Origin of the sequence: Methylobacterium sp. (genome assembly GCF_028290105.1) — a bacterium.
Taxonomy (GTDB): domain Bacteria; phylum Pseudomonadota; class Alphaproteobacteria; order Rhizobiales; family Beijerinckiaceae; genus Methylobacterium.
Genome location: NZ_JAQGKL010000163.1, coordinates 1 through 55,763, shown reverse-complemented (window position 1 = coordinate 55,763; position 55,763 = coordinate 1). Strand labels below are relative to the sequence as shown.

50 protein-coding genes (1 of these 50 running past the window's edge) are annotated in these 55,763 nt (G+C 71.8%); 25 read left to right on the top strand and 25 right to left on the bottom strand.

Annotation, left to right across the window (positions count from 1 at the left end; translation table 11 throughout):
- Together JWQ05_RS12045 and aspS are read right to left on the bottom strand one after the other, a co-directional pair.
- Nucleotides 1-190: the 5' portion of a hypothetical protein gene (locus tag JWQ05_RS12045; RefSeq protein ID WP_299658678.1), read on the bottom strand. Its footprint begins 80 nt before the window's first position; 190 of the gene's 270 nt are visible here — the first part of the coding sequence; its start codon is at nt 188-190; its stop codon lies beyond the left edge, outside the window.
- Nucleotides 191-258: 68 nt separating this feature from the next.
- Entirely contained in the window at nt 259-2,073 is a 1,815-nt protein-coding gene (aspS, locus tag JWQ05_RS12040) for an aspartate--tRNA ligase (RefSeq protein WP_299658688.1), read from the bottom strand.
- A 235-nt stretch (nt 2,074-2,308) separates the two neighbouring features.
- Between aspS and JWQ05_RS12035 the strand changes: the two genes are divergently transcribed.
- The 4 genes from JWQ05_RS12035 to JWQ05_RS12020 all read left to right on the top strand — a co-directional run bounded on the left by JWQ05_RS12035 (nt 2,309) and on the right by JWQ05_RS12020 (nt 5,666).
- On the top strand, nt 2,309-2,692 hold the full coding sequence (locus JWQ05_RS12035) for a hypothetical protein (RefSeq protein WP_299658677.1): 384 nt from the start codon (nt 2,309-2,311) through the stop codon (nt 2,690-2,692).
- Between the two features lie 117 nt (nt 2,693-2,809).
- A complete protein-coding gene (gene rnd / locus JWQ05_RS12030) occupies nt 2,810-3,961 on the top strand; it encodes a ribonuclease D (RefSeq protein ID WP_299658676.1) in 1,152 nt (383 codons plus the stop codon).
- A gap of 19 nt (nt 3,962-3,980) precedes the next feature.
- Nucleotides 3,981-4,877, top strand: a complete 897-nt coding sequence (locus JWQ05_RS12025) for a LysR family transcriptional regulator (RefSeq protein WP_299658675.1) — start codon at nt 3,981-3,983, stop codon at nt 4,875-4,877.
- Nucleotides 4,878-4,952: 75 nt separating this feature from the next.
- Nucleotides 4,953-5,666, top strand: coding sequence for an amino acid racemase (locus JWQ05_RS12020; protein ID WP_366944585.1), 714 nt, complete (start codon nt 4,953-4,955; stop codon nt 5,664-5,666).
- Nucleotides 5,667-5,681: 15 nt separating this feature from the next.
- Here the strand turns inward: JWQ05_RS12020 and JWQ05_RS12015 are convergent, their stop codons facing one another.
- Nucleotides 5,682-7,511, bottom strand: a complete 1,830-nt coding sequence (locus JWQ05_RS12015; protein WP_299658674.1) for a hypothetical protein — start codon at nt 7,509-7,511, stop codon at nt 5,682-5,684.
- Between the two features lie 104 nt (nt 7,512-7,615).
- Complete coding sequence (gene erpA, locus JWQ05_RS12010) at nt 7,616-7,942, bottom strand: iron-sulfur cluster insertion protein ErpA (protein ID WP_299658686.1); 327 nt, start codon at nt 7,940-7,942, stop codon at nt 7,616-7,618.
- Between the two features lie 162 nt (nt 7,943-8,104).
- Here erpA and JWQ05_RS12005 point away from each other — a divergent pair, with 162 nt between their 5' ends.
- Complete coding sequence (locus tag JWQ05_RS12005; RefSeq protein WP_299658673.1) at nt 8,105-9,379, top strand: deoxyguanosinetriphosphate triphosphohydrolase; 1,275 nt, start codon at nt 8,105-8,107, stop codon at nt 9,377-9,379.
- 13 nt (nt 9,380-9,392) lie between these two features.
- Here JWQ05_RS12005 and JWQ05_RS12000 read toward each other — a convergent pair whose 3' ends face one another.
- Entirely contained in the window at nt 9,393-10,019 is a 627-nt protein-coding gene (locus JWQ05_RS12000; protein WP_299658672.1) for a PilZ domain-containing protein, read from the bottom strand.
- 166 nt (nt 10,020-10,185) lie between these two features.
- Nucleotides 10,186-10,815, bottom strand: coding sequence for a PAS domain-containing protein (locus JWQ05_RS11995; protein ID WP_299658671.1), 630 nt, complete (start codon nt 10,813-10,815; stop codon nt 10,186-10,188).
- Nucleotides 10,816-11,121: 306 nt separating this feature from the next.
- Here JWQ05_RS11995 and JWQ05_RS11990 point away from each other — a divergent pair, with 306 nt between their 5' ends.
- Both JWQ05_RS11990 and JWQ05_RS11985 read left to right on the top strand, forming a co-directional pair.
- A complete protein-coding gene (locus JWQ05_RS11990; protein WP_299658670.1) occupies nt 11,122-11,937 on the top strand; it encodes a rhomboid family intramembrane serine protease in 816 nt (271 codons plus the stop codon).
- 186 nt (nt 11,938-12,123) lie between these two features.
- Nucleotides 12,124-12,555, top strand: coding sequence for a CBS domain-containing protein (locus JWQ05_RS11985; RefSeq protein ID WP_299658669.1), 432 nt, complete (start codon nt 12,124-12,126; stop codon nt 12,553-12,555).
- Nucleotides 12,556-12,564: 9 nt separating this feature from the next.
- Here JWQ05_RS11985 and JWQ05_RS11980 read toward each other — a convergent pair whose 3' ends face one another.
- The 3 genes from JWQ05_RS11980 to folE form a co-directional block, all read right to left on the bottom strand.
- Nucleotides 12,565-13,599 (bottom strand): patatin-like phospholipase family protein, encoded by a 1,035-nt coding sequence (locus JWQ05_RS11980; protein WP_299658685.1) that lies wholly within the window; start codon nt 13,597-13,599, stop codon nt 12,565-12,567.
- 95 nt (nt 13,600-13,694) lie between these two features.
- Nucleotides 13,695-14,111: a phosphoribosyl-AMP cyclohydrolase gene (gene hisI, locus JWQ05_RS11975; protein WP_299658668.1), complete on the bottom strand. Its 417-nt coding sequence runs from the start codon at nt 14,109-14,111 to the stop codon at nt 13,695-13,697.
- Between the two features lie 10 nt (nt 14,112-14,121).
- A complete protein-coding gene (gene folE, locus JWQ05_RS11970; protein ID WP_299658667.1) occupies nt 14,122-14,970 on the bottom strand; it encodes a GTP cyclohydrolase I FolE in 849 nt (282 codons plus the stop codon).
- Between the two features lie 240 nt (nt 14,971-15,210).
- On the opposite strand from folE, the gene JWQ05_RS11965 reads away from it, so the two are divergent.
- Both JWQ05_RS11965 and yidD read left to right on the top strand, forming a co-directional pair.
- The gene (locus JWQ05_RS11965; protein WP_299658666.1) at nt 15,211-15,654 is read left to right on the top strand and encodes an iron-sulfur cluster assembly scaffold protein; all 444 of its coding nucleotides are present in this window, start codon (nt 15,211-15,213) and stop codon (nt 15,652-15,654) included.
- Between the two features lie 5 nt (nt 15,655-15,659).
- Nucleotides 15,660-16,046, top strand: coding sequence for a membrane protein insertion efficiency factor YidD (gene yidD / locus JWQ05_RS11960; RefSeq protein WP_299658665.1), 387 nt, complete (start codon nt 15,660-15,662; stop codon nt 16,044-16,046).
- Here the strand turns inward: yidD and JWQ05_RS11955 are convergent.
- Nucleotides 15,991-17,385, bottom strand: a complete 1,395-nt coding sequence (locus JWQ05_RS11955) for a 2-hydroxycarboxylate transporter family protein (protein ID WP_299658664.1) — start codon at nt 17,383-17,385, stop codon at nt 15,991-15,993. The two genes, yidD and JWQ05_RS11955, sit on opposite strands and share 56 nt — an antisense overlap.
- A 383-nt stretch (nt 17,386-17,768) precedes the next feature.
- On the opposite strand from JWQ05_RS11955, the gene thrS reads away from it, so the two are divergent.
- Nucleotides 17,769-19,796, top strand: coding sequence for a threonine--tRNA ligase (thrS, locus tag JWQ05_RS11950; RefSeq protein ID WP_299658663.1), 2,028 nt, complete (start codon nt 17,769-17,771; stop codon nt 19,794-19,796).
- A 73-nt stretch (nt 19,797-19,869) separates the two neighbouring features.
- Here thrS and JWQ05_RS11945 read toward each other — a convergent pair whose 3' ends face one another.
- Nucleotides 19,870-20,790, bottom strand: a complete 921-nt coding sequence (locus tag JWQ05_RS11945) for a hypothetical protein (RefSeq protein WP_299658662.1) — start codon at nt 20,788-20,790, stop codon at nt 19,870-19,872.
- A 209-nt stretch (nt 20,791-20,999) separates the two neighbouring features.
- Between JWQ05_RS11945 and JWQ05_RS11940 the strand changes: the two genes are divergently transcribed.
- Together JWQ05_RS11940 and JWQ05_RS11935 are read left to right on the top strand one after the other, a co-directional pair.
- Nucleotides 21,000-21,563: a nitroreductase gene (locus JWQ05_RS11940; protein WP_299658661.1), complete on the top strand. Its 564-nt coding sequence runs from the start codon at nt 21,000-21,002 to the stop codon at nt 21,561-21,563.
- 7 nt (nt 21,564-21,570) lie between these two features.
- Complete coding sequence (locus JWQ05_RS11935) at nt 21,571-22,182, top strand: flavin reductase family protein (protein ID WP_299658660.1); 612 nt, start codon at nt 21,571-21,573, stop codon at nt 22,180-22,182.
- Here JWQ05_RS11935 and JWQ05_RS11930 read toward each other — a convergent pair.
- Nucleotides 22,179-23,108 carry a DMT family transporter gene (locus JWQ05_RS11930; RefSeq protein ID WP_299658659.1) on the bottom strand — a complete coding sequence of 310 codons (930 nt, stop codon included), beginning with the start codon at nt 23,106-23,108 and terminating at the stop codon, nt 22,179-22,181. The genes JWQ05_RS11935 and JWQ05_RS11930 overlap by 4 nt on opposite strands.
- A gap of 285 nt (nt 23,109-23,393) precedes the next feature.
- Between JWQ05_RS11930 and JWQ05_RS11925 the strand changes: the two genes are divergently transcribed.
- From JWQ05_RS11925 to JWQ05_RS11915, 3 genes are all read left to right on the top strand, one after another.
- On the top strand, nt 23,394-24,470 hold the full coding sequence (locus tag JWQ05_RS11925) for an efflux RND transporter periplasmic adaptor subunit (RefSeq protein WP_299658658.1): 1,077 nt from the start codon (nt 23,394-23,396) through the stop codon (nt 24,468-24,470).
- The gene (locus JWQ05_RS11920) at nt 24,460-27,621 is read left to right on the top strand and encodes an efflux RND transporter permease subunit (protein WP_299658684.1); all 3,162 of its coding nucleotides are present in this window, start codon (nt 24,460-24,462) and stop codon (nt 27,619-27,621) included. Before JWQ05_RS11925 ends, JWQ05_RS11920 begins: the two co-directional genes overlap by 11 nt.
- A gap of 115 nt (nt 27,622-27,736) precedes the next feature.
- Nucleotides 27,737-28,198: a hypothetical protein gene (locus JWQ05_RS11915; RefSeq protein ID WP_299658657.1), complete on the top strand. Its 462-nt coding sequence runs from the start codon at nt 27,737-27,739 to the stop codon at nt 28,196-28,198.
- Between the two features lie 23 nt (nt 28,199-28,221).
- Here JWQ05_RS11915 and JWQ05_RS11910 read toward each other — a convergent pair whose 3' ends face one another.
- Complete coding sequence (locus tag JWQ05_RS11910; protein WP_299658656.1) at nt 28,222-28,452, bottom strand: hypothetical protein; 231 nt, start codon at nt 28,450-28,452, stop codon at nt 28,222-28,224.
- 497 nt (nt 28,453-28,949) lie between these two features.
- On the opposite strand from JWQ05_RS11910, the gene JWQ05_RS11905 reads away from it, so the two are divergent.
- Nucleotides 28,950-29,810, top strand: a complete 861-nt coding sequence (locus JWQ05_RS11905; protein WP_299658655.1) for an SGNH/GDSL hydrolase family protein — start codon at nt 28,950-28,952, stop codon at nt 29,808-29,810.
- A gap of 50 nt (nt 29,811-29,860) precedes the next feature.
- On the opposite strand, the gene JWQ05_RS11900 is transcribed toward JWQ05_RS11905, so the two are convergent.
- From JWQ05_RS11900 to JWQ05_RS11860, 9 genes are all read right to left on the bottom strand, one after another.
- The gene (locus JWQ05_RS11900; protein ID WP_299658654.1) at nt 29,861-30,670 is read right to left on the bottom strand and encodes an MBL fold metallo-hydrolase; all 810 of its coding nucleotides are present in this window, start codon (nt 30,668-30,670) and stop codon (nt 29,861-29,863) included.
- Between the two features lie 99 nt (nt 30,671-30,769).
- Nucleotides 30,770-31,549 (bottom strand): TatD family hydrolase, encoded by a 780-nt coding sequence (locus JWQ05_RS11895; RefSeq protein WP_299658653.1) that lies wholly within the window; start codon nt 31,547-31,549, stop codon nt 30,770-30,772.
- A 41-nt stretch (nt 31,550-31,590) separates the two neighbouring features.
- Nucleotides 31,591-33,165 carry a methionine--tRNA ligase gene (metG, locus tag JWQ05_RS11890; protein ID WP_299658652.1) on the bottom strand — a complete coding sequence of 525 codons (1,575 nt, stop codon included), beginning with the start codon at nt 33,163-33,165 and terminating at the stop codon, nt 31,591-31,593.
- 80 nt (nt 33,166-33,245) lie between these two features.
- On the bottom strand, nt 33,246-34,310 hold the full coding sequence (locus JWQ05_RS11885) for a DNA polymerase III subunit delta' (RefSeq protein ID WP_299658683.1): 1,065 nt from the start codon (nt 34,308-34,310) through the stop codon (nt 33,246-33,248).
- On the bottom strand, nt 34,300-35,004 hold the full coding sequence (tmk, locus tag JWQ05_RS11880; RefSeq protein ID WP_299658651.1) for a dTMP kinase: 705 nt from the start codon (nt 35,002-35,004) through the stop codon (nt 34,300-34,302). The genes JWQ05_RS11885 and tmk overlap by 11 nt, the downstream gene beginning before the upstream one ends.
- Complete coding sequence (locus tag JWQ05_RS11875; protein ID WP_299658682.1) at nt 35,001-36,158, bottom strand: D-alanyl-D-alanine carboxypeptidase family protein; 1,158 nt, start codon at nt 36,156-36,158, stop codon at nt 35,001-35,003. The genes tmk and JWQ05_RS11875 overlap by 4 nt, the downstream gene beginning before the upstream one ends.
- A 262-nt stretch (nt 36,159-36,420) precedes the next feature.
- Nucleotides 36,421-37,893 (bottom strand): septal ring lytic transglycosylase RlpA family protein, encoded by a 1,473-nt coding sequence (locus tag JWQ05_RS11870; protein WP_299658650.1) that lies wholly within the window; start codon nt 37,891-37,893, stop codon nt 36,421-36,423.
- A gap of 398 nt (nt 37,894-38,291) precedes the next feature.
- Nucleotides 38,292-38,642: a ribbon-helix-helix domain-containing protein gene (locus JWQ05_RS11865; RefSeq protein ID WP_299658649.1), complete on the bottom strand. Its 351-nt coding sequence runs from the start codon at nt 38,640-38,642 to the stop codon at nt 38,292-38,294.
- The gene (locus JWQ05_RS11860; RefSeq protein WP_299658648.1) at nt 38,626-39,264 is read right to left on the bottom strand and encodes a ParA family protein; all 639 of its coding nucleotides are present in this window, start codon (nt 39,262-39,264) and stop codon (nt 38,626-38,628) included. The genes JWQ05_RS11865 and JWQ05_RS11860 overlap by 17 nt, the downstream gene beginning before the upstream one ends.
- Before the next feature lie 333 nt (nt 39,265-39,597).
- Here JWQ05_RS11860 and JWQ05_RS11855 point away from each other — a divergent pair, with 333 nt between their 5' ends.
- On the top strand, nt 39,598-40,212 hold the full coding sequence (locus JWQ05_RS11855; RefSeq protein WP_299658647.1) for a PAS domain-containing protein: 615 nt from the start codon (nt 39,598-39,600) through the stop codon (nt 40,210-40,212).
- A 7-nt stretch (nt 40,213-40,219) separates the two neighbouring features.
- Here the strand turns inward: JWQ05_RS11855 and JWQ05_RS11850 are convergent, their stop codons facing one another.
- Nucleotides 40,220-41,467 (bottom strand): hypothetical protein, encoded by a 1,248-nt coding sequence (locus JWQ05_RS11850; RefSeq protein WP_299658646.1) that lies wholly within the window; start codon nt 41,465-41,467, stop codon nt 40,220-40,222.
- A 244-nt stretch (nt 41,468-41,711) separates the two neighbouring features.
- Complete coding sequence (cobF, locus tag JWQ05_RS11845) at nt 41,712-42,473, bottom strand: precorrin-6A synthase (deacetylating) (RefSeq protein ID WP_299658645.1); 762 nt, start codon at nt 42,471-42,473, stop codon at nt 41,712-41,714.
- A gap of 198 nt (nt 42,474-42,671) precedes the next feature.
- Between cobF and JWQ05_RS11840 the strand changes: the two genes are divergently transcribed.
- The 8 genes from JWQ05_RS11840 (at nt 42,672) to JWQ05_RS11805 (ending at nt 55,355) form a co-directional block, all read left to right on the top strand.
- Entirely contained in the window at nt 42,672-43,127 is a 456-nt protein-coding gene (locus JWQ05_RS11840; RefSeq protein WP_299658644.1) for a hypothetical protein, read from the top strand.
- Nucleotides 43,128-43,218: 91 nt separating this feature from the next.
- Complete coding sequence (locus JWQ05_RS11835) at nt 43,219-44,949, top strand: efflux RND transporter periplasmic adaptor subunit (protein ID WP_299658643.1); 1,731 nt, start codon at nt 43,219-43,221, stop codon at nt 44,947-44,949.
- A 12-nt stretch (nt 44,950-44,961) separates the two neighbouring features.
- Nucleotides 44,962-48,087, top strand: coding sequence for an efflux RND transporter permease subunit (locus JWQ05_RS11830; protein ID WP_299658642.1), 3,126 nt, complete (start codon nt 44,962-44,964; stop codon nt 48,085-48,087).
- Between the two features lie 25 nt (nt 48,088-48,112).
- Entirely contained in the window at nt 48,113-48,532 is a 420-nt protein-coding gene (locus JWQ05_RS11825) for a DUF305 domain-containing protein (RefSeq protein ID WP_299658641.1), read from the top strand.
- Between the two features lie 76 nt (nt 48,533-48,608).
- On the top strand, nt 48,609-49,142 hold the full coding sequence (locus tag JWQ05_RS11820; RefSeq protein ID WP_299658640.1) for a (2Fe-2S)-binding protein: 534 nt from the start codon (nt 48,609-48,611) through the stop codon (nt 49,140-49,142).
- The gene (locus tag JWQ05_RS11815; protein ID WP_299658639.1) at nt 49,139-50,233 is read left to right on the top strand and encodes a xanthine dehydrogenase family protein subunit M; all 1,095 of its coding nucleotides are present in this window, start codon (nt 49,139-49,141) and stop codon (nt 50,231-50,233) included. Before JWQ05_RS11820 ends, JWQ05_RS11815 begins: the two co-directional genes overlap by 4 nt.
- A complete protein-coding gene (locus JWQ05_RS11810; RefSeq protein WP_299658638.1) occupies nt 50,226-52,457 on the top strand; it encodes a xanthine dehydrogenase family protein molybdopterin-binding subunit in 2,232 nt (743 codons plus the stop codon). The genes JWQ05_RS11815 and JWQ05_RS11810 overlap by 8 nt, the downstream gene beginning before the upstream one ends.
- Nucleotides 52,458-52,703: 246 nt before the next feature.
- Nucleotides 52,704-55,355 (top strand): ATP-binding protein, encoded by a 2,652-nt coding sequence (locus JWQ05_RS11805; RefSeq protein ID WP_299658637.1) that lies wholly within the window; start codon nt 52,704-52,706, stop codon nt 55,353-55,355.
- On the opposite strand, the gene JWQ05_RS11800 is transcribed toward JWQ05_RS11805, so the two are convergent.
- Nucleotides 55,328-55,763 (bottom strand): anti-sigma factor (locus tag JWQ05_RS11800; RefSeq protein WP_299658636.1); only part of this gene is annotated, 436 nt, incomplete at its 5' end. The genes JWQ05_RS11805 and JWQ05_RS11800 overlap by 28 nt on opposite strands.

The following is a 55,763-nucleotide window of genomic DNA, read 5'->3' as shown; positions in this document are numbered from 1 at the left end:
GCAGCGCCACGGCGACCGCCTCCGCCAACGCCGTCTCCGAAGTCGGATCGCGCAGGACGAGGCTGGTGATGGCGTCGGGGTGGTTCTTGCGCTGCTTCGGGGTGCGGGCGTGGTTGGAGACCCGCAGGGCGAAGGCGCAGCCCTCTGGCTTCAGGTAGACGCTGTCGCCCCGCGTGTTGCGAGCGACCACCGCGAAGCCCTGCGCCGTCAGGATCGCGACGGCGCGGGCCAGGGCCTCGGCGGGGCGGAGGGCGCCGCTCAGGCGCCCTTCTCGGGCAGGTTGAGGCGGATGTGGAGCTCGCGCAACTGCTTCGGCGTCGCCTCGGCGGGCGCGCCCATCATCAGGTCCTCGGCGCGCTGGTTCATGGGGAACAGCACCACCTCGCGCAGGTTCTGCTCGCCGCAGAGCAGCATGACGATGCGGTCGATGCCCGGCGCGATGCCGCCGTGCGGGGGGGCGCCGAGCTTGAGGGCGTTCAGCATGCCGCCGAACTTCTCCTCCAGCACCTCGACGCCGTAGCCGGCGATGCCGAAGGCCTTCTCCATCACGTCGGGGCGATGGTTGCGGATCGCGCCCGAGGACAGTTCGGTGCCGTTGCAGACGATGTCGTACTGGAACGCCTTGATGTTCAGGATGGTCTCGGCGTCCGCGGGATCGAGGGCGAGGAACGCCTCGCGGTCGAAGTTCGGCATCGAGAACGGGTTGTGCGAGAAGTCGATCCGCTTCTCGTCCTCGTTCCACTCGTACATCGGGAAGTCGGTGATCCAGCAGAAGGCGTACTGGTCCTTGTCCGACAGGTTCAGCTCGTCGCCGATGCGGATGCGGGCCTTGCCGGCGAGCGCCGCCGCCTTGGCCTCGGTGCCGGCGGAGAAGAACACGGCGTCGCCCGCCTTGGTGCCGGTCTTGGCGGCGATCGCGGCCTGGACCTCGGCCGGGATGAACTTGGCGATCGGACCCTTGCCGGTGAGCGTGCCGGCATCGTCCTCGAAGATGATGTAGCCGAGGCCCGGCGCGCCCTCGGAGCGGGCGAAATCGTTGAGCTTGTCGAAGAACGAGCGCGGCTGGGTCGCCGCCCCCGTGGCGGGAATCGCCCGGACCACGCCGCCGGACGCGATCACGCCCTTGAAGGCCTTGAACGCCACGTCCTCGCGGGCGAATTCCTGCGTCACGTCCGCGATGACGAGCGGGTTGCGCAGGTCCGGCTTGTCGACGCCGTATTTCAGCATCGCCTCGGCATAGGGGATGCGCGGGAAGGTGCCGGTGACGCGCTTGCCCTCGGCGAATTCCTCGAAGACCGAGCGCAGCACCGGCTCCACCGCCTGGAACACGTCCTCCTGGGTGACGAAGCTCATCTCGATGTCGAGTTGGTAGAACTCGCCCGGGGAGCGGTCGGCCCGCGCATCCTCGTCGCGAAAACACGGCGCGATCTGGAAGTAGCGGTCGAAGCCCGCGATCATGGTGAGCTGCTTGAACTGCTGGGGCGCCTGCGGCAGCGCGTAGAATTTCCCCGGATGCACGCGGGACGGCACCAGATAGTCGCGCGCGCCCTCCGGCGAGGAGGCGGTGAGGATCGGCGTCTGGAACTCGAAGAAGCCGCCGTCGCGCATGCGCCGACGCAGGCTGTCGATGATCGCGCCGCGCTTCATGATGTTGGCGTGCAGCTTCTCGCGACGCAGGTCGAGGAAGCGGTACTTGAGGCGCGTCTCTTCCGGGTAATCGTGGTCGCCGAAGACCGGCATCGGCAATTCGCCGGCCGGGCCCAGCACTTCGAGGTCGTCGATATAGACCTCCAGGGTGCCGGTGGGCAGGTCCGGGTTCTCGGTGCCGGCGGGGCGCGTGCGCACCCGGCCATCGATGCGGATGACCCATTCCGAGCGCGCCGCGTTGGCGGCCTGGAAGGCCTTGGAATCCGAATCCACCACGCATTGCGTCAGGCCGTAATGGTCGCGCAGGTCGATGAACAGCACGCCGCCATGGTCGCGGATGCGGTGGCACCAGCCGGAGAGGCGGACGCTCTCGCCGACATCGGACGGGCGGAGCGCCCCGCAGGTATGGGTCCGATAACGGTGCATGGCGGGCTGGTGCATCATGGGCTCTTGGGATTGAGCGGCGCACCATTCACGCGGGGGGTGCGAAGTCAAGCTGGATGGCCGTGGGGAAGGGAGCGGAAAGGGCGTGGGGCAGGCGGTCCGAGCCTCCTCGAACGGCCCCGAAACCCTTTCGGAATCGCCCGCGCATCCCCATATCAGGTCTATGAATTCCAACGCGTTTTTCGAGATTCTGAGGCAGGCGGGGCAGGAGGCTGCCATGCCCGCCGGCGCGCCCGAGGCGAGCGAGCGGCAGGAGGGCCAATGGCACGTCCTGCCCCTCGAGGGCACGTTCGAGATCGTCTACGAGGATTCGCGCGGGATCTGGAGCACCCGGCGGGTGGAGGCGCGCGAACTGAAGCTCGGCCCGGGCCGCACCCTGCTCGGGGGCATCGACCGGAACCGCAGCGGCTACCGGGGCTTTCGCGCCGACCGCATCCGCCGGCTCACCGATCCGGCCAGCGCCACGCGGATCGAGGCCGGAATTCTCGACTGGCTGCTCGCCCGCGCGCAGGTCCAGCGCCGGGAGCGCGTCGCCCTGCGACGGTCACTGGTTCAGACCGCCCGCAAGCGGCCGCTGAATCCGGGCCCGGTGGCGGCCTGAAGGTTACGCCAGTGTCCGTGGAGTTTTCGGCACAGGTGCGAAATCCCGGACCGAGTTTTCTCGCAAGGTACGGCTGCGTCCCTCGCCTGAGGCGAGAACCTTCGGTATAGCCGATTCATGGATCTGATCACCACCACAGCGGGCTTGGCCGAGGCCTGCACCCACCTCTCCGCGCATCCCTTCGTGACCGTCGACACGGAGTTCATGCGCGAGACGACCTATTATCCCAAGCTCTGCCTCATCCAGATGGCGGCGCCGGACGGGTCGGGCGTGCTCGTCGACCCCCTGGCGCCGGGCCTCGACCTCGCGCCGTTCTTCGCGCTGATGGCCGACGAGGGCGTGGTTAAGGTGTTCCATTCGGCCCGCCAGGACCTGGAGATCATCTGGCTCCTCGGCGGCCTGCTGCCGCAGCCGTTCTTCGACACCCAGGTCGCCGCCATGGTCTGCGGCTACGGCGACTCGGTCTCCTACGAGCAGCTAGTCAACGATGTCGCCAAGGCCAAGGTCGACAAGTCCTCGCGCTTTACCGATTGGTCGCGCCGCCCCCTCTCGGATGCGCAGCTGACCTACGCACTGTCCGACGTGACGCACCTCGTGAAGGTCTACGAGGTCCTGGCGGGCCAGCTCCTCGCCACCGATCGCGGCGAGTGGCTCGACGAGGAGATGAGCGTGCTCACCTCGCCGGAGACCTACAAGGCCGATCCGGGCTCGGCCTGGCGGCGCCTGTCGGGGCGGATGAGGAAGCCCCGCGAGATCGCCGTGCTGATGGAGGTCGCCGCCTGGCGCGAGCGCGAGGCGCAGAGCCGCAACGTCCCGCGCGGGCGCATCCTCAAGGACGAGGCGGTGATCGACGTCGCGACCTCGGCCCCGCGCAACGTCGAGGCCCTGGGCCGCCTGCGCTCGATCCCGGCCGGGTTCGAGCGCTCGCGCACGGGCACCGACATCCTGGCGGCGGTGGAGCGGGGCTTTGCCCGCGACCTCTCCGACATCGCGCTGCCGGAGCGCGCCCGCAGCCGGGGCGGCAACGGGGCGCTGGTCGAACTTCTCAAGGTCTTGCTGAAAGCGGTCTGCGAGACCGAAGGGGTGGCCCCGAAGATCATCGCCACGGTGGACGACCTCGAAGCCATCGCGGAGGACGACGACGCCGACGTGGCCGTGCTGCACGGCTGGCGCCGGGCCCTGTTCGGCGAGAAGGCGCTGGCCCTGAAGAGCGGCCGCCTGGCGCTCTCGGCCGAGCGCGGCCGGGTGGTGGTGCGCGAACTGGCCTGATCCGGCGCGGAGGACGGCCGTGGAACTGAAGTGGCTGGAGGATTTCCTCAGCCTGGCCCGCACCCGCAGCTTCTCCCGCTCGGCGGAGGCGCGCCACGTCACCCAATCGGCCTTCAGCCGGCGCATCCGCGCGCTGGAACTCTGGCTCGGCGTCGACCTCGTCGACCGCAGCACCTACCCCACCACCCTGACCCCGGAAGGCCGCCGCTTCCGCGACACCGCCGAGGAGAGCGTGCGCGTCCTGCTCGGCGCCCGGGCCGACCTGCGCTCGGGGCTCGAATCCGCCGAACCCCTGGTGCGCATCGCCGGGCTGCACACCCTGGCGCTGACGTTCTTTCCGGGCTGGTTCCGAGACATCGCCAGGCGCACCGGACCGATCAGCACGCGGCTTCTGCCCGACGATTTCCACGATTGCCTGCAGGCTTTGGTGGAGGGCGGATCCGACTTCCTGCTGACCTTCCATCACCCCAGCGTGCCCATTCCCCTCGATCCGGACCTCTATCCGCATCGCACGGTGGGCACGGATGCGCTGGTGCCGGTCCACAGCCCGGACCTCGTCCCTCCGGAGGACGGACGGCCGCTGCCGCGACTGGCCTACGGACGCGATTCCTTCCTCGGGCGCGTCAGCCTGTTCGCGCAAGGGGAGCACGGCTTGGCCGCGGGGCCGGTGGCCCATGCCAACCCGATGGCGGAGGCGCTGAAATGCATGGCGCTCGAAGGTCACGGCCTCGCCTTCGTGCCGCGCAGCCTCGTCGCCCGCGAACTCGCCGAGGGCCGCCTCGTCGGCGCCGGACCGGACCTGCCCCTGGAGATCCGGCTCTATCGCAACGGCGCCAAGGCGCACGGCCCGAGGGCGTGCGCGGCCGTCGCGGCGATCTGGTCGGCGGCGGAACACAGGTATTCCGAACCCGCATAGGGCGTTCCGACACGGCATTGGCCTTGCCCGGCGGCTCGGCGCATCCCTGCGCTCAGCAGAAGCGGAGCAGGCGTGATGACGGGGACCGAGGTGCTGGGCGTGCTCGGCGGCATGGGGCCGATGGCGACGGTGGACTTCCTGAGGAAGCTCGTGGAGGCGACGCCCGCCGCGCGCGACCAGGATCATCTCGGCGTGATGGTGGCCCAGGCCCCCGGCATTCCCGACCGCACGCAGGCGATCCTCGGACTGGGTCCCGACCCGCTGCCGGCCCTGACGGTCGCCCTGCGCCGGCTGGAGGCGGCGGGGGTCACCCGCATCGCGATTGCCTGCAACACCGCCCATCACTGGCACGGCGCGCTCCAGGCGCTGACCGGCGTACCGATCCTGCACATCGTCGATGCGGTGGCGGGGGCCTTGGCCATGAAGGGGATCGCGGGCGGGCCGATCGGCCTCCTCGCCACGGACGGAACCCTGCGGGCGGGGATCTATCCGCAGCGCCTCGCGGCCCATGGCTTCACCTGCCGGGCGCCGGAGGACCAGGCGGCGGTGATGCGGGCGATCCGCCTCGTGAAGGCGGGTGACGTCGGGGCGGCGAGAGGCCTGCTGCAGGCGCAGGCCGAGGCCCTCGTCGCGTCCGGGTGCCGACAGGTGGTGCTCGCCTGCACCGAGATCCCGGTCGCCCTCGCCGGGCGGGTCGCAGCGCTCCGTCCGATGCTCCTCGACGCGACCGAGGCCCTGGCGCGGGCCTGCGTCGCGGCCGCCGCCGAGCCGGCCCGCCGGGCTGCGTGATCGGTCGCCCGGGTCTTAGTTGGCCTTGGCGTTGACCTCGAGCCGCTCGAACAGGGCCGCCGGGGTCGGGGCCGCGCCGAATTCCAGCATGCCGATGCCGGTGCCGTTCTTGGGGCGCAGGCTCACCGACAGCGTGCCGGGCTTCGTGACGAACTGCCCCATGGCCGCGCCGATCGCCTTGGCGCCCGCCGAGTTGCCGAGAATCGCGGGTACGCCGAACACGCTCGCGGTGACGTATTCCTGCTTCAGTTCCTCGGGCTTGAGGCTGAGCACCTTCGATTGCGCGGCGATGAAGCGGTCGAACAGGCCGGCATTCTCGATGGTGAGATCCATCGCCTTGGCGGTGGCCGACAGCATGGCGAAGCTCGACACGGCGACATCCGGGTTGAACACCTCCGGGCCGATGCCGCCGAGCAGGCCGTTGATGCGCACGCGGCCGAGGTCCTTGCCCGAGACGGAGACCTCGCCCAGCTTCAGCTCCTTGGACGCCTCGTCCCACGCGGTGTCCGCCACCAGGGTCAGGTCGAGGTCGCTGTAGCCGTAGAGGCCGAGCGAGCCGAGGCCGGGCACGCCCTCCACCGCCGAGGCGGGCAGGGTCAGGCCCGACAGGCTGACGCGCCCGGCGGTCGGCACCCCGTCCCGCGGGGAGGCGAGGGTCATCGCGCCGTCGCGCAGGGTCACGTGCATCGGTGCGGCCGCCTTGTCGGCCGGGTCGCGCGGGCGTTGCGGCTCGGCGGGCAGGTCGAGGCTGAGATCCTTCAGGGCCAGGGCGCCGATGGCCGGCGTCAGCAGGCGCAGGTCGGCGTCGGAGGGCTCCGCGGTCAGGGCGGCGAGCTTGCGCAGGGCCGCGATGGTGGGGCTGAGCGAGAAGCCGTCGAGCGAGAGGCGGCCGAGGCGGGCCTTGGCGCCGTCGACCCCCGAGAAGGTGATGTCTTCCAGGGCGCCGCCGGCCCCCGTCATCGAGAGGCGCGCGACGGCGAGGCGGAACGCATCGCGGGGCTTGGCCTCCTGCACGCTGAGGCCGGTGGCCTCCAGGGTGCCGACGGCGAAGGCCTCGGCGAGATCGGCGCCGAGGCTCATCAGGCGGGAACGCTCGGCGGGGGCGAGCTTCTCGTAGTCGACGCCCGTGAAGGCCTGGAGCGCGCCGGTCCAGGTCGCGGGGATCTGGCGGCCGCTGAGATCGCGGCCCTCGACCCGCGCGATGGTCACGGCGGTACCGCGCGCATCGACATAGGCGACATCCTCCACCGAGAACGTGGCGTAGACCCGCTGCAGGGCGCTCCTGCCGTCGCCGGGCTCGCCGTAGAGGCGCGCCAGCACGGCGAGATCGAGATCCGTCGCCCGCAGGCGGCCATAGGTGCCGGTGCCCTTCTGCGGGCCGCCCTCGACGAGGATCGAGGCACCGGCGGAGGTCAGTTCGGCGATGCGCCCGGCGCGGACATCCCGGGCCGTCACGTCGCGATAGGTCACCACCGGGCTCGATGCCGCCGGGCCGGTACGCTCCACCCGCAATTCGGGGATCACGAGGCTCGCGGCATCCAACCGGACGAGGCGCGCCGGCCAGGTCTGGCCGGGATTGGCACCGCCGGGGTCGGCCTTGAACAGGGCGGTGAGCTCATCCTTCGAGAGGCGGGTGCCGCTCGCCGTGAGGCGCGGCATCCGCAGCACGGTCTCGCCGAAGGCCAGGGTCACGTCCTGCAGGGTCACGTCCTGCAGCGCCGAGGCCGCCTCCTGGGCGCGCACCGGGCGCGGCTGCGCGGCGAGGCCCGCGCCGAGGAGGACGAGGACGCAGGCCGAGGCGCCGGTCGCCCACGCGCGGAGGGGGCGGCCTTTCGAGCAGGTCATGGGCTTATCCGGGATCGCTGGCTTCAAGGCGCCGTCGGGGCGAGGGGCTCATCCGTGCCGCAGTTTCCCCCGCGAGGCAATCTGCGGTCGTGGGCGCTGGGGACTCACAGGGAGAACGAGGTTCCGCAGCCACAGGACGCGGTGGCCTGGGGGTTCTCGATCTTGAAGGACTGCCCGATCAGGTCGTTCACGAAATCGATGGTCGCGCCGCTCATGTATTCGAGCGACATCGGATCGACGAGGACGGTGGCGCCGTCGCGCTCGATCGCGATGTCGTCGGCGGCCCGGGCGCGCTCGATGTCGAAGGCATAGGAGAAGCCCGAGCAGCCACCGCCGTTCACGCTGATCCGCAGGGAGGCGCCGGGGGATTCCGCCCCCATGATCTCGTTGATGCGCTTGGCGGCGCGGGGCGTCAGGGTGATGTCGGCCATCGTGATGCTCATGAGATCCGTCGATCGCCCGGGAAATCTGGATCACGTCGGATCTTCGATTGCCGGGGATCTTCGATTGCCAGGACTGCGGTGAAACACAAGATATGCCTCGCGGGGGCATGCCGCAACGCGGCGGGGCACGGGCAGGTGGGACGGGGGTCGATGGCGGGGACAGGACAGGGAATCGGCGCGCGGGCGCGCGGCGAGCGCTGGCGCGCGGCCTACGCCACCGATCCCGCCGCCGCGCGCGGGCGCCTGATCCCGGAGGCGATCTCGCCGACGCGCAGCGACTTCCAGCGCGACCGCGACCGCATCATCCACTCCTCGGCCTTCCGGCGCCTCAAGCACAAGACCCAGGTCTTCGTCCACCACGAGGGCGACCATTACCGGACCCGGCTCACCCACACCCTGGAGGTGAGCCAGATCGCCCGGGCGCTGGCCCGCGCGCTCGGCCTCGACGAGGACCTGGCGGAGGCGCTGGCGCTCAGCCACGACCTCGGCCACACCTGCTTCGGGCATACGGGGGAGGACACCCTCGATGCCTGCATGGCAGCCCATGGCGGCTTCGACCACAACGCCCAGGCCCTGCGCATCGTCACCCGCCTGGAGCGGCGCTACGCCGGCTTCGACGGGCTCAACCTCGCCTGGGAGACCCTGGAGGGCCTCGTCAAGCACAACGGACCGCTGCTGGGGGCGGATGGCCACCCGACCGAGCGCTGGGCGGAGCGCGGCATCCCGGCGGCCATCCTTGAATACGACGCCCTCAACGACCTCGAACTCGCGCGCTTCGCCGGGCCGGAGGCGCAGGCGGCGGCCCTGGCCGACGACATCGCCTACGACAGCCACGACCTCGACGACGGCCTGCGCGCCGGCCTGTTCGATCTCGCCGATCTCTCCACGGTGCCGTTCCTGGGCGAGGTGCTCGACGAGATCGACCACCTCCATCCGAACCTCGAGGCATCGCGCAAGATCCACGAGCTGGCGCGGCGCGTCATCACGCGGTTCGTGGAGGACGTGATCGCGGAGAGCGGCCGGCGCATCGCCGCCCTCGACCCCGGCTCGGTGGCCGACATCCGGGGGGCGGGGGCGCCGGTCATCGCCTTCTCGGAGGCGATCGCCCGGGCGGATGCCGAGATCAAGACCTTCCTGTTCGCCCGGATGTACCGCCATCCCGGCGTGCTCGCGGTGCGGGCCAAGGCGGACATCATCGTCGCCGACCTGTTCGCGCGCTTCACCGCCGAACCCGGGGCGATGCCGGCGGAGTGGTCGGCGGGTCTGGAGGGCGCGGAGCCCGGGCGCGTCGCCCGCCGGGTCGCGGATTACATCGCGGGCATGACCGACACCTACGCGGTCCTCGCGCACAAGGGCGTGTTTGCCGCGACGCCGGACCTGCACTGGAGCCCGAACAGCCGGGGCCTGCCCCTGACGGAGCCGTGAGCCGGTCGCCGGCTCAGAGGATCAATCCCTCGTGGAACAGGTCTGGGGAGATCGGCAGCATGAAATGCACGCCGATGCCGCCCTCGAAGTAGCGCACGACCCGGCCCGGGGTGCGCCCGACCATCAGGCTGGCGCCGATGGGCGGCGTGGTCGCGGTCGCGAGGGCGACGCCGGACATCGAGATGTCGACGATGCGGGCGGCGACCTCGCGACCGCTCTCCAGGCGAAGGACGACGCCGGCGACGCGGGGCGTGAGGCGTTCGTGGGTGCGGCCCTCTGGGAGACCGAGATTGTCGCGGTTGGCGAGCCAGGTGAGCTGCGAGGCGATCTTGTCGCGCTTGCGCAGCGTGGCGCTGAGCTGGACCGCGAAGCCCCCGGGCAGCAGGCGCGCGATGGTCCCCTCGATCCGGCCGATATGTTCGAGATAGAGCACGACGCGCTCCTGGACCTCGCCGAGGACCGCGCAGGTGAGCCGGACGCCGCCCGGAGACATATCCACGGTCTGGCAGGGATATTCCCGGCGGTCCGAGAGCATGTAGCGCCCGAGCAGAGAGACCTTGACGCGCTGGTGCCGGCGCAGATCCGAAACCCGGACCTCACGGCTCGGCTTCGCGGGCAGTCGTGCGGCGGCCTCGATCATGGGGGAGGGGGATCTCGTTTCGAGGTGTCACTCCCGCCACGTTATTTGCCGCAGGTTACGAAAGCTTTGCACAACCTCCTCGCGATCTCTCGAAAACGCTGCACCTCCGTCTTCGCCCATCGGCACGGCCGTGCGACGATCGGTGCCGCTTGGATACCGCGCCGGATCAGGCCCGGCCGCCCCGGTGGACGAGGAGGTGGCCGCGCCGCAGCGGCACGGTGTCGTTGGCGGGCTCGGGCAAGTTGCGCAGGGTCGCTTCCGCGTCGAGGTGAGCCGGCGCAGGTTCCGATTCGTGCCCCGGAGTTTCGTGTCCGAGGATGCGCATGGATGTCATCCGCAGGCCCGTGACCGGCCGGAGGCCGAGCCAGTGCGGCACGCAGGCCGGGCTGAGGGCGCCGAGGATACGCGACTGGGTCTCGCCGTGATGGCGCAGAGGCAGCAGCAGCAATTCGAGGTCGATGGCCTCCCCGCGCTCGGTGGTGCCCCGAAGGCCCGCCACCAGTCCGACCGTGTCCAGCGCCACAGCCTCGATCAGGCGCCACGGATCGGCGTCCTGGCCGCCCCAGATCTCGCCGAAGGGCCGCCCCCTGAGTTCGCGCCCGAACAGGGCGCAGACATGGGTTCCCGCGAGCCTGATCGACGACGCCGCCCGGGGCATGTCGACCTCGATGATCAGGCTGTCGGCCAGGAGGTTGCGGATCTCGCCGGGCTCGATCTCGCTGCGCTCGGGCGCGGCACGCTCGCGGCGCAGGCGGTACCAGTAGCTGTGGAGCATGCGGCTGGTCGGATGCTTCATGGTGTCCCACACTGGCACGGCCCGGCGGCGAACCGTCTCGAATTCGGAGTCTCCGGCGCGGACTTGGGCCTGCACGGAGGATTTGGACCGGGTCCGCGCACAGCCTATGCCGTCCGGGCTTCCTCAGCGCCGTTCAGTGTTCATCAAGGTTAACGCGACGGTGGGGTTGTCCACCGCCAAATCCCCGAAAACGCTGTCTGCGAGGGCTCCCGACAGGCGAGCTGCCGCGCAGGCCTGTCCGCAAGCGCCGATCTTTCGTGATCCCGGGGGTTGCCGCCCCGCGCCAAGCGCCGACATGGTGGCCCCATGGATGCCACCCCCGACCTGCCCCCCCAGAACCGCGTTCCGGTCTTCAACATGCCGGGCGTGGTCACCGCATCGATCGGGGTGCTCGTGGGCATCCACGCGCTGCGGGAATTCGTGCTGCCGGATCGCTGGGACATCACCGCACTGATCGAACTCGCGCTGATCCCCGGGCGCTGGAGCGTGGCCGTGGACCCCGCCCGCGCCGGGGACCTGCTCGCGGCCGCGGCGGCCCTGACCGGCGATCCCGATATGGTCCAGGCCCGCCAGGCCTTCGCCCGCTACATCGCGGCCGAGCCCGCCGCGATGCCCTGGACCTTTGCGACCTACGCGCTGCTGCACGGCTCGTGGATGCACGTCATCTTCAACACCGTCTGGCTCGCCGCCTTCGGATCGCCGGTGGCCCGGCGCTACGGCCCCTGGCGCTTCGGCCTCTTGGCCCTGGCCGGCGCGGTGGCGGGCGGCATCCTGCACGTCGTCCTCGACCCCTTGAGCACAGCCCCCCTGATCGGGGCCTCGGCCGGGGTCTCGGCCCTGATGGCGGCCGCCGCGCGCTTCGTGTTCCGGCCGCCGCTCGTCCATGCCGGCGGCCAGCCCTGGCAGGTGGTCGCCCCGCCGGCCCTCCAGACGATTCCGGAACTGCTGCGCAACCGCACGGCGGTGGTGTTCCTGGCGATCTGGCTCGTCACGAACTTCCTGTTCGGGATCATCGCCCTGCCGCTCGGCGCCGAGGCGACCTCGGTGGCGTGGGACGCGCATCTCGGCGGTTTCGTCGCGGGCTTCTTCCTGCTGCCGCTGATCGATCGCCACCGGCGCTGAGACTCCGGCCCGAACAGGGGCCAAATCCCTGAATTATCGTGCCATTCGTCCTTTCCGATCCGGCGGGATCTTGCCATGTGTCCGCCGCGGCCACAGTATCGGCGCAGGACGCGCCGGGCGCCGTGCGGAACCCGCAAAGCCCCGGCCGATCGCACCATCCGCCGATTCCTGGGAAAGGACACGCCCATGACCGTTGCTCGCATCCTCGCCGAGAAAGGCCGCTCCGTCGTCACGGTGGAGCCGCAGCGCACCCTCGACGAGGCCATCCACATCCTGGCCGAGAAGCGCATCGGCGCCGTCGTCGTCAGCGACGCGGACGGTGCGGTCCTCGGCATCCTCTCCGAGCGCGACATCATGCGGGCGCTCGCCGCCAAGGGCGGCAACGCCCTCGACGCCCGGGTCTCCGAGCACATGACCGCCGAGGTCACCACCTGCACCCGCGCCTGCAGCATCGAGGAGGTGATGCACCTGATGACCGAAGGCCGCTTCCGCCACGTGCCGGTGGTCGAGGAGGGCCGGCTCGCCGGCCTCATCTCCATCGGCGACGTGGTCAAGCGCCGGATCGAGGCGGTCGAGGCAGAGCATCAGGCGATGCGCGACTACATCACCATGGCCTGATCCGACGGATCACGTCCGCGCGGCGGCCGCCGCCACGAGGCCGCGGATCTGCGGCAGGGCGGCACGCGCCGCCTCGCGGCCGAGGGCGATGCCCTCCGCCGCCCGGTGGAACTCGAACAGGCCCATGCCGGAGAGACGCGGCACGATGGCGATGTCAGGCGGGTCGGCGGCGAGGCGCGCCCGCGAGATCCGGTCCTGCGTGATGTTGAAGGCATCGAGCATGACCCGCGCCATGCCGGGGGTGGCAAGGCCGTTGGCCACGTCCGCCTCCGGCGCGGCGCGCGAGCCCGGGCGGCGCAGGATCCAGCGCCGGGGCCGGCGCGGGCTCGGCGCACTCACCGACTCGGCCGTCATCCGCGCGGGCTCCCGCGGACCGCAGGCGCCGGGATCGCCGTTGAGGTTGACGCAGATCACGAGGTCGGCCCCCAGCGCCCGCGCGATGCTCACCGGGACCGGGTTGACCAGGGTCCCGTCGAGGAGGAGCCGCCCGCCGCAGCGCACCGGCGGGAAGATACCCGGCAGGGCGTAGGAGGCCCGCAGGGCTTCCACCAAGCTGCCCCGGGTCAGCCAGACCTCCTCGCCGCCGTGAAGGTCGGTGGCGACGCTGGCGAAGCGGATGGGCAGACCCTCGATGCGGCGGTCGGCCAGATCGCGCTGGAGGCGGTGGCGAAGGCGGTCGCCGGCGATGAGGCCGGAGCGGAGCCTGAGGTCGAGGAGCCCCATCACGCTGCGCCGGGTCAGCGACAGGGCGAAGCCCTTGAGCAGACCGAGCTGGCCCGCCGCGTAGCAGCCGCCCACCACCGCGCCGATGGAGCAGCCCGCCACGACGGCGGGATGGATGCCCGCCTCCTCCAGCACCTCGATCACCCCGATCTGCGACCAGCCCCGGGCCGAGCCGCCCCCGAGGGCGAGGCCGATGCGGGGACCGGGGACGGGCGCCGCCGCCACGGGCTCGACGGCGCCCGCGGGGAACCGTGCGCGCGAGGGCGCGATCCGCTGGATCTCCACCGGAGAGGGGCGTCCCGGCGACGCGGCGTCCCACATCATGGACACGGGCAGAGACGGGGCGTGCGGCTTGTACGAAGTGGGGTCATGGGACGCGAAAACCTCGTCGAAAGGACCGCGTCATCGCGCCGAAGTCAGGCTTCGGCGGGTCGCAGGACGGCGCGCCCGGTCGCCGGATCGGTCTCGACGCGGCGGTAGAAGCAGGCCCGCCGTCCGGTGTGGCAGCAGCCGCCATCCCCGCCCACCGCGACGCGGATCAGCATGGCGTCCTGGTCGCAATCGACCCGCATCTCGACCACGCGCTGGACCTGCCCACTGGTGGCGCCCTTGTGCCAGAGTTCGCCGCGCGAACGTGACCAGTACCAGGCCTCGCCGGTCTCGAGCGTTCGCGCGAGGGATTCGGCATTCATGTGGGCGAGCATGAGGACGCGCCCGTCGGTCGCGTCGACCGCGATGCAGGAGACGAGGCCGTGGGCGTCGAAGCGGGGAGTGAAGACCGCCCCCTCCTCGACCTCGGCCCGGCTGCCCGGCTGCGGAAACGCGCGCGTCACCCGGACCGCCTCAGGACTTGTTGCGCACGAGGGTGAGGAAGCGGACCTGCTCGTTGGCGTCGTTCCGGAAAGCGCCCCGGAACTGGGTGGTGATGGTGGAGACGCCGGCCTTCTGGACCCCGCGCATCGCCATGCAGAGATGCTCGGCCTCGACCATCACGGCGATGCCGCGGGGCTTCAGGATGCTCTCGATCACGTCGGCGATCTGCGCCGTCATGGTCTCCTGGGTCTGGAGGCGGCGGGCGAAGGTGTCGACCACGCGGGCGAGCTTGGAGAGGCCGACCACGCCCTTGGTCGGGTAATAGGCGATGTGGGCCAGCCCCATGAAGGGCACCATGTGGTGCTCGCAATGGGAATAGAACGGGATGTCGCGCACGAGCACGATGTCCGAATAGCCCTCGACCTCCTCGAACACCCGCTCGAGCAGCACGTCGGCATCCTGGCCGTAGCCGCCGTAGATCTGACCGTAGGCCTTGACCACGCGGGCCGGCGTATCGCGCAGGCCCTCCCGGTTCGGGTCGTCGCCGGCCCAGCGCAGGAGCGTGCGCACGGCGGCCTCGGCCTCCTCGCGGCTCGGGCGCCCTGTCGCGATGGCCTCGGGCACCCGCTGGGCGGAGGCGGGGAGGGGGGCGATCTCCGGAACGGTCTCGGGTACGGCGTCGGCGCCCGCCGGCAATTCGGCGGCCCGCGCGTTGTCGTTGCGCATCGCGCCGAGGGCGCCGGTCTGTCGGGTCGGTTCCATCCCTGAATCCTCCGTCTCGGTCAGGCGGTAGGAAAGGGACTTGAGCGCGGCATCCATGGCATCTTCCGCCCGGGCGATCCGGGTCGTCATCGGGTTGCTGTCGGGCTTTGCGTACATCGTCGAACCATGGGGCCGGAGCGCGGCCGATGCCCGGACGGTGCCGTCTGCCGTGGCGCAACCCTGGCCGTGGGCGCGGCCCGGGTCGACGAGCCGCCTCCTCGCGAAACGGTGCGTTGGCGCCTATATCGTCGTAATCGCGCCGCCGCGCAATGCGGCCCGAGCGGATCAGACCATCGGGATCGGAAGCCGGCGCCTCGCCGGGCAACCCTCGACGGACGGCAAGTGGAACGGAATTCCATGCTCGACGACATCTACAACCGTCGCATCCTCGAACTCGCCGCCGACATCCCGCGCCTCGGCCGGCTGCCGGCGCCAGATGCCAGCGCCACGGCGCATTCCAAGCTCTGCGGCTCCACCGTCACGGTGGACCTCGCGGTGGCGGACGGCGCGGTCACCGATTTCGCCCACACGGTGAAGGCCTGCGCGCTGGGCCAGGCTTCGTCCTCGCTCATGGCCCGCCACGTGGTCGGCGCCACGCCCGAGGAGTTGCGCAACGTGCGCGCCGAGATGCGGCGGATGCTCAAGGAGAACGGACCGGCCCCCGCCGGCAAATGGGCGGGCCTCGCCGTGCTGGAGCCGGTGCGCGACTTCAAGGCCCGCCACGCCTCGACGCTGCTGACATTCGATGCGGTGGTGGAGGCCCTCGACCGCATCGAGGCCGGCGCGGTGGCGGCCGCGTAGGGCCGATGCTCCGCCGCATCGCCCATGGGGCGATCCGGGGCTACCAGATCACCCTGTCGAGCCTGATCGGCCGGCAGTGCCGGCACTGGCCCTCCTGCTCGACCTATACCGACGCGGCGATCCAGCGGCACGGGCTCTGGGCCGGCGGCTGGATCGGCGTTTCGCGGATCTGCCGCTGCGGGCCCTTCGGGACCCACGGCATCGACCTCGTGCCCGAGACGCTGCCGCCCCGGGCCGCCTGGTTCGCCCCCTGGCGCTACGGGCGCTGGCGCGGCGTCAACGCACCGCCCTCGCCCTTCGCGTGCGAGGCGGTCGAGGGAACCGCAGTGGCCGAGCCTAGACCGGCGCCGCCGAGATCCATTTCAGGAACACCAGCGTCCCCGTCACCGTGAGGGCGCCGCCGATGCGGGTGGCGATCTGGGCGAACGGCATCAGCGACATCCGGTTGGCGGCGGTGAGGATCGCGACGTCGCCGGTGCCGCCCTGGCCGCTGTGGCAGGCGTTCACGATGGCCGCCTCGATCGGGTACATGCCGAGCCGGCGCCCCACCACGTAGCCCGTCGCCATCAGGGTGACGACGGTGGCCACGATGGTGATGAGGTTCGGAATCGTGAAGGCCGCCACCAGCTTGTCCCAGGGGGTCAGCGAGACGCCGATGGCGAAGAGCAGCGGGTAGGTCATGCCCACCTGCACGAACTTGTAGACGATGAAGCCGCCGGCCTGGAGCCGGGGCGAGACCGCGCTGGCGAGCTTGGCGATCACGGCCAGGAACAGCATCGCCACGGGGGCGGGCAGGCCGGTGAGGTGGTGGCACATCACGCCGAGCAGGTAGAGCGTCACCGCCGTGAGTCCGGCCGCCGCCACGGTGGCGGCGTCGATCGGGCCGGTCTCCACGGGCGCGCCCGCCTCCATGTTGTTCTCGGTACCGGGCTGCAGGCGGCCCTCGCCGGTGAGATGGGGCTTTCGCTTGCCGACCGCGTTGAGGGTGCCGGCCAGGATGATCGCCGTCAGGCTGCCGAGCATCACGGGCGGCAGCACCTGCGCGAAGACGTCCCCCTGGGGCAGTCCGAGGATCGTCCCGTAGCCGATGGAGAGCGGGATCGCGCCCTCGCCGACGCCCCCGGCCATGATCGGCACCACGATGAAGAAGAAGGTGTGATGGGCTCCCAGTCCGAGGAGCGTGCCCACCAGGGTGCCGACGCAGCCCGCCGCGAGCGAGCCGAGGCCGAGGGGGACGAAGATCTTGAGGAAGCCCTTGATCAGCACCGCCCGGTCCATGCCCAGGATGCTGCCGACGATGATCGCCGCGATGTAGAGATAGAGGAAGTTGGTGAACTTGGTGAAGTCCGTGATCGCCTTGACGATCGGGCCCGGGATCAGCGCGTAGTAGACCAGGGCCGAGGGGATGAAGGTGGCGAAGATCGCTCCCGCCCCGATCTGGCGCAGGACCGGCAGGCGCTTGCCGATCTCCGCGCAGGTGAAGCCGCCGAGCACCAGGACGGCGATCATCGTCGGCGCGTCCGAGCGGATCTCGCCCTCCGAGGTCAGCACCCAGAGCAGCCCCACCAGGATCAGGTAGACCGGCAGCGGGATGATGCCGATCTGGATGTCGACGAGCCGCCACCAGCCCTGCGGCCAGAATCGTCGGGTCCGGGCCTGCGCCCCCGGCACATGCGCCGTCGTGGTGATGGCGATGCCCTCGGGGTGAACCGTCGGTGCGGGGCTCGGCATGATGTCTCTCCCGGCGTAAGCCCTTGTGCCCGATGGGCCGGACTCTTGTTCTGCGGCGTGGATTTTTTCTGGGTCTCGACCGTGCAGAGGCACAATCGGGACCAGCTTCAGTCGCCTCGCGTCCCCGTTGTCAATTGATCGCGCGCCACCAACAGACGTAGGGATTGAGGATCGGTCGGGATTGTCAGGTCCGGTGTCGGAGGCCGATCCGCGAAGCGCTCCGGCACGCCGTCGGGTTTTCGCGTTCCTTCGCGCGGCGAATGGGTCTAAACGGCGCGGCGCGGTGCATCTCGGCACGCGCCCCGATTCGTGATCCCGCTCGACAATCGTGACCCGCTTACCTGCCGCGTACGCAGGAGTGAGCCCCAAGGAGCCCCTCGGCCATGCCGATCCTGACCTTCCCCGACGGCAACACCCGCAGCTTCGAGACCGCGATCACCGGCCGCGCCATCGTCGAGGGCATCGCCAAGTCGCTGGCCAAGCGCACCGTCGCGATGGCGCTCGACGGCACGGTCCGCGACCTCGACGACCTCGTCGAGCACGATGCCCGCATCGAGTTCCTCGACCGCACCGACCCGCGCAGCCTCGAGCTGATCCGGCACGACTGCGCCCACGTGCTGGCGGAAGCCGTGCAGGCCCTGTGGCCGGGCACGCAGGTCACCATCGGGCCGGTGATCGAGAACGGCTTCTACTACGATTTTGCCCGTGACGAGCCGTTCACGCCGGAGGACTTCCCGAAGATCGAGGCGAAGATGCGCGAGATCATCGCGCGCGACGCGCCCTTCACCAAGGAGGTCTGGAAGCGCGACGACATCCGCGCGCTGTTCGCGGGCAAGGGCGAGGCCTACAAGGTCGAGCTGGTGGATGCGATCCCGCCCGGGGAGGACCTCAAGGTCTACCGTCAGGGCGAGTGGTTCGACCTCTGCCGCGGCCCGCACATGACCTCGACCGCCAAGGTCGGCACCGCCTTCAAGCTGATGAAGGTGGCGGGCGCCTATTGGCGGGGCGATTCCAACAACCCGATGCTGACCCGCATCTACGGCACCGCCTGGGCCACGCAGGCGGATCTCGACGCCTACCTGCACCGCCTGGAGGAGGCCGAGCGCCGCGACCACCGGCGCCTCGGGAGGGAGATGGACCTGTTCCACTTCCAGGAGGAGGGGCCGGGCGTCGTGTTCTGGCACGCCAAGGGCTGGACGGTGTTCCAGGAGCTGATCGCCTACATGCGCCGGCGCCTGCGCGGCGACTACCAGGAGGTCAACGCCCCCCAGATCCTCGACAAGGCGCTGTGGGAGACCTCCGGCCACTGGGGCTGGTACCGAGAGAACATGTTCGCCGCCCAATCCGCCGGGGACGAGGCCGAGGACAAGCGCTGGTTCGCGCTCAAGCCCATGAACTGCCCCGGCCACGTGATGATCTTCAAGCACGGCTTGAAATCCTACCGCGACCTCCCCCTGCGCATGGCCGAGTTCGGCGTAGTCCACCGCTACGAGCCGTCGGGGGCCATGCACGGCCTGATGCGCGTGCGCGGCTTCACCCAGGACGACGCGCACATCTTCTGCACCGAGGACCAGCTCGCCGACGAGTGCCTGAAGATCAACGACCTCATCCTCTCCACCTACGCCGATTTCGGCTTCGGCGAGATCGTGGTGAAGCTCTCGACACGGCCCGAGAAGCGGGTCGGCTCGGACGCGCTCTGGGACCATGCCGAGGAGGTCATGACCCGGGTGCTCGCCCAGATCGAGGAGCAGTCGGGCGGCCGGATCAAAACCGCGATCAACCCGGGGGAGGGCGCGTTCTACGGCCCGAAATTCGAGTACGTGCTGCGCGACGCCATCGGGCGCGACTGGCAATGCGGCACGACGCAGGTGGATTTCAACCTGCCGGAGCGCTTCGGTGCCTTCTACGTCGATGCCGAGAGCGGCAAGAAGCCCCCGGTGATGGTCCACCGCGCCATCTGCGGCTCGCTGGAGCGGTTCACCGGCATCCTGATCGAGCATTTCGCGGGGCACTTCCCGCTCTGGCTGGCGCCCGTGCAGGTCGTGGTGGCGACCATCACGGGCGACGCCGACCCCTACGCCCGCGAGGTGGTCGCCGCCGCGACCCGCCTGGGTCTCAGGGTGGAAGCCGATCTGCGCAACGAAAAGATCAACTACAAGGTGCGCGAGCACTCGCTGGCCAAGGTGCCGGTGATGCTCGTGGTCGGCCGCAAGGAGGGCGAGGAGCGCACGGTCTCGGTGCGGCGTCTGGGCAGCCAGCAGACCCGCACCGGGGGTCTCGTCGAGACCCTGGCCGCCCTGGTGGCGGAGGCGACGGCGCCAGACCGCATCCGGGCGGATTCCGTGGCCGAGACCGTGCCGAGCGCGGGCGTCACCCTCGACGCGCAGCACGGCGAGGCGCCGACGCCGTAGGCGATGCGTTACCGCTGCCCGGTCGCGGGCGGGGAGGGGGCTTCAGGCCCTCTGCCCTTCGCCGGGCCTTCGGTCACCCCGCCGTGGCCTTGACCTCGATGTCCCGGTTCATGCCGCTCTCGACCTTGAACTCGCGGGTGTAGACCTGCCCGTCGTGGCGGGCGATGAGGACGTAGTCGCCCTCCGCCAGGGTCACCTGCGGGAAAGCGCCGATCGCTTCCCGGATGGTGTCGCCGCCCGGGGTCAGCACGCTGAAGGCGGTGCCGGCGAAGGCTTCCGCACCTTCGGCGGCGACCAGCTTCAGGGTCAGGGTCGCGGCCCGGTGGTTGAGGGTGGCGTCCGTGACCTTGCCGTTCTCCACCTTGAGGTCGGCGCGCTGGATCGCGTTCGAGCCGCCATAGGTCGAGACCACGTGGTAGGTGCCCTCGGGCAGGCGCAGGAGTTCGCCGGCCTTGACGCCGCTGCGCACGAGGCGGCCCTCGGAATTCGTCCCGATCGGCACGAAGACCGAAAAGGCGAGTTCGTCGGGGCTGAGCTTCACGTCGCCGATGGCGCCCGAGAGCCTGAGCGCCCCGGCGCTGACCTTGAGCTGCTCGGCCACCGGCTGGCCCGCCATCACGACGCGGCGCGAGGCGCTGGCGAAGCCGTAGGTGACGGTGGCGACGTAACTGCCCGGAGCCAGGGTGAAGCTCGGCTCGGCGGCCTCGGAGCGGGCGACGATGCCGGGCTTGGCTCCGTCCGGCCGGTCTTCGTAGATGCGCCAGGCCAGGCCCGAACGCAGGGGCTTGTCGCCGCCCGCGAACACCGCCGTGAGGTTCAGGGCCGCGCTCACCGCGCTGGGCAGGGGTGGCACGGACGGTCCGGACATCGACGGGGAGGGGAGGTTGGGCCCGATCCGGTTCTGGAAGGCGTTGCCGTCCTGGGCGATGGCCGGCGGCGCCACGAGGAGGAGGGCGCAACCGAGGATGCCCAATCCGTGCCCAGCCCGTGCCATCCCCGATCCTCCCGCATCCCGTCCGGCGTTGCCAAGCCGGTCCCGGCGCGCCATCTCTCGAAACGACCGCGACGCCCCGGCCCCAGGCCTCTGGAACCGGACCATGGCGGCGGCAAGGCCGCACTGGCAAGTGCCTGACTGGCAAAGCCGCACCGGCAAGACCCCGATGGCGTCGCTGCGCCGCTCGTCCGTTTCGTCTCAAAGGTTCCATGAACGCCACCCTCGACCTCCTGCGCACCCGCCGCTCGGTCCCGCCGCTCCGCCTGGAAGGACCGGGGCCGGACCCGGCCGAGCTCGACGCGATCCTGACCCTCGCGGCGCGGGTGCCGGACCACGGCAAGCTGGCGCCCTGGCGCTTCCTGGTGATCGAGGGCGAGGCCCGCGCCCGCATCGGCGCCCGCATCGGTGAGGCCTACGGCGCCGACCATCCGGAGGCGGACGCCGCCCGTCTCGACCTCGAGCGCAACCGCTTGGCGCTGGCGCCCCTCGTGGTGGCGGTGGTCTCCCGCGCCGGCCCGCACGTGAAAATTCCGGAATGGGAGCAGGTGCTCTCGGCGGGCGCCGTGGCGATGAACCTCGTGATCGCGGCCAACGCCTCGGGCTTCGCCACCGCCTGGCTCACCGAGTGGTTCGCCTACGACCGGCGCATCCTCGACGCGCTCGGCCTCGACCCGCGTGAGCGGCTCGCGGGCTTCATCCATGTCGGGCGCGCGCAGGAGGTGCCGCCCGACCGGCCCCGGCCGGATCTCGCCGACATCGTCACCCGGCTCTGAGGCTCCCATGCATTACGATTCCGAGACCAAGGGGCTGCCCCACAACCCCCTCAAGGCCCTGGTCGCGCCCCGCCCGATCGGCTGGATCAGCGCCATGGACCGGGCGGGCGCGGTCAACCTCGCCCCCTATTCCTACTTCAACGCGGTGGCGTCCGGCCCCGACATGGTCATGTTCTCCTCGGCCGGGCGCAAGGACGCGATGACCTTCGCGGAGGAGGGCGGCGAGTTCGTCTGCAATCTCGCGACCTTCGACTTGCGGGAGGCCATGAACGCCACCTCGGCGCCGCTGCCGCGGGGAACGAGCGAGTTCGCCCATGCGGGCCTGACCCCGGCGCCCTCACGCAAGGTGCGCCCGCCGCGCGTGGCCGAATCCCCCGCCGCCCTCGAATGCAAGTGGCTCCAGACGGTGCCGCTGACCCCGCTGGACGGCAGCGACGCCTCGCACTTCCTGGTGATCGGGCAGGTGGTCTCGATCTACATCGACGACCGCTTCATCCGGGACGGCCTCGTCGACACCGGCGCCATGCGGCCGATCCTGCGCGGCGGATATTTCGATTACTTCACCGCCGAGCCCGAGACCCGGTTCGAGCTGCGCCGCCCGCCGGGTGCGGGCGGTTAGGGAACCGCCCGACGCCCCAACCGCTCCGCGATGGCGATGCCGCCGACGACCAGCGCCAGGGCCAGGGCGTCGTGCCAGCGGAACGGCTCGCCGACGAGCAGGATAGCGAGCCCGGCCCCGAAGATCGGCACGAGGTTGACGAAGAGGCCCGCCCGGTTCGGGCCGATCAGTTCGACGCCGCGCATGAAGGCGAGTTGCGCAACGAGCGAGGGCCCGAGGGCCACGAAGAGCACGATGGCCCAGCCCTTCGGGGTCGGCCAGATCGTGTGGCCGAGGGTCCATTCCGCGGCGAGCGGCGGCAGCGAGGTGAGGAGCGCCGAGACCGCCACGGCGGTGAAGAAGCTCAGGCCCGAGACCTTGGGCCGGGCGGAGAGCGCCACGGTGTAGCCGGCATAGAGCGCGCAGGCGGCGAGCATCAGCACGTCGCCCCGGTTGAAGGCGAAGTGGGCCAGCACCCGCCAATCCCCGTGGCTGGCCGCCACCACGGCGCCCGCCAGGGTCACGGCGACACCGAGGATCTGGGCGCCCGTCACCGCGACCCGGTGGACGACGTAGTTGATGAGGATGACGAGGACGGGGATCGCCCCCTGGAACAGGGCGATGTTGATGCCGCTGGTGAACAGGCCGGCGGCGTAGAACAGGCTGGCATAGAGGGTGTAGCCGCAAGCCCCCATCAGCAGGACGTAGCGCCAGTGGCGCCGCAGCCGGTCCCATTCCGCGACGAGGCCGGCCCGCGCCGGCAGGGCGAGCGCAAGGCAGGCGAAGGCCCAGCGCAGGCAGGTGAGCACCTGGGGCGAGACCTCGCCGGCCGCCCACTTGCTCGCCACCACGTTGCCGCCCCAGAGCAGCATCGTGAACACGAGGAGCGGATAGGCCGCCGCCGCCGGCTCGGGCGCGCGTCCGGTCGGCGTCTGCGGGACGCGCATGGGGCGGATCTCCCTCAAGGTGGACGGCGTGCGCCGGAAGCGTCAGCGGGATATCCCGTGGCGCTTCGCCGGGACAGTCCGTCCGGCGCAAGGCGGCCATCGAAAGGCGTCCGGTCGGCCGCACCGCTCGTTCCGCGGGCGGCAAAAGCCAGGGACAGGCCGCCCGCCCGGTATCGGATCTCGCGGCGAGGTCTTATGCCGGGGCAGGTCGATCGGCGGCACCAAGATCCGCGACATCGAAATTCCGCTGCACGGCCGCGCGGACGGGGGGGGGCGAGACATCCGGTGACGTGGCGCTTTCCTCTCGTCGGCGTCGTCGCGGCCGGCCTCGGCGTCCTCGCCGTGTCCCCGCAGGGCGCCGCCCTCCTCGACGAGCTGCGCGAGCACCTCGAGGCCGCGAAACCAAAGCCTGCGCAGACCAAACCCGCACATCTGCCGGCCCAGCGTACGGCGATCGAGGAGGGCCGCACCGTGGTGCGCCTCTCCGCGCAGGAGCGCGCCCGCATCGGCATCCGTACCGAGGCCCGGCCCTCCGCCGCGCACAGGGAGGAACTGCAGGCCTATGGCAGCGTCCTCGATCTCGCCCGGGTCACCGACCTGACGAACGCCCATGCGGGCGCCCGCGCGGCGCTCCAGACCGCGCAGGCGCGGGCCGAGGTCTCGCGCAGCGCCCTCCTCCGGGCCAGGACGCTCGGCCAATACGCCACCACCGTGCAGGTCGAAGCCGCCGAGGGCACGTTCCAGACCGACCAGGCGGCGCTCGCGGCGGCGGAATCGCAGGTCCGCACCCTCTCGGCCACCGCCCAGCAGGAATGGGGGCCGGTGATCGGCCGGGCCATCGTCGAGCGCTCGCCCGTCATCACCCGGCTGATCGAGCGCACGGATTTCCTCGTGCAAGTCACCCTGCCTCCGGGCGAAAGCCTGAAGGGCCCGCCAGCGGCGGCCTTCGCCGAGGTGCCGCCCCAGAGCGCGCGGGTCGCCCTGGCTTACGTCTCGCCCGCCACCCGCACCGACCCGCGCATCCAGGGCCTGAGCTTCTTCTACACGGTCTCGGGCGACAGCGGCTTCCTGCCCGGCATGAGCATGCTGGCCTTCCTCGCCGCCGATCGCAGCGTCACCGGCCTGAGCGTGCCCGAGGACGCGGTGGTGCACTGGCAGGGGGGGGCCTGGGTCTATCGCGGCGTCGGGCCCGACGCCTTCGCGCGCCACCGGCTGAAAGCCGATCCGCCGATGTCGGCGGATTCCTACGTGGTCGAGGACCTGCCCGGGGGCACCGAGATCGTGCTGGTCGGCGCGCAGGCGCTGCTCTCCGAGGAAATGAAGAGCCAGCTCCAGGTTTCGGGCGGTGTCGATGACGACTGACGGGCCGGATCGCCAGGTGCCGGGCCCGCGCGGGCCGCAGGCGGCGCTCGTCGCCTTCGCGGTGCGCTTTCGCGGCATCGTCCTGGCCCTCAGCCTGGCGTTGGCCGGATACGGCATCGTGGTCCTGGGCGATGCCCAGTACGACGTCTTCCCGGAATTCGCGCCGCCCGCGGTGGTGATCCAGACCGAGGCGCCGGGCCTCAACCCGGAGCAGGTCGAGGTGCTGGTGACGCAACCCGTCGAGGTCGCGGTCAACGGCCTGCCGGGGGTGGTCTCGCTCCGGTCGAGCTCGATCCAGGGCCTGTCGGTGATCACCGTCACCTTCGGGGCGGGCAGCGACATCTACCGGGTGCGCCAGCTCGTCACCGAGCGGCTGACGGCCCTGGCCGGCCGCCTGCCGCAGGGGGTGCTGCCGCCCGCCATGACGGCGCTGACCTCCGCCACCAGCACGGTGCTGCTCGTCGGCCTGACGACGTCCACCCGCTCCGACATGGACCTGCGCACGCTGGCCGACTGGACGGTCCGCCTGCGGCTGCTCGCGGTGCCGGGCATCGCCCAGGTCTCGGTCTATGGCGGCGCGGTGCGCTCGCTCCAGGTGCAGATCCGCCCGAACGACCTCGTGCGCTTCAACGTCGGCGTCAACGACGTCCTCGCGGCGGCGCGCAAGGCCACGGGCGTGCGGGGAGCCGGCTTCGTCGACACGCCGAACCAGCGCATCGCCCTCCAGACCGACGGACAGTCGCTGAGCCCCGAGGCGGTCTCCCGCACGGTACTCCTCAACGAGGGCGGGGCCAGCGTCACGCTGGCGGATGTGGCCAACGTCGTGGCCACCGGCGAGCCCGCCATCGGCGCCGCCCTGGTCGATGGCCGCCCCGGCGTGCTCCTCATGGTCGGCGCGCAGTACGGCGCCAACACCCGCGCGGTCACCGCCCGGGTCGAGGCGGCGCTGGAGGACCTGCGCCCGGCCCTGGAGCGCGAGGGCGTGATCCTCCACGCCGACCTGTTCCGCCCGGCCAACTTCATCGCCATCGCCAACGGCAACGTGCTCCAGGCCCTCGGGCTCGGCGGCATCCTGGTGGTCGTGGTGCTGTTCGTCTTCCTGTTCGACTGGCGCACGGCCGTGATCTCGGCGCTCGCCATCCCGCTCTCGCTGATCGCCGCCGTGGTGGCGCTCCAGGCGCTGGGCGAGAGCCTCAACACCATGACGCTGGGGGGCCTCGCCATCGCCATCGGCGAGGTGGTGGACGACGCGGTGATCGGCGTCGAGAACGTGGTCCGGCGCCTGCGCGAGAACCGCCGACTCGGCGGCCCGCGCCCCGAGGCACGCGTGGTGCTCGACGCCATCCTGGAGGTGCGCACGGCGGTGGCCTACGCCACCATCGCGGTCCTGCTGGTGTTCCTGCCGGTGCTGGCGCTGTCGGGTATCGCCGGGCGGCTGTTCGGCCCCTTGAGCCTCGCCTACATCCTGGCCGTGGTGGCCTCGCTCGCCGTGGCCCTCACGGTAACTCCGGCGCTCGCGATGCTGCTGCTGACGGGCCGGCGCGAGGCCGACACCCGCGACCCGCCGGTGATGCGGGCCGCGCGGCGGTTCTACGCCCGCCTCCTCACGCGGATCGACCGGCGCCCGCGCTGGATCATGTCCGTCGGCCTGCTGGTCACCCTCCTCGGCGCGGCCCTGGTGCCGTTCTTCGGCTCCACCTTCCTGCCCGACCTGAAGGAGGGCCACCTCATCCTGCACATGGCGGCGGCGCCGGGCACGTCGCTCCAGGAATCGATGCGGCTCGGCACCCGCCTCACCGTGGCGCTCAAGGCGATTCCCGGCATCCGGGCGGTCGCCTCGCAGATCGGCCGGGCCGAGGCCGGCCAGGACACCGCCGGCACCCATTACAGCGAGGTCCACATCGACCTCGAGCCCGGCCTCGACGGGGCGGGGCAGGGGGCGGCCGAAGCCCGCATCCGTGGCCTGATGGCGAGCTTCCCCGGCGCGGCCTTCTCGCTGAAGACCTTCCTGACCGAGCGCATCGAGGAGACCGTGTCGGGCTTCACGGCGCCGGTGGTGATCAACGTCTTCGGCAACGATCTGGCCGCCATCGAGGCGGCCGCCCGCGACATCGCCGGCGAACTCGCCGAGGTGCGAGGTGCCGTCGACATCCAGCAGAGTTCGCCGGCGGGGCTGCCCCAGGTCAATGTGGGCCTGCGCCCGAACGATCTGCGCCATTGGGGGCTCTCGGCCATCGAGGTGATGGAGGTGGTCCGCACCGCCTACCAGGGCGACATCGTCGGCCAGACCTATTCGGGCAACGCGGTGTTCAACGTCCTCGTCATCCTCGATTCGGCGACCCGCGGGCGGCTCGCCGCCTTGAGCGACCTCCCCTTGCGCGGCTCCGGCGGCCGGGTGGTGCGCCTCGCGCAAGTCGCGGACATCTACGAGACCTCCGGGCGCTACCAGGTCCAGCACGACGGCGCGCAGCGGGTCCAGGCGGTGACCGCCAACGTGACGGGGCGCGATGTCGCCGGCTTCGTGGCGGACGCCAAGCGCAAGATCGCCCGCGAGGTCGCGCTGCCGCCCGGCACCTATGTGAGCTTCGCGGGCTCCGCCGAGGCCCAGGCCCGCGCACGGCGCGATCTCCTGGTCTATTCGGGGCTCGCCGGCCTCGGCATCGTGCTGCTGCTCGCCATCGTCACGGGCAGCGCCCGCAACCTGATGCTGGTCCTGGTCAACCTGCCCTTCGCCTTCGTGGGCGGCGTGCTGGCGGTCTTCGCAACCGGGGCCGTGCTGTCGCTGGGCTCGATCGTGGGCTTCGTGACCCTGTTCGGCATCAGCTTGCGCAACACCATCATGATGATCGCGCATTACGAGCACCTCGTCGGGGCGGAAGGCCTGCCCTGGGACCGCGACACGGCGGTCGCGGGCGCCGCCGACCGGATGGTGCCGATCCTGATGACCTCCCTCGTCACGGGCCTGGGCCTGCTGCCGCTGGCGCTGGGGTCCGGCGAGCCCGGCCGCGAGATCGAGGGTCCGATGGCCATCGTCATCCTCGGCGGCCTCGTCACCTCGACGGTGCTGAACCTCCTGATCCTGCCGACCCTGGCCTTACGCTACGGGCGTTTCGTCGCCCCGCAGGGCAGGGCGCTCGAACCGGTCGTTTGAGGCGCCCGCCTCACGGCGGGGGACCGCCGTCACACGCGAGTGTGCCCACGTGATTATGCGGGATGCGCGCCCGAACCTACACTGAGGCCGAGGCCACCTCTCGCGGGACCACGCCATGCGCCGGACGCTGCTGATTACCCTCCTCCTCGCACCGCTCCTGCCCGGGTCGCCTGGCGCGCGGGCCGTCGAGATGCCGGTGCCGCCGCCGGTGGGCGCCGCACCCGCCCCTCCCGTCCCCATCCAGGTCTTTCCCCTGACCCGGGTGGTGCCCAAGGGCGAGGCGCGCGGCATCGCCTTCTTCGCCTACCTCTATCCCGACTGCACGTCGCAGGGCCCGGTGGTGGCCCGCATCCTGGAACCGCCGCGCCACGGCACCGTGAGCTTCGCCACGATCGATTCGTTTCCCCGCTACGGCGCCGGGGCACCGCTCGCGTCCTGCAACGCCAAGAAGGTCACCGGACTCCGGATGACCTACGAGGCGGAGGACGGTTTCGAGGGCTTCGACACCCTCCGCATCCTCACCATCAACCCGGATGGAACGGCGGCCGAATACGAGGTCAAGGTCTGGGTGCGCTGAGCCTTCGACCGAACCGTGCGGGATCAGTAGCGGGACCGGCGGTGGTGATGACGGCGGTGCATCGGCGGCGCGCTCCGCATCCGACGGCCCATCATGCTGCCGCCGGCCGCATTCCGATGCATCTCGCCCATGTTGCTGTTGCCGGTGGCGGCGGCATCCCGATTCAATCCGTCACCGGGAGACGCCATCGTGATCGTGCTCACGCCGAGGAGGAGACCCAGCGTCAGCGTCGTGCCGAGCAGAAGCTTGTTCATGTCCGCAGATCCTTTGAGGGCAGATCCTTCGAGGCAAGACGCCACCTCACGAGAACAGGACTGCCCCGGCCGAGTTCCGCTGGCCAAATTCTGGGGGCCAAGCTCTGCACGGTCGGCGTCGCATGCAGGGGAGGGACCGTCCCCGTACCGTTCGAGGCAGGCGCCACGGCCCAGGTGCAGCCCGGGAAAGACGGACAGAGCCGTCCCTGAAGCCAGGAACGCCGTTCGCATAAGATATATTATGGAACCTGCCTCGGTCCAAACGGGGGGAAGGGGGCTCGAAGACGGGGCATTTACCCTCTCCCGACACCCGGCATTCACGCAATCCGCCGTCGCCTGTGGGTGAGACCCGCAGTCAAGGCCTGATGACAGTCACCGTCGTACCGTCATCCGTGCAAGCCCCTCGCGTTTGTCACAATTCCTCCCCATAATACATGATACCGCGCGGCACCCGAGCGGTCGCCCGCCCGAATCAGTCTCCTCCCGAAGCGAACGCGATGCCGATTTTTGCGCGCCCCACCGCAGCCTCGATCCTTGCCGCGATGGCGTTCGGGTCCATTGCGTTCGCCCCCGGGCTCCCGGCACGGGCCGAGCCCGGCCACGAGCGCGTGGCCCTGGCGCATTCGGACCTCGCGACCGATGCCAACCGGTCCGGGCCGGTGATCCGGGCGGCGATCCCGCGCCGGGCCCTGGCCCGCCTGCCCCGCCTCGCCTCCCTCATCGCCAAGGGCAACGCCATCCGGATCGTGGCGTTCGGCTCCTCCTCGACCGAAGGCTCCGGCGCCTCCTCGCCGGCCACGACCTACCCCGCCCAGCTCCAGCGCGACCTCGAGGCCCGGCTGAGCCTGACGGGCGCCGAGCATTCCGCCGTCACGGTGCTGAACCGCGGCAAGGGCGGGGACGATTCCGAGGCCATGGCCCGGCGGCTGGAGCGGGACGTGCTCGCCGACAAGCCGGACCTCGTGATCTGGCAGACCGGCAGCAACGACCCGATGAGCGGCGTCAGCGTCGAGCGCTTCTCGGAACTGACCCGCGCCGGCATCCTGGCCATGCGCGCCACGGGGGCCGACGTGGTGCTGATGGACCAGCAATGGTGCCGGAAGCTCCAGGCCACCGACGGGGCCGAGCGCTACGGCACGGCCCTGCACGCCATCGCCAGCGAGCTCAACGTGCCGGTGATCCGCCGCAACGCGCTGATGCGGGCCTGGGCCGCGCAAGGGGTGCTGTCGGCCAGCCAGATGATCGGTCCCGATGGCCTTCACATGACCGATGCGGGCTACGACCGCCTGGCCCGGGCCGCCACCGCGCAGCTCCTCGCCAATGCCGGACTGCCGCCGGACGCCTCCAGCCAGAACTGAGACCGGGGCGGGGGAAGCCGCCCTCCTCCCAGGGCCAGACGTCCAGAAGGCTATACGTCCAGCGAGACGCGCAGGCCGTCATGGGCCGGCACGACGTGCGGCGGCAGCTTGGCGCTGAGCGTCGCGTAGTCGAGATCGGTGTGCAGGTTCGTCAGGATCGCCCGGCGCGGGCGGACCGTCTCGATCAGCGCCAGAGCGTCCGAGACCGAATAATGGGTCGGGTGGGGGGTTTCCCGCAGGGCGTCGATGATCAGCAGGTCGAGGCCGTGCAGACGCGCCCGCGACGCCTCCGGCATCAGGCTGACATCGGGCGCATAGGCCACCGGCCCGAAGCGGAAACCGAGGGCCGCCTCGTTGCCGTGCTCCATGCCGAAGGGCAGGGCCGCCACGGCGCCGCCGGGGCCCTCCACATTCATCATCTCCCCGTCCGCTAGATCGTTCATGTCGAGGATGGGCGGGTACTCGCTGCCGGGCGGCGTCTCGAAGCAGTAGCCGAAGCGCGTCTCCAAGAGGCTTCGGGTCCGCGCGTCGGCGAAGACCGGGATGCGCCGGCGCATGTGGATGACGAGCGCCCGCACGTCATCGATGCCGTGGGTGTGGTCGGCATGGGCATGGGTGAACAGGATCGCGTCGAGGCGCGCCACCTGCGCCGCGAGAAGCTGCTCGCGCAGGTCCGGCGCGGTGTCGACGAGGAGGGTGGTGGCGGGCCCGTCCCGGCCGTCGTGCCGCTCCACCAGCAGCGAGCAGCGCCGGCGCCGGTTTCGCGGCTCGCCCGGATCGCAGGCGCCCCAGCCGTAGCCGACGCGGGGCACGCCGCCCGAGGAGCCGCAGCCGAGGATCGTCACTGTCAATGCGCCCATCGGCACCTCCGCGCCCGTTGGTATCGGAGGGGGGCGGGGCCTGTCACGCCCCGATCCCGGCCGTCTGCCGGCCCCCTGCCCCGCTCACCCGAAAGCCGTTCATCCGACAGCCTTCGGGAACAGGCGCCGGAAATTGGCCGTGGTCAGGGCGGCGAAGTCGCCGAAATCCATGTCGAGGGTCTGGGCCAGGGCGCGGGCGGTATCGGCCGTATAGGCCGGCTCGTTGGTGCGGCCGCGATGGGGTTCGGGCGCCAGGAAGGGGGCATCGGTCTCCACCAGGATGCGATCGCGCGGCACCTCCCCGGCGATCGCCCGCAGGTCGTGCGAGCGCCGGAAGGTGACGATGCCGGAGAAGGAGACGTAGAGGCCGAGTTCGACGCCCGCCCGCGCCAGCCGGGCGCCCGACGAGAAGCAGTGCAGGACCGCCGTGAACGCGCCGCGCCCCATCTCGTCGACGAGGATCGCCTCCATCGCCGCGTCGGCATCGCGCGAGTGGATGACCAGGGGCAGGCCGGTCTCGCGAGCGGCCGCGATGTGCCGCCGGAAGACGCGCTCCTGCACCGCTTCCGGCGCGGCGTTGTCGTAGTGGAAATCGAGGCCCGCCTCGCCGATGCCGATGCAGCGCGGGTGATGGGTGTGCGCCACGATCGTCTCGGTCGGCACGTCGGGCTCGTCGCCCGCGCCATCCGGATGCGTGCCGATGGTGTGCCAGATCTCGGGGTTCGCCTCGGACAGGGCCTCGTAGGTTTTGGCTTTCGCCACCCGCGTGGAGATCGTCAGCATCCGGGTCACGCCGGCGGCGCGGGCGCGGGCGATGACGTTGGGCAGGTCCTCCGAAAAGTTCGGGAAATCGAGGTGGCAGTGGCTGTCGACCAGCATGGATGGGCTCGGCTCTTTTTCGGTGAGGGGCGGCCTCGTCCTCAGGACGCGGACGCCTCCGGCTCGACGAAGCGCGGGAACAGGCCCACGGGGGCGGGGAGCGGCGTGCCGGGCACCAGCCGACCGCCCTCCCCCACATCGGCCAATCGGCGCCGGTCCGCCGGAACGGCCAGGAGGTCGAGGAGCCGGGCGCCCGAGCCCGGCATGAAGGGCTGCACCAGGATGCCGATGGCCCGCAGGGTCTCGGCCACCACGTAGAGCGAGGCCGCCATCCGTGCCGGATCGGATTTGCGCAGGACCCAGGGCTTCTGCGCGTCGAAGTAGCGGTCGGAGGCCGTCACCACGGACCAGATCTCGGCGAGCGCGGTGTGCAGCGCGAGCTTGTCCATGGCGGTGCGCACGACCCCAGGCAGGGCGTCGGCGAGGGCAAGCAACGCCCGGTCGTCTTCGGTGAGTTCGCCGTGCTCGGGGACAAGGCCGGAACAGTTCTTGGCGATCATCGAGAGCGAGCGCTGAGCGAGGTTGCCGAGGCCATTCGAGAGGTCCGCCGTGTAGCGGGTGATGATCGCCTCGTGGCTGTAATTGCCGTCGCCGCCGAAGGGCACCTCGCGCAGCACGAAGTGGCGTACCGCGTCGACGCCATAGGTCGCGATCAGGTCCATCGGGTCGACGACGTTGCCGAGCGATTTCGACATCTTCTCGCCCTTGGAGAGCAGGAAGCCGTGGCCGAAGACGCGCTTCGGGAGCGGCAGCCCCGCCGACATCAGGAAGGCCGGCCAGTAGACCGCATGGAAACGCACGATGTCCTTGCCGATGACGTGCAGGTCCATCGGCCAGAACTTTTTTCGCGCGTCCGACTCGTCCGGAAATCCGGTGACCGTCAGGTAGTTCGTCAAGGCATCGACCCAGACGTACATGACGTGGTCGGGGTGACCCGGCACCGGCACGCCCCAATCGAAATTGGTGCGGCTCACCGAGAAGTCCTTGAGGCCGGAGCGCACGAAGCTCGCCACCTCGTTGCGGCGGGTCTCCGGCCCGATGAAGTCCGGCTGGGCTTCGTAGAGAGCGAGCAGCCGGTCCTGGTAGGCCGAGAGGCGAAAGAGAAAATTCTCCTCCTCCATCCAGGTGACCGGCGTGCCGGTGGCCTTGGCCACGGGCGTCCCGTCGGGGCCGGTCTCGAGCTCGTCCTCGGCGTAGTAGGCCTCGTCACGCACCGAGTACCAGCCGGAATATTTCGACAGGTAGAGGTCGCCGTTGGCCTCCATCCGGCGCCAGAGATCCTGGGCGGCGGCGTAATGCTCGGCCTCGGTAGTGCGGATGAAGTGGTCGTGGCTGCAATCCAGGGCCTCGGCCATGGCACGGAAGCGCGCGGACATGTCGTCCACGAGCGCGCGGGGCGTGACGCCGGCTCGGGCGGCGGTCTGCTGGATCTTGACGCCGTGCTCGTCGGTGCCGGTGGAGAACAGCACCGCGTAGCCGTCGAGGCGCTTGAAGCGCGCGATCGCATCCGTGGCGATCACCTCGTAGGCATGGCCGATATGCGGCGCGCCGTTGGGATACGAGATCGCGGTGGAGAGGCTGAAGGTCTTGGCGGCTGCCGGGTCGGTCGCGGTCACGTCGAAAGGTTCCCCGGATACAGGGTTGGTGGGATCAGCGGTTCATGGGATCACAGGATGGCGCAGGATACCATGCCGCGTCAGGCGGCGGCGCGGAGCGCACCGGCCAGGTCGCCGAACAGGGACAGGACCAGCGGCCGGCGGTCGAGATTGTAGATCGCGGCCTCCCGCGCGGCGCGGGCGATCTTGTCACATACCTCGACCAGGGCCGCAAGGCGGGCCGGTGGCTCGTGGCGGCGCCGGTCGAGTTCGGCCGAGACGAAGCGGAACACCGTGTCGAGGCTGGCGGCGAAGAGCTCGTCGGATTCGCGGGCCGAGAGCTTGTCCGCCAGCGCCAGAATGCGGCGCCAGTCCGGGTGGTCGAGGCGGGCCAGCAGGGTCTCGACCTCCGCGACGAGGTTGGCCGTGGCGGGATCGAGCATCGCCACGGCACCCGCCACCGAGCCCTCAGAGAGCCGCGCCGCGCGGGCGAGCGCCTGTGGGTCGGGCTGCACGAAGGGCGGGGCGAAGCGCGCGATCGCGCGGGCGACGTCGTCGTCGCTCAAAGGCCGCAGGGTCAGGGCCCGGCAGCGCGAGCGGATGGTCGGCAGGAGCCGCCCCGGCGCGTGGCTGACGATCAGGAACAGGCAGCGCGGCGGGGGCTCCTCCACCATCTTGAGCAGCGCGTTGGCGCTGTTGGCGTTGAGGTCCTCCGCGCTGTCGACGATGCAGATGCGGTAGCCCGCATTGCCGGCGGTGGAGCCGAACAGGTCGAGGGCGTTGCGGGCGGCATCCACCGAGATCTTGGTGGCGAGCGTCTTGGCGTTCGGGGCGCGGGTCCGGCGCAGGGCCACGAGATTGGGGTGCGACAGGGCCGCGACCTGGCGCGCCGCCGGATGAGCGGGATCGACCGCGAAATCCCTAGGCACGTCACGCGCGGCGGGGTTGGCGATGAGCCAGCGGGCGACCCGGTAGGCCAGCGTCGCCTTGCCGATGCCGCGCGGCCCGCCGATCAGCCAGGCATGGTGCAGGCGCCCCGAGGCGATGGATTCGGCGAAGGCGGCCTGCGCCTCCGCGTGCCCGAAGAGCGCGTCCTGCTCGCGCGGGCGCGGGACCTCGGGGAGGTCGCCGGGCTCGACATCCTCGGGCGCACGCTCAGGCCGCATGGCCACCGACCGTCTCGGAGGCGTTGGGGAAAAGGCGCGGCAGGCGGTCGGCCACCACGGCGCGGATCGCAGCCTCGACGGCATCGGCGGGCAGGGCCGCGTTGACGACCGCGCAGCGCGCGGGCTCGTCGGCCGCGATGGCGAGGAAGGCCGCGCGCAGGCGCGCGTGGAAGGCCAGGGCCTCCGCCTCGAAGCGGTCGGGCCCCTCGTCCGCCCCCGCAGCCTGGCGGGCACGGGCGCGGGCGAGCCCGAGTTCCGGGTCGCAATCGAGGATCAGGGTCAGGTCCGGCCGGGTCTGCCCGACCACCACCTGCTCCAGGCTCGCGAGCACGGCGGGATCGAGGCCGCCGGCCGCCCCCTGATAGGCCCGCGTCGAGTCGGTGAAGCGGTCGCAGAGCACGATCTCGCCCCGCGCCAGCGCCGGGCGGATCAGGGTATCGAGATGGTCGATCCGGGCGGCGGAGAACAGCAACGCCTCGGCGAAGGGGCCGTAGCGCTTGGCGGTACCCGAGAGCAGCGCCTCGCGGATAGCCTCGGCCTTGGCCGAACCGCCGGGCTCGCGGGTCGTCAGAACGGGCCGGCCGGACTGCGCGCGCAGGTGCGCGGCCAGGCGCCGGATCTGCGTCGACTTGCCGGCCCCCTCCCCGCCCTCGAAGGTGATGAAGCTTCCCCCGCCCGTGTCGCCCGCCGTCACGATTTCGCGCCGGCCTTCTCGAAGGCCCGGCGGAACAGGCCCGTGCCGACCTCCCAGGTCGCGTCGAGCGCCCGCTGCGGGATGGTGCCCGCCTCGACGGTCTCCCCGGCGTAGAGCGGCTGGTCGAGGGCCTGGGTGTCGCCGCGCGTGATGCGCAGGCGGCCGATCTCGCGGCCCTGCTCCACGGGGGCGACGAGGGGCCCCTGGTAGACCGCGCGCGCCGTGATCTTGTCGCCGGAGCCGCGCGGCAGCAGCACCCGCACGGGCTTCTTGGCCACCAATGGCACGCCGCCCTTGGCGCCACCGTAGACGGAGGCCTCCGCCACGGTCTCGCCGGCGGCGAAGATCTGGCGCGGCTCGAAGGCGCGAAAGCCCCATTCCATCAGCTTGCGCGATTCCGCGGCTCGGTCGCGGGCGGTCTTCAACCCGCTCACGACCATGATCAGGCGCTGGCCGCTCTGCACCGCCGAGCCCGTCAGGCCGTAGCCGGATTCCTCGAGAAAGCCGGTCTTGAGCCCGTCGGCGCCGATGTCGAGGGTGAGCAGCGGATTGCGGTTCTGCTGCTTGATCTTGTTCCAGGTGAATTCGCGCTCGGCGAAGATCTTGTAGAGATCCGGATAGGTCTCGATCAGGTGCAGGGCGAGCTTGGCGAGGTCGCGCGCGGTCACCTTCTGGTCGGGGGCCGCGTAGCCGGTGGCGTTGCGGAAAGTCGAGCGCGTCAGGCCGATCACCTTCGCCCGCTCCGTCATCATCCGCCCGAAATTCTCCTCCGAGCCGGCGATGCCCTCGCCGATGGCGATGGCGGCATCGTTGCCCGATTGCACGATGAGGCCGCGCAGGAGATCGGACAGCTTGATGCGGCTGTTGAGCTGGGCGAACATCGAGGAGCCGCCGCCCCCCGCCCCGCCCCGGCGCCAGGCGTCCTCGGTGATCTGGAACTCCGAGTCCATGCTGAGCCGGCCCTGCCGGATCTCGTTGAACACGATCTCGGTGGTCATCAGCTTGGCCATGCTGGCCGGGGAGAAGAGTTCGTCGGCGCCCTTCTCGAACAGCACCGAGCCGGAATCGGCATCGATCAGGATCGCGTGGGGAGCCGCCGTCTGGAAGGTCTGGGCCCGAACGTCCCGCCCGCCCGCGAGGCTCATCGCCAGCATCGCGGAGGCGAGGACGACACCCGACATCACGCTTCGCCGCACCGTCACGCGCCTCGCGTCCACACGCCCCGCGAGGCCCAGTCCCCTATGCCCCGTGGGGACCCATCTCAGACTCATTCCCTGCCTCACGCGGTCCCGTCATCGCCCCCACGATCAAGCGTGACGTTACAGGCATTTGCCGCCGAGATCGAACGCAAAGTCGTGTGCGATCCCCGTCCCGCGACGACGCGTGTCCGGATTCGACGGGACGACGCTGCGAGCCTCAGCGCACCTCGGCGAACTGGGCGCGCGACCGCGCGCCGGCCTTCGCGACCTGGGTCGGCGTGGTGGTGATGGCGGCCTTGGCGGTGACGGATGGCTTGACGTTGACAGGTGCCTTGGCGGCGACGGCGACCCGCGTCGCCATGCCCTTGGCACCACTGACGCTTGGCGCGGCGGCATCCGAAGCCAGACGGGCCAGCATCGCCTTCGGCGCGGGCCCGGCCGTGGCCTTGCCGGGGAGCCGAGGCGCGGGAGGGGTGGCGGCGGCATGCGACGGCGCGGCCGCGCGGGCCGGAACCATCGGGCTCGCGGCTGCAAGCCGGACGCCTGCCGGGGGCCGGATTTCCGTCCCGGCCACGGCCCTCACCGGCTGCATCGCCTTGAGCGATGCGGGTGCGGCGGCGAACCGGCCCGCGCCGGCCTCCGAACGGGCCGGGTCCGGCCGGGCGCCGGCGAGCCGCAGGGGCGGTGGCGTGAGACTGAGGGGGGTCGCGCGGGGTGCGGCCTGCGCCATGGCCGGCGGGTTCTCGGACGGGCTGTGCCGCACGGGCCGGAACGCCTCCGCGCGCACGGCCGTCGGCTGCAGGGCGGCCGGAACGGCGAGGGTGGCGGCGCTCGCCACCAGAACCGGGGCGGGCCGGACGGGGCGCGGGGTGGCCTCGGGCGCCTCGCCGATGGCCGCCACGGTCTCCTCGCCGACCTCGCTCTCACCGGCTTGCCTGAAGGCGAGGGCCGGGCGGCTGGCGCGAGCGAGGCGCTCGGAGGACACCTGCGGCGCGTCGGGGCCGAGATCGGCCAGCATCACCGGCGCCTGGCCACGGATGGCCGCGGGCTGGCCGTCGGTCCGCAGGGTGGCGAGCAGCTTGCGGTCGTCGCTGCCGGCGGTGGAGGCCTTGCCGGCATACTCGACGCGGACCCGCGCGGTGCCGCTGCGGCGGAATTCCAGGGCCTCGGCCACCTCCTCGGAGACGTCCATCACGCGGTTGGCGTGATAGGGGCCGCGATCGTTCACCCGCACGATCATCGAGTGCCCGTTGGCGAGGTTGGTGACGCGGGCATAGCTCGGCAGCGGCAGGGTCGGGTGCGCGGCGGCGATCGAGTGGCGGTCGAAGACCTCGCCATTGGCGGTCATGCGACCGTGGAAGGCGGAGCCGTACCAGGAGGCCAGGCCCTCGCGGACATAGCCCTTGGCGTCCTCGCGCGGCACGTAGGTGCGCCCGGCCACCACGTAGGGCTTGCCGGAGAAGCGGCGTCCGCCGCCCTTCGGGATGACATCCCCCTCCTCGTAGAGGCGCGGGCTCGCCTTGACGCCGTATTTCGAGTCGCGGCTCGAACCACTCGGGGAACCGGCGGCGAATTTCTGGGTGTTCTGCGCGCAGTTGGCGGTGGTGAGCGCCACGGCCGAGACGGCCAGCAGCCGCCAGAGCGGAAGCGGGGCCGGGCCCGGATGTCCGGCCTTCGTCGTACGCGCCATCGCGATGATCCGCCCCAAGCCCTCGCCCCGATACGCACAACACGCTGGATCGGCCCGCCGGCGGGCAAGAGCAGGACCGGCCGGACCCTCGGCGGACGCGCCGTGCGCCCCATCCGAGACGCGAAGATTGTCCCAACGGCGTAAAGGAAGGCTGAACAACGCCGATAGCGGGCTCGACGTTCGTATCGGAGGAAGGGGCGGCCCGGGGCGAATGTCGCGTGTCAGGCTATGCGGGCAAACACCTCAAGGCACAGGATAAACTTCGATCGGGCCTCGGCCGCTCCGCCCATCCCGGATCGTATGAAAAACGTCCGACTCCGCCTCACAGGAAACATCCAGGAACCCTGGCAACACGTTGCCGGGGTTCTTCTTTCGTAACCCGATCCTGCGTCCGAGTGTCAGCGCCCGCCCGGCTCGTTGAGCTGGTCGATCGACTGGGCCCCGCGCTGCTTGAACAGCAGGTCGAGGGCCTCCAGCATCAGGCCGTGCATCTTGGCGCGCTCGGCATGGGCGATGTCGCGCAGCTGATCGTAGACCGGCGGCTCGAGGTAGACCGACATCTGCCGGGCGCGTTCCTTGAGGGTGGCATTGGTGCGCCGGGGCGGGGCGGCACCGGTATCCAGCTGGACGATCTCTGCTGTTTGCTGAGGCTTGGCGGTCGGCTGAGACTTGGCGTTCTGCAAAGACTTGGCCGGCGGTGCCGACGCGGCCACGATGGAGGCGAGACTGAGCTTAGGCGGCTTTGGCATGCTTGCTCACCTGCATGCGCTTCTCGATCCAGCCCCAGAGCTTGCGCACCTCCTGGGCGGCTTGGCCCTTTGGGTTGAACTCGGTGACCCCCTGGCCGACACCGATGGCGTCCTGGTGGTCGGTGCGGGCGACGATGTTGACGTCGGGCAGGATGCCGAGCACGGCCAGACCGTCGGCGGCGTCGCGGATGCGGTAGGAGCGCGGCGGCGTCTGGTTCAGCACGAAGGCGAACTTCTTCTCCAGCCGGTAGATCGCCGCCAGCGTCGGCTTGAAGGCGCGCAGATCCGCGGGCGTCGGGCGGCACGGGATGATGCAGAGATCGGCGGCGCGGATCGCCGAGAGGGTGCCGGCGGAATCGACCCCGGGCGTATCGATGAAGACGTAGTCGTAGGCCGACTCGCGCAACTGGGCCATGACGCCCTCGATCTGCGTCGCGTCGATCTGCGCGACCTCCGGGCCCTCGGCGCTGCGGTGGTCGAGCCAGTCGCTGATGGTGGCCTGACGGTCCATCTCGAGGATGCAGACCGAGAGCCCGCGCTCCTGGGCGGCGACCGCCAGCGAGATGCAGAGCGTGCTCTTGCCGCTGCCCCCCTTCTGGGTGACGAACGTGATGGCTTTCATCTTGGCATCCCTTCGCGAACGTCGACGAATCCGGGTGGTGGCTGTGCGGCGGACAGGTCCGGCAGGCCCGGATCGGAGGCGGGGACGGTCGATGGCCCCCGTCCTGTGACCCAAGGATGCTGCGATCCCGGATGTCGCCGATCATGGTTAACCAACGGTTAAGCCTGTCCGCAGCGCGCGGTCCCTCTCAATCAATCTCAGGTTGATTTTCTAGTGGCTGACGGGTCGGGGTCTCTTTCCGAATCCCACGACTCTGCCTACGGTACTGCTGGTGCGAAGCCGATCTCGTCTGCACGACCACCCAACCTCAGGTCATAGTCAGGTATGTTCAGGATGCCATCGCGGACGTCCCTGACGCACCCCGCGTCCCTCGATCCGGATGACGGCGAGGGCCCGGGCGGCCTGCATGCGGCCCTGGCCGCCTCGGGCGTCGTCGGGGCCTGGCTGCACGACATCGGGGCGGATTGCCTGGCCGTCTCGGTGCCCCTGGCCCTGGCGCTGGGGCTCCAGCCGGAGGAGGGCGCGCGCGGCGTGCCCCTGGCCGCCCTCCTCGCCGCCATTCACGGGGAGGACCGGGCCCGCGTCGAGAACGCGCTGCATGCGGCCCTCGCGCGGGGTGGGGCCTTCGCCGTGGCCTTCCGCACCGCCCCCTCCCCGCGCTGGCGGGACCTGCGCTGGATGGACCTGCGCGGGCGCGTCGAGCGCGACGCCGCAGGCCGGCCGTCGCGGGCGCGGGGCATCGTCCTCGATCTCACAGAGGACCGGGGGCACGCGCCCCGGGACCAGGACATCGTGAACCGGATGGCCGAGCACGCCATCGCCCTGCGGGGCCTCGCCGACGACCTCGAACGCCCCGGGCTGACCCGGATCCTCGACCGTCTCATGCTGGAGATCGGGCTCGAACTGGCGCGCCACCTCCGGGCCGGGCCGGAGGGGCAGCGGCATTGATCCGCCCTCAGCGGGGCAGGGCGCTGGCCTCCTGGGCGGGGCGGATCCGCGTCCGGGCGAGAGCCCGCAGGGACGCCCCCGAGCCGGGCCGGGCCAGGGCCCGAACGTAGGCGGCGATCAGCCCGGCGCAGTCGCGCGGGGCCTGACCCGAGCGCGCGGGCGGGTCGGCGTCGGAGCCCTGCCCGGCTGCCCGGGCGAGCAGCACCCGGGCTGCATCATCCTGCGCGGGCGGCTGCAACATGTCATGCGCCAGCAGCAGATCGCCCTCCCCGCCGATGGCGAGGCAGGTCTCGGGCTCCGCCTGGCGCATGGCCCGCAGGAGCAGGCGGCCGATCTCCACCCAGGTCGCGTCGTCGGCGCCGCGCAGGACCCGGGCGATGTCCGCCTGGGCGCGGGCGCGCAGGCGGTCGAGGGCCTCGAACTCGGTGAGCCCGGCCCGGTAATCGTCGAGGTAGCGGGCGGCCATCGCGGTCAGGATGTCGTCGCGCCCGGAGAGCGCCTCCAGAAGCGGCAGCGCGCGCAGGATCGCCGCCCGGGCGCCGGCCGGGCTCGGGTCGTCGTCGAGGGTGGAATCGGGGAAGCGGTCGGTCTCGACGCCCTCGGTGACGACGCGGGCCTCGATCAGCCGGGCGGCGTCCGGAATCCAGAGGTCGTCGGAGGCGACGCCGAGGGCCTCGTCGGCGAAGGCCGGGTCGACGCCCGCCGCCACGTAGGCGGCCCGCTCGGGCGCGGCGTCCGCCTGCACCACCTGCCCGAACAGGCCCGGATCGTAGGGCGCGTGGAAGCCGAGGCGCCCGTTCGTCACGAGGTAGCGGGCGGAGCCCCGCACGAAGGCGAGGGTGCAGGCCGAGACGCAGTAATCGGGGACGTAGGTGGCAAGCCCCCGGGCGGCGACGAGGTCGCCGATCGCCGTCGCCTCCTCCACGAGGCCGCCCTCGCTGGTGAGGTGGATGCGCGCCACCTCCGGATGGGCGGCGAGCAGCACGGCCAGGCGCGCGGCCGTCCCCTCCCCGATCTCGCCCGCGAGCCGGACGTCGCGCCCGTGCGGTCCCAGCGTGATGCGGGCCTCGGGCGCGGGCGGGCGGGTCCGGAACCGATCCTCCAGGCGCAGCGACAGGGTCCGGGAGAGGGCGCCGGGGCTGGTGCCGGAGGCCGTCAGGGCGGCGCAGGCCGCCCCCGCCAGGAGGCCCATGCAGAGCCCCCACGCCCGAAGCCCGCCACCGAACCCGCGCGCCCGAACCCCATCCGCCGCCATGCACCAGCCCTCCCGGTCCGGCGCCCCCGACAAGTGTCGCGGCGCCAAGAGCGGCCGAGTATTGGCGTGGCGAAGTCCCGCGCAAACACCCCGTCAGTCACCGCACAGTCGAGGTGGGCCTCGGGATTTGAGGAAAGAGACCTTTATCGGCGCGATGCCGTCGCCCCGGGGGACAATGGCCTGTCGAGGGGGCCTGGCAGCGGTCGTTTCTTCCCGCAGCCTGTCGACTATGCCGCAGGCAACCTCAAGCCGGGTCCGGCGCCCGCAGGAGGTAGGTGTCCATGATCCAGCCGTGGCGGGCCCGGGCGGCGGCGCGGACGTCGAGGATCTCGGCCGCGACGGTGCCGAGGCGGCCCGCGACCAGGATCTCGTCGGCGGTGCCGAGATAGGCGCCCCAGTAGATCGTCAGGTCGGGGTCGAGGTGGTCGAAGCGCGGATGGCCGTCGAGCATCACCACGGTGGTGTCGGTGCCGGCCGGCAGACCCTCGGCGACCTGCCGCCCCGTGGTGATGTGAATCGGCCCGCCGATGCGGTTGAGGGGGATGCGGTGGCCCGCCGCGAGCGCCTGGACGCTGGTGATGCCCGGGATGACGCGGACCGCCAGGGCCAGGCGCCCGCGCGCCAGGATGCGCTCGAGGATCCGCAGCGTGCTGTCGTAGAGGGAGGGGTCGCCCCAGACCAGGATGGCGCCGGTTCCAGCCTCCCCGAGTTCGCCTTCGATCATCGTCTCGTAGAGGGCGGCGCGCGCCGCGTGCCAGGCTTCCACGGTGGCCCCGTAATCGGCCGGGTTCCGGTCCCGCTCGGGGTCCTGCGCCTCCACGAAGCGATAGGGGCGCTCGGTGAGGTAGCGGGCGCAGATCTCACGGCGCAGTTCCACGAGGTCGGCCTTCTCCCGGCCCTTGTCGAGGGCGAAGACCACGTCGACGGTGTTGAGGGCGCGGACGGCCTGAATCGTCACGTGCTCGGGGTTGCCGGTGCCGATCCCGATCACCAGGAGTGTTCTCATCGCGCGCCGTCCTCAACGCTCCCCCGAGGGAAAATCCCGCGCCGCCCGCTTAACCAAGGAAACCCGCCAAGCCAAGAAAGCCCGCTGACCCAAGAAAGCCCGCTGACCCAAGGAAACCCGCTGACCCAAGAAAAACGGATCTGTCGCGCCCGCCGGCCTCGTGCTAGGATTGCACCCGACATGACTTGCGTCCGGCACATGGCACTCTGGCTCGTGGCGGTGATCGTTCTGATCGCCGTCGGCGTCATGCCGTCCGATGCGCGGGCGCATGCCGGCCATCCGCATACCCCGGCGGGTGTCGCCACGGCGGAGCCCGGGCCGACCGCCCTCCCCGTCGCAAGTCTCTCCTCCGCCGTTCTCGCCTCGGCCGCTTTCGAGACGCGGATCGTCGTCCCCGCCATCGCGGTTCGGACGATCGTCGTGCTGGCGGCCGCCCCCATCCGGGCGCTGAGCGCCGGCCCGTGCGACGGCACCTGCTGCAATGCCGGGTGCCGCAGCCCCGGCTCGTGCTGCACCGGCGCCGGCCTCGCTCCGGACAGTGCCGACGCGGCCGGACCGCGCGGTGCCAGCGAGCGGGCCCTGGCGCGCGCCCTCCCCGCCCGGACCGACGTCGTTCCGGAAGCCCTGCCCGAACCCCCACGATTCCACGCCTGACGCTGCCCGCGTGCCCGGCGGTCCGGTCTCCCCTGCGGAGCCCTGACGCGGGGACGCCGTCCCGTGCTTTCCGGCGAAAGAATCGTTCCCCATGCCTCGTTCCCTCGCGGCCGCCCTGCGCGCGCTCGCCTTCGGTTGCGCCCTCGCGCTCCCATCCCCCCTCGCCGTCCCGGTCTTCCCGGGGGCGGCCCTCGCCCACGAGGGCCATGACCACGGGGCGGAGGCGCCCCCCGTCCCGGCCGCGACCGCGCCCCGCGCGGAGGCGGTCTCCGAGCGCTTCGAACTCGTGGCGCTGGCACAGGGCGGCGACCTCGTGCTCACCCTCGACGCCTTCGTCACCAATGCGCCGATCACGGGCGCGTCCGTCGCCGTGATGACCCCGGAGGGCCGGCGCAAGGCCGCCGAGACGGCGCCGGGCACCTACCGCCTGACGGCCCCCTGGCTCTCCGCGAGCGACCACCACGACCTCGTGATCGGCGTCTCGGCGGAGGGCCGCACCGATATCCTCAACCTCGACCTCGACCTGCCGGCCCCCGCCGAGGCCGTCGCCACCAAGCCGGCGGCCACCGGCCCCACTGCCGCCGCCAATGCTCTGGCCGACCGCCTCGCCCACCAGAACCCGGCCGTCCTCGCGGCGGGGGGCTTCCTGATGGGGCTCGGCGTCTTCGCCCTGGCGCGCCGGCGTCGCTCGGCCCAGGCCCTCGCGGTCCTGCTCGCCCTCGGCGCGACGCTGGTCCTCGGCGGCGCGGCCCTGGCGCATGAGGGTCATGCCGAAGGCCCCGAGGCGGCGTCCCCCACCCCCGCGGCGCTCACCGCCGGCACCCTCATGGAGCGGGCCCGGCGCCTGCCCGACGGCTCGGTCTTCGTGCCGAAATCCCTGCAGCGCCTGCTGGCACTGCGCACCGGCCTCACCGCGCGCGAGACCGTGACCCGCAGCGCCGAACTGCCGGGGCGGATCATCGCCGACCCCAATGCCAGCGGCGTGGTGCAATCCTCCGTCGGCGGGCGCCTCTCGCCGCCGGAGGCCGGGTTTCCCCGCCTCGGCACGCGGGTGAAGCGCGGCGACGTGCTCGCCCGCGTGACCCCGCCGGTCCAGGCGGTGGACGTCTCCGACATGCGCCAGCGCCAGGGCGAACTCGACCAGCAGATCGCCATCCTGGAGCGCCGGGTCGGCCGCTTCGAGCGCCTCTCCACCACGGGCGCGGTGGCGCAGACCCAGCTCGACGACGCCCGCTCGGAACTCGGCGGATTGCGGGACCGCCGCGCCGCCCTCGACGCCATCCGGCGCGAGCCGGAAGCCCTGGTCGCCCCGGTGGACGGCGTCATCGCCGAATCCAACGCGGTGGCGGGCGCCATGGCGGCCCCCGGCACCGTGGTCTACCGCATCATCGATCCGGCCAGGCTCTGGGTGGAGGCCTTGAGCTTCGAGGCCCTGGCCGAGGGCAGCACCGCCACCGCGCGGCTCGGCGACGGCGGCACCCTCACCCTCGCCTATCGCGGCACGGGGCTCGCCGACCGCAACCAGGCGGTCCCGGTCCAGTTCGCGATCGAAGGCGACACGAAGGCCCTGCGTCTGGGCCAGTTCGTCACCGTGCTGGCCCCCGTGGGCGTGCCCCGCGACGGGCTGCCGCTGGCGCGCTCCGGGGTCGTCCGGGCGGAGGGTGGCAGCCTCGTCTACGAGCATGTCAGCGCCGAGCGCTTCCAGGGCCGCCCCGTGCGGGTGGCGCCGCTCGATGCCGACCGGATGCTGGTGGAGGACGGGATCGCGGCCGGGCGCCGCGTCGTGACCCAAGGCGCCGAACTCCTCGACCAGATCCGCTAGGGGAACCGCACGATGTTCGAGACCATCGTCGCGCAGTCCCTGCGCAACCGCCTGCTCGTGGTGGCGCTCGCCGCCGCCCTGGTGCTCACCGGGCTCCTCGCCCTCGCGCGCCTGCCCGTCGACGTGCTGCCCGACCTCAACCGCCCCACCGTCACGGTGATGACGGAAGCCGAGGGGCTCGCCCCCCCTGAGGTGGAGCAGCGCGTCACCTACCCGATCGAGACCCGGATGAACGGCCTGCCCGGCGTCACCCGGGTGCGCTCGGTCTCCGGCATCGGCCTGTCCATCGTCACCGTGGAATTCGCCTGGGAGGCCGACCTCTACCGGGCCCGCCAGTTCGTGGCCGAGCGTCTGGCGCTGGCCCGCACGGAACTGCCCGCCAACGTGATGCCCCAGATGGGGCCGGTCTCGTCCATCATGGGCGGCATCCTGCTGGTGGCGGTCACATCCGAGACCGCGACCCCGATGCAGATGCGCGAGGCGGCCGACTTCACCATCCGCCCGCGCCTGCTGGCGATTCCCGGCGTCGCGCAGGTGATCCCCATCGGGGGCGAGGTGCGCCAGTTCCGCGTCGCCCCGAACCCCGCCGCCATGCGGGCGCTGGGCGTGACCCATGCGGCGATGACCCAGGCGCTGGAGGGCTTCGGCACCAATGCGGGCGGCGGCTTCACCGATGCGGGCGCCCGCGAGGTGCTGATCCGCGCCATCGGCCGGACCATCGACCTCGACGACCTGCGCAACCTCGTGGTGGGGACGCCGGGCGGGCCGGTCTACCTGCGCCAGGTGGCGGAGGTGGATTTCGCGCCCCGGCCCCGGCGCGGGGACGGCGGCTACATGGGCAGACCCGCCGTCATCGTCTCGGTGGAGAAGCAGCCCGGCATCGACACCGTGCGGCTCACGAAGACCGTCGAGGCGGCGCTGGCCGACCTCGCCCCCAGCCTACCCTCCGGCATTGCAGCCGAAAAAATCCTGTTCCGGCAGGCGGACTTCATCGAGACCTCCCTGCGCAACGTGGTGACGGTGCTGCTGGAGGCGGTCGCCGTGGTGGCTTTGGTGCTGTTCGCCTTCCTGATGAACGCGCGCACCACCCTGATCTCGCTCACCGCGATCCCCGTCTCGATCCTCGCCACGGCGGCGATCTTCTCCGCGCTGGGCTTGTCCATCAACACGATGACGCTCGGCGGGCTCGCCATCGCCATCGGCGAACTCGTGGACGACGCGGTGGTGGACGTGGAGAACATCCTGCGGCGCCTGCGCGAGAACCGCCAGGACGGCGCGCCGCGCTCGTCCTTCGCGGTGATCGTGGCGGCCTCCAACGAGGTCCGCTCCGGCATCGTCTACGCCACCGTGATCATCTGCCTCGTCTTCGTGCCGCTCTTCGCGCTCTCCGGCATCGAGGGGCGGCTCTTCGCGCCCCTCGGCCAGGCCTACATCATCGCGATCCTGTCGAGCCTTCTCGTGTCCCTCACCCTGACCCCGGCGCTGGCCTCCTGGCTGCTCCCCGGCCTGAAGGGCCTGGAGGCGCCGGAGGGGCGGCTGATCGGTGCGCTGAAGGCCGGCAACACCCGCCTCGTGGCCTTCGCGTTCGGCCACCAGCGCTTCGTGATGGCGGCGGCCGTGATCGGCGTCGGGGCGGCGGCCTTCGCCGCCACCGCGCTGCCGCGCGCCTTCCTGCCGGCCTTCAACGAGGGCTCGTTCACCGTCAACCTCGCCTTCAGCCCTGGCATCTCGCTCGCCGAATCGAGCCGGATCGGCGCCATCGCGGAGGGGCTCGTCCTCGACATCCCGGAGGTGGACAGGGTCGGGCGCCGCACGGGCCGGGCCGAACTCGACGAGCATGCCGAGGGGGTGCATTCCACCGACCTCGAGATCGGCATGAAGCCCACGGGCCGCCCGCGCGAGGCCATCGTGGCGGATCTTCGGGCCCGGCTCGGGGTGCTGCCGGTCTCGGTCAATATCGGCCAGCCGATCTCGCACCGCCTCGACCACATGCTGTCGGGGGTGCGCGCCGAGATCGCCCTCAAGCTCTTCGGCGAGGACCTCGACGGCCTGCGCCGCACGGCGGACGCCCTGAAGACCGCCTTCGAGACGATTCCGGGCATCGCGGACCTCGCCATCGAGAAGCAGGTCCGCATCCCGCAGCTCGAAGTCCGGGTCGATTCGGGGCGCGCCGCCCTCTACGGCATCAGTCCCGGCGCCGTGGTCGAGGCGGTGAGCCGGCTGGCCAACGGGCGCGTGGTCTCGACCCTCGTCGACGGCCTGCGCCGCTACGACGTCACCCTGCGCCTGCCCGAATCCGGGCGCTCGGTGGCCGCGTTGCGCGAACTCCTGATCGAGACGCCCACCGGCTGGGTGCCCGCCCACGCGCTCGCCGACATCGCCGAGCGCGACGGCCCCAACCAGATCCTGCGCGAGAACGGGCGGCGCAGATTGGTCGTCCAGGCCAACACCCAGGCCGGCGCCGACGGCGCCGCCGTGGCCGCGGCCATCGCGGCGACGCTCGCGCGGACCACCCTGCCCCAGGGCATCACGGCGAATCTGGAGGGCGCGTTCCAGGCGCAAGGGGAGGCGACCCGCACCATCGGGCTCCTCAGCCTCGTCTCGCTGGCCCTGGTCTTCGCGCTGCTGGCCAGCCGCTACCGCTCCGGGGTGCTGGCGCTCATCGTCATGGGCAACGTGCCGCTGGCGCTGATCGGCAGCGTCGCGGCGCTCTTCGTCGCGGGTCTGCCGCTCTCGGTGGCCTCGATGATCGGCTTCGTGACGCTCACCGGCATCGTCGCCCGCAACGGCATCCTGAAGATCAGCCACATCCTCAACCTCGGGCTTGCCGAGGGCCTGCCCTTCGGGCCGGCCCTGGTGCTGCGGGCGAGCAACGAGCGGCTGGTCCCGGTGCTGATGACGGCGCTGGCCGCCGGCATCGCCCTGGTGCCGCTGCTGGTCGACGGCACCGCGCCCGGCAAGGAGATCCTCCACCCTGTGGCCGTGACGATCTTCGGCGGGCTGTTCAGCGCCACCCTGCTGGACGCCGCGCTCACCCCCGTCCTCGTCCTGCGCTTCGGCAGGGGCGCCTTCGCGCGCCTCCAGGCGGCGCAGGCGCCCCAAGCCCACGCGGCGGCCCCCGCCCCCGCCCTGTTCTGAACCCCTCGTCCCACGGAGACACCCCATGAAGACCGCACCCCGCCTCCTCGCCGCCCTCGCCCTCCTGGCGCTCACGGGTACGACCCGGGCGGCGGAGGACCATCCTGCCGGCCACGACCATGGTCACGGCACCCCGGGCCACACGCACGCCGCGACGCCCGCCGCCTCACCCTCCACCAGGGCGTTCGAGGAGGCCGCCATGCGCATGCACGGCGACATGGAGATCCGCTATTCCGGCGACGTCGACCGGGATTTCGCCGCCGGCATGATCCCGCACCACGCGGGCGCCGTCGCCATGGCCCGGGTCGCCCTGCAATACTCGAAGGACCCGGAGGTGCGCGCGCTCGCCGAGGGCATCGTCAAGGCGCAGGAGGCCGAGATCGGGCGGCTTCAGGCCATCCTGAAGCGCAAGGAGGCGGACGCGAAGGCCGCGCCCGCGCGCTGACGCGCCCCCTGGTCGGGAAGCACGGCGGTTCTATCTGGACCGGTTCCAGACAGGCCAAGGTGGAGACATCCCCGGCATGAGCTTTCCCATCACGCTGACGGTGAACGGTACGGCCCGCAGCCTCGTTTTGGAGGATGCGCGGGTCACCCTCCTCGACCTCCTGCGCGAGCGCCTCGACCTCACGGGAGCCAAGAAGGGCTGCGACCGGGGCCAGTGCGGCGCCTGCACCATCCTCGTCGACGGCGTGCGGGTGAATTCCTGCCTGGCGCTGGCGGTGAGCCACGACGGGGCGTCCATCACCACCATCGAGGGGCTGGCCGGAACGAACCCGGCGGGCGGCGACGCCCTGCACCCGGTCCAGGCCGCCTTCGTCGAACATGACGGCTTCCAGTGCGGCTTCTGCACCCCGGGCCAGATCCTCAGCGCCGTCGGGCTGATCCAGGAGGGCCAGACCGGGGGCGACCCCGAGCGGGTGCGCGAGGGCATGAGCGGAAACCTCTGCCGCTGCGGCGCCTATGCGGGGATCACGGAGGCCGTGCTCGCGGCCCATGCGGCGATGACGGCCCCGGACGTGCTGCCCGGCCGCCAGCTCGCGGAGGATGCGGCATGAAGGCCTTCGACTACGTCCGCCCCGCCAGCGTCGCCGAGGCTTTGGCGGCCGCCGCCCGCCCGGGGGCGGCCTATCTCGCCGCCGGCACCAACCTCGTCGACCTGATGAAGGGCGGCGTCACCCGCCCCGACGTGCTCGTCGACATCACCCGCCTGCCCGGCCTGGCCGGCATCGAGCACCGATCCGACGGGTCGACCCGGATCGGCGCGCTGGTGCGCAATGCGGTCCTGGCGCACGATCCGACGATCGCGACGCGCTACCCGGCCCTCGCCGAGGCCCTGCTCTCGGGCGCCTCGGGCCAGCTCCGCAACGCCGCCACCACCGCCGGCAACGTGCTGCAGCGGACCCGCTGCCAGTATTTCACCGACACCGCCAGCGCCTGCAACAAGCGCGCCCCCGGGACCGGCTGCGACGCCATCGGCGGCGTCAACCGGGCCCACGCGGTGCTCGGCTGGAGCCGGCACTGCATCGCCACGCACCCCTCCGATTTCTGCGTGCCGCTGGCCGCCCTCGACGCCGTCGTGGAGATCGAGGGCCCCGGGGGGCCCCGCAGCGTGCCCCTCGAGGCGTTCCATCGGCTGCCCGGCGACCATCCGGAGCGCGAGACCGTGCTGGAGCCCGGCGAACTCGTCGTCGCCGTGACGCTCCCCCCCGGGGCGGACGGCTTTGCCGCCCACAGCCGCTACCTCAAGGTCCGCGAGCGCACCTCCTACGCCTTCGCGGTGGTCTCGGCGGCGGTAGCCCTGCGGATGGACGGGAACCGCATCGCGCAGGCCCGGATCGCGCTCGGCAGCGTCGCCCTCAAGCCCTGGCGTGCCCGCGAGGCCGAGAGCCTGCTCGCCGGCGCCGCCCCCACGCCCGAGACCTTTGCGCAGGCTGCACAAGCGGCGCTCGCCGAGGCGACGCCCTCGGGCGACAACGCCTACAAGATCGAGCTCGCCCGCCGCATCGTCGTGCGGGCGCTGACGCTCTCCGCCGCCGGCACCCCGGCGCGCGTGCCGGCGCTGCCGGCAAGCCCCTTCGCCGCAAGTCCCTTCGCCGCGACCCAGTCCGCCGCCAGCCCTTCCGCCGGAGCCTCGACCCATGTCTGAGCGTCAGCGCCACGGCGCCTCCATCGGCCAGCCCCTGACCCGGCGCGACGGCCCCGACAAGGTCACGGGGGCGGCCCGCTACAGCGCGGATTTCAAGCCCGAGGGCCTGGTTCACGCCGTGATGGCGGTGAGCGCCATCGCGCGCGGCCGGGTCACGCATCTCGACGTCGCGGCGGCGGAGGCCCATCCCGGCGTGATCGCCGTGATGACGCCCGGCAACGCCCCGAAGCTCGCGAAATCCCCGGACCTGAAGGACAATCCCTTCGCCTTCCGCCTCGACCTCCTGCAGAACGACGGGGTGCGCTACGCCAACCAGCCGATCGCGGTGGTGATCGGGCAGACGCTCGAGGCCGCCACCGAGGGCGCGGCCCTGCTGGCACCCCGCTACGAAGCGGAGCCCGTCAGCGTCGCCCTCGGGGCCGGCGAGGTGTTCACGCCCGAGACCATCGGGGCGGGCTCGCCCACCTCGGAAGGCTCCGGCGACGTCGCCGCCGGGATGGCGGCGGCCGAGGCGCGCATCGAGGCCAGCTACGACACGGCGGCGCAGTACCACAACGCCCTGGAGCCCCATTCCAGCGTGGCGCAGTGGGACGGCGACCGCCTGACGCTCCACACCCCGACCCAGGCGCTCTGGATCGCCAAGGGCCGGCTCGCCGGCCTGTTCGGCATCCCGCCGGAGAACATCCACGTCATCTGCCACTATCTCGGCGGCGGCTTCGGCTCGAAGGGCTTCATCGCCGCGCCGCAGATCCTCGGGATCATGGCGGCGAAGTTCGTCGGCCGGCCGGTCAAGCTGGTGACCCGGCGCGAGCAGATGTTCGGCCCCGTCGGCCATCGCGCCGCCACCCGCCAGACCCTGAAGCTGGGGGCCACCCGCGACGGCACCCTGACCGCCCTCGACCACCACACCCTGACCCTGACGAGCCGCCACGACGACTTCGTCGAGCCCTCCGGCATCCTCTCGCGCCACCTCTACGCGGCGGGCGCGATCAGCACCACGCACGCGGTCTCGCGGGCCGATATCGGCACCCCGATCTTCATGCGGGCCCCCGGCGAGGCCTCGGGCAGCGTCGCGGTGGAGAGCGCCCTCGACGAACTCGCGCTCGAACTCGACCTCGACCCGCTGGAGATCCGCCTGCGCAACTACGCCGAGGTGGAGCCGATCACGCACCGGCCGTTCTCGTCGAAGGCGCTTCGCGAATGCTACGCCCAAGGGGCGACACGCTTCGGCTGGGCCTCCCGCCCGAGGCAGCCCCGCCAGATGCGGGACGCCGACGGGCTTCTGGTGGGCTGGGGCCTCGGCACCGCCACCTATCCCGCCGGGATGATGCAGGGCGAGGCCCGCGCCACCATCCGGGCCGACGGCACGGCGCTGATCGAGACCGCCGCCCAGGACATGGGCCAGGGCGCCTGGACGGTGCTGGCCCAGATCGGCGCCGACGGGCTCGGGCTGCCGGTCGATCGGGTGGACCTGCGCATCGGCGATTCGAACCTGCCGAATGGCGGGCTGGCGGGCGGCTCCACCGGCACCGCCACCAGCGGCACGGCGGTCCACAACGCGACGCAAGCGGCCATCGCCGAACTCGCGGCCCTCGCCGTCGCCGACCGGGCCTCACCCCTCTACGGCGCCGGCAATGCCGGGGTCACGGCCGCCGACGGGCGGCTCGCCCGCCGCGACGACCCCGCCCGCTCGGAGTCGTTTTCCGAGATTCTGTCCCGCGTGGGCAAGGCTTGCGTGGAGGCCAAGGGTCAGGGCCAGGGCGACCCCGCATCGCGAAAGACTTATGCGATGCACGCGCACGGGGCGGTCTACGCGGAGGTGAAGGTCGATCCCGATCTCGGGCAGATCCGGGTGACGCGGCTCGTCGGCGCCTTCGCGGCGGGGCGGATCGTCAACCCGCACCTCGTGCGCAGCCAGTATTATGGCGGCATGATCTGGGGCGTGTCCCTGGCGCTGCACGAGCACGCGGTGCTCGATCCGCGCTCGGGCCGGGTGATGAACGGGAACCTGGCCGAGTACCACATCCCGGTGAACGCCGACGTGCCGTCCATGGAGGCGATCCTGGTGGAGGAGCACGACCCGCACGTGAACCCGCTGGGCATCAAGGGGGTCGGCGAACTCGGCATCACCGGCACCGCCGGCGCCATCGCCAACGCGGTCTGGCACGCCACCGGAATCCGCGTGCGCGACATCCCCATCACCCTCGACAAGCTGCTGGGCTGAACCCGCCTCCCGACGCCGCGCCCGCCCCCGGAGCCGCGCTCCGGGGGCGGGTCGTCACCGCCCGGGGTGCGGTCCCGGCGCGTGGCGATCCAAGAATCCCCCGAGGGTTGAAACTCAAGGACACGTGATCCCGTAGGCGCGGGACGATCGCTACACGTGTGGGTGATCCTGAAGGCCGTCCGGAGCCCATCGTGCCGCATGTCCGCATCCTGCCCGTCCTTACCCTGCATGTCGTCCTCACCCTGCATGTCTTCGCCGCCCGGCCCTGAGACCGAGCGCGAGCGGCTCGCCGCCCTGCGCGCCCTCGACCTCGTCGGAAGCGCCCCGGAGCCGCATTTCGACGCCGTCTGCCGGACGGCCCAGGCTCTGTTCGGGGTCCCGATCTGCCTGATCTCGCTGGTCGAGGAGCACGACCAGTGGTTCAAGGCCCGCTGCGGCCTGGATCTCCCGGGGACGTCGCGCGCGGTCTCCTTCTGCGCCTACGCGATCCAGTCCGACGCGGTCTTCGTCGTCGAGGACGCGACCCGGGACCCGCGCTTTGCCGACAATCCCCTCGTCACGGGCCCGCCCCACATCCGGTTCTACGCGGGCGCCCCCCTCATCCTGCGGCCCGGCATCCGGGTCGGCACGCTCTGCCTGATCGATACGAAGCGCCGCCGCCTGTCGGCGCAGGAGGCGCGGGGGCTCGAGGACCTGGCCCGCGTCGTCGTCGCGCATCTGCGCCTCCACGAGGCCCTGCGGGAGGGCGAGATCCTGGCGCGTGCGCGCGCGGCGGACATCGCCGCCCGCCGCCAGGCCGAACTCGCGGCGGCCGCGAGCGAGGCCCGCTATCGCGAGATTCTCGACTCGACGCACGACGCGATCCTGGCCCAGCTCGCCGAGGGCGTGATCGTCACCGACACGGCGGGCCGGATCACCCTGGTCAACGAGGCGGCGGCCGCGATCCACGGCGTCGCGCGCCTCGATGTCGAGCCGGACGCCTACAGCGAGACCTACCACCTCTACACCGAGGCGGGGGCGCCCCACCCGCCCGAGGACCTGCCGCTGGCGCGGGCGGTCACGGGCGAGACGGTGCTCGACGCACGCTGGCGGGTGCGGCGCCCCGACGGCGTCGAAGTGCTGGCGATCGGCTCGGCCCGGCCCCTGACCGGCCGCGACGGGCGCCAGGTCGGCGCCGTGCTCACCTTGCGGGACGACACCGCCCGGGAGGCGGTCGAGCGCTCCCTGCGCGGGAGCGAGGCCGCCCTGCGCGAGCTGAACGCGACCCTGAGCGACCGCGTCGCCGAGCGGACGCGCGACGCCGAGGGCGCCCGGCGGGAGGCGGAGCGCGCGAGTCTCGCCAAGACCGAGTTCCTCGCCGCCATGAGCCACGAGATCCGCACGCCGCTCAACGCCATCATCGGTTTTACCGACCTGATGACCGCCTCCGGCCGCCTGCCGCCGGACCTCCAGCGCCAGGCGGAACTCGTGCGCACCTCCGGCTCGGCCCTGCTGACGATCGTGAACGACATCCTCGACTTCTCGAAGGTCGAGGCCGGGGCCGTCGCGCTGGACCGGCAGGCCTTTTCCCCGCGCGCGCTCATCGACAACTGCCTCTCCATCGTGCGCGGCTCGGCCCGGCAGAAGGGCCTGGAGGTGCGCGCGGTGATCGACCCGGCCCTGCCCGCGAGCCTCGTCGGCGATCAGGCGCGCCTGCGGCAGGTGCTGCTGAACCTCCTCAACAACGCGATCAAGTTCACGGCGCGCGGCTGCGTCACGCTCGGCGTGCGGCATGACGGCGGGACCGGGACCGGCGAGCGCCTGCGCTTCAGCGTGGCCGATACCGGCATCGGCATCGCCCGGGCCAAGCAGGACCGCCTGTTCCAGCGTTTCTCGCAGGTCGACGGCTCGATCGAGCGGGATTTCGGTGGCACCGGCCTCGGTCTCGCCATCTGCAAGCGGCTGGTCGACCTGATGGACGGCGAGATCGGCGTTCTCTCCGAGGAGGGCCTCGGCGCCACGTTCTGGTTCTCGCTGACCCTGCCGCTGGGCGCGCCGGAACAACCGGGCTCCCGCGCTGGCGCCGAGCCGGTGGCGCGCCGGGCCGGGCGCCTGCTCCTCGTCGAGGACAACCGGATCAACCAGGAACTCGCCCGGGCGGTCCTCGAACTCGGCGGATACCGGGTCGACGTCGTCCCGGACGGGGCCGCCGCCATCCGGGCGGCCGAGCGGGGCGGCTACGATCTCATCCTGATGGACGTGCAGATGCCCGGCATGGACGGCCTGACGGCGACCCGGCACATCCGCCGGCTCGGCAGCGCCGCCGCCACGATCCCCATCCTGGCGATGACGGCCAACGTGCTGCCCGACCAGGTCCGGATGTTCCGCGAGGCCGGGATGGACGATCACATCGGCAAGCCCTTCGACCGGGCCGAACTCTACCGGGTGGTCGACCGCTGGCTGCCCGGGGCGGCGGACGATGCGGCGCCGCTGCCGGCCGATCCCATGGGCGACGCGCCCGGCCTCCTCGACCGTAGCGCCTACGAGGCCGTAATCCGGCTGATCGGCGGCCCCCGCGTCGCGGACGCCCTCGACACCCTGGCGGGGGAGCTCGATGCCAGCTTCACCGGCGCCTGCGAGACCCGGGCCGACCGGGACCAGCTGCGCTTCGAGGCGCATCACTGCATCTCCTCGGCCGGCACCCTCGGCTTCCACGCCCTCTCGGAGGCCGCCCGGGCGGTCGACGTCTGCAACGAGCAGCGCATCGCGCGGGAGGGCCCGGCGGGCTTTCGGCGGCTGGTGGCCGAGAGCCGCGACCTCGCGGACCGGTCGGCGCGCTGCGCCGAGCGCCTCGCGGCGGAAATCCGCGCCCCGGAGCCGGGCGCGGCGGCCTATTCCCGGATCAGCTTGCCCGAATAGACCACAGGCCCCGTCGGCTTGCCCGTCGGCGAGCCGCCCTCCGGCTCGAGCGAGACCGCGAAGGAGGCGGCGGCGAGCGCCCGCGCGTCGGTTTGGGCCGGCAGCGTCAGGCCCTGCGCGCCGGAGCCGACGAGGCCGAGGGTCCGGGGGGCTTCGCCGGCACCCACGTACCAGAGTTCGAGGCTGCGCCCCGCCGGGGCCTGGGCCGCCACAGGCCGCACCCGCGCGGTGCCGGCCCGGGTGTCGATGCTGACGATCAGCGCCGGGGCCTCGCCGCCGCTGCTCACCACCGCGAGGTAGCGCCCGTCCCCGCCCTCCGGCCGGACCGCGCCTGCGGCGATGAACAGGGCGAGCCCGGCGGCGAGCGCGGCCGCCGCCCCGGCCCCGAGGCGCCAGCGCCGCAGGGAC

What these genes read in the sequence shown, in the direction of transcription:
- JWQ05_RS11945 (WP_299658662.1), bottom strand. Translation starts at nt 20,790, where the DNA reads ATGGCACGGGCTGGGCACGGATTGGGCATCCTCGGTTGCGCCCTCCTC.
- JWQ05_RS11810 (WP_299658638.1), top strand. Translation starts at nt 50,226, where the DNA reads ATGTCTGAGCGTCAGCGCCACGGCGCCTCCATCGGCCAGCCCCTGACC.
- JWQ05_RS11825 (WP_299658641.1), top strand. Translation starts at nt 48,113, where the DNA reads ATGAAGACCGCACCCCGCCTCCTCGCCGCCCTCGCCCTCCTGGCGCTC.
- JWQ05_RS11850 (WP_299658646.1), bottom strand. Translation starts at nt 41,467, where the DNA reads ATGGCGGCGGATGGGGTTCGGGCGCGCGGGTTCGGTGGCGGGCTTCGG.
- JWQ05_RS12000 (WP_299658672.1), bottom strand. Translation starts at nt 10,019, where the DNA reads ATGATCGAGGCCGCCGCACGACTGCCCGCGAAGCCGAGCCGTGAGGTC.
- JWQ05_RS11985 (WP_299658669.1), top strand. Translation starts at nt 12,124, where the DNA reads ATGACCGTTGCTCGCATCCTCGCCGAGAAAGGCCGCTCCGTCGTCACG.
- aspS (WP_299658688.1), bottom strand. Translation starts at nt 2,073, where the DNA reads ATGCACCGTTATCGGACCCATACCTGCGGGGCGCTCCGCCCGTCCGAT.
- JWQ05_RS11965 (WP_299658666.1), top strand. Translation starts at nt 15,211, where the DNA reads ATGCTCGACGACATCTACAACCGTCGCATCCTCGAACTCGCCGCCGAC.
- JWQ05_RS11835 (WP_299658643.1), top strand. Translation starts at nt 43,219, where the DNA reads ATGCCTCGTTCCCTCGCGGCCGCCCTGCGCGCGCTCGCCTTCGGTTGC.
- JWQ05_RS11915 (WP_299658657.1), top strand. Translation starts at nt 27,737, where the DNA reads ATGCGCCGGACGCTGCTGATTACCCTCCTCCTCGCACCGCTCCTGCCC.
- JWQ05_RS11990 (WP_299658670.1), top strand. Translation starts at nt 11,122, where the DNA reads ATGGATGCCACCCCCGACCTGCCCCCCCAGAACCGCGTTCCGGTCTTC.
- JWQ05_RS11875 (WP_299658682.1), bottom strand. Translation starts at nt 36,158, where the DNA reads ATGCTGGCGATGAGCCTCGCGGGCGGGCGGGACGTTCGGGCCCAGACC.
- JWQ05_RS11885 (WP_299658683.1), bottom strand. Translation starts at nt 34,310, where the DNA reads ATGCGGCCTGAGCGTGCGCCCGAGGATGTCGAGCCCGGCGACCTCCCC.
- JWQ05_RS11855 (WP_299658647.1), top strand. Translation starts at nt 39,598, where the DNA reads ATGCCATCGCGGACGTCCCTGACGCACCCCGCGTCCCTCGATCCGGAT.
- JWQ05_RS12035 (WP_299658677.1), top strand. Translation starts at nt 2,309, where the DNA reads ATGCCCGCCGGCGCGCCCGAGGCGAGCGAGCGGCAGGAGGGCCAATGG.
- JWQ05_RS11920 (WP_299658684.1), top strand. Translation starts at nt 24,460, where the DNA reads ATGACGACTGACGGGCCGGATCGCCAGGTGCCGGGCCCGCGCGGGCCG.
- yidD (WP_299658665.1), top strand. Translation starts at nt 15,660, where the DNA reads ATGCTCCGCCGCATCGCCCATGGGGCGATCCGGGGCTACCAGATCACC.
- cobF (WP_299658645.1), bottom strand. Translation starts at nt 42,473, where the DNA reads ATGAGAACACTCCTGGTGATCGGGATCGGCACCGGCAACCCCGAGCAC.
- erpA (WP_299658686.1), bottom strand. Translation starts at nt 7,942, where the DNA reads ATGGCCGACATCACCCTGACGCCCCGCGCCGCCAAGCGCATCAACGAG.
- JWQ05_RS11870 (WP_299658650.1), bottom strand. Translation starts at nt 37,893, where the DNA reads ATGGCGCGTACGACGAAGGCCGGACATCCGGGCCCGGCCCCGCTTCCG.
- folE (WP_299658667.1), bottom strand. Translation starts at nt 14,970, where the DNA reads ATGTACGCAAAGCCCGACAGCAACCCGATGACGACCCGGATCGCCCGG.
- JWQ05_RS11805 (WP_299658637.1), top strand. Translation starts at nt 52,704, where the DNA reads ATGTCTTCGCCGCCCGGCCCTGAGACCGAGCGCGAGCGGCTCGCCGCC.
- JWQ05_RS11860 (WP_299658648.1), bottom strand. Translation starts at nt 39,264, where the DNA reads ATGAAAGCCATCACGTTCGTCACCCAGAAGGGGGGCAGCGGCAAGAGC.
- JWQ05_RS11955 (WP_299658664.1), bottom strand. Translation starts at nt 17,385, where the DNA reads ATGCCGAGCCCCGCACCGACGGTTCACCCCGAGGGCATCGCCATCACC.
- JWQ05_RS11865 (WP_299658649.1), bottom strand. Translation starts at nt 38,642, where the DNA reads ATGCCAAAGCCGCCTAAGCTCAGTCTCGCCTCCATCGTGGCCGCGTCG.
- thrS (WP_299658663.1), top strand. Translation starts at nt 17,769, where the DNA reads ATGCCGATCCTGACCTTCCCCGACGGCAACACCCGCAGCTTCGAGACC.
- JWQ05_RS12020 (WP_366944585.1), top strand. Translation starts at nt 4,953, where the DNA reads ATGACGGGGACCGAGGTGCTGGGCGTGCTCGGCGGCATGGGGCCGATG.
- JWQ05_RS11995 (WP_299658671.1), bottom strand. Translation starts at nt 10,815, where the DNA reads ATGAAGCATCCGACCAGCCGCATGCTCCACAGCTACTGGTACCGCCTG.
- JWQ05_RS11895 (WP_299658653.1), bottom strand. Translation starts at nt 31,549, where the DNA reads ATGCTGGTCGACAGCCACTGCCACCTCGATTTCCCGAACTTTTCGGAG.
- JWQ05_RS11815 (WP_299658639.1), top strand. Translation starts at nt 49,139, where the DNA reads ATGAAGGCCTTCGACTACGTCCGCCCCGCCAGCGTCGCCGAGGCTTTG.
- rnd (WP_299658676.1), top strand. Translation starts at nt 2,810, where the DNA reads ATGGATCTGATCACCACCACAGCGGGCTTGGCCGAGGCCTGCACCCAC.
- JWQ05_RS11935 (WP_299658660.1), top strand. Translation starts at nt 21,571, where the DNA reads ATGCATTACGATTCCGAGACCAAGGGGCTGCCCCACAACCCCCTCAAG.
- JWQ05_RS11905 (WP_299658655.1), top strand. Translation starts at nt 28,950, where the DNA reads ATGCCGATTTTTGCGCGCCCCACCGCAGCCTCGATCCTTGCCGCGATG.
- JWQ05_RS11830 (WP_299658642.1), top strand. Translation starts at nt 44,962, where the DNA reads ATGTTCGAGACCATCGTCGCGCAGTCCCTGCGCAACCGCCTGCTCGTG.
- JWQ05_RS11900 (WP_299658654.1), bottom strand. Translation starts at nt 30,670, where the DNA reads ATGGGCGCATTGACAGTGACGATCCTCGGCTGCGGCTCCTCGGGCGGC.
- JWQ05_RS11940 (WP_299658661.1), top strand. Translation starts at nt 21,000, where the DNA reads ATGAACGCCACCCTCGACCTCCTGCGCACCCGCCGCTCGGTCCCGCCG.
- JWQ05_RS11930 (WP_299658659.1), bottom strand. Translation starts at nt 23,108, where the DNA reads ATGCGCGTCCCGCAGACGCCGACCGGACGCGCGCCCGAGCCGGCGGCG.
- JWQ05_RS11820 (WP_299658640.1), top strand. Translation starts at nt 48,609, where the DNA reads ATGAGCTTTCCCATCACGCTGACGGTGAACGGTACGGCCCGCAGCCTC.
- JWQ05_RS12005 (WP_299658673.1), top strand. Translation starts at nt 8,105, where the DNA reads ATGGCGGGGACAGGACAGGGAATCGGCGCGCGGGCGCGCGGCGAGCGC.
- JWQ05_RS12015 (WP_299658674.1), bottom strand. Translation starts at nt 7,511, where the DNA reads ATGACCTGCTCGAAAGGCCGCCCCCTCCGCGCGTGGGCGACCGGCGCC.
- JWQ05_RS11980 (WP_299658685.1), bottom strand. Translation starts at nt 13,599, where the DNA reads ATGTGGGACGCCGCGTCGCCGGGACGCCCCTCTCCGGTGGAGATCCAG.
- JWQ05_RS11840 (WP_299658644.1), top strand. Translation starts at nt 42,672, where the DNA reads ATGGCACTCTGGCTCGTGGCGGTGATCGTTCTGATCGCCGTCGGCGTC.
- JWQ05_RS11910 (WP_299658656.1), bottom strand. Translation starts at nt 28,452, where the DNA reads ATGAACAAGCTTCTGCTCGGCACGACGCTGACGCTGGGTCTCCTCCTC.